The sequence below is a fragment of the Pseudomonas sp. NCHU5216 genome (assembly GCF_052156495.1).
GTDB lineage: Bacteria > Pseudomonadota > Gammaproteobacteria > Pseudomonadales > Pseudomonadaceae > Aquipseudomonas.
The window spans coordinates 1-57,149 of the sequence record NZ_JBQLIX010000019.1; the positions used below are offsets into that span (position 1 = coordinate 1).

Annotated in this window: 47 protein-coding genes, 1 tRNA gene and 1 riboswitch (1 of these 49 running past the window's edge); of the genes, 16 read left to right on the forward strand and 32 right to left on the reverse strand. The window is 63.7% G+C overall.

Going from position 1 to position 57,149, the window contains the following annotated elements; translation table 11 throughout:
• Nucleotides 1-70 precede the first annotated feature (70 nt).
• Nucleotides 71-403 (reverse strand): hypothetical protein, encoded by a 333-nt coding sequence (locus ACSVIK_RS14555; RefSeq protein ID WP_442444990.1) that lies wholly within the window; start codon nt 401-403, stop codon nt 71-73.
• Between the two features lie 260 nt (nt 404-663).
• Here ACSVIK_RS14555 and msbA point away from each other — a divergent pair, with 260 nt between their 5' ends.
• The 6 genes from msbA to ACSVIK_RS14585 all read left to right on the forward strand — a co-directional run bounded on the left by msbA (nt 664) and on the right by ACSVIK_RS14585 (nt 8,909).
• Nucleotides 664-2,493: a lipid A export permease/ATP-binding protein MsbA gene (gene msbA / locus ACSVIK_RS14560; RefSeq protein ID WP_442444991.1), complete on the forward strand. Its 1,830-nt coding sequence runs from the start codon at nt 664-666 to the stop codon at nt 2,491-2,493.
• Complete coding sequence (locus tag ACSVIK_RS14565; RefSeq protein ID WP_442444992.1) at nt 2,493-3,389, forward strand: GNAT family N-acetyltransferase; 897 nt, start codon at nt 2,493-2,495, stop codon at nt 3,387-3,389. The genes msbA and ACSVIK_RS14565 overlap by 1 nt, the downstream gene beginning before the upstream one ends.
• Before the next feature lie 4 nt (nt 3,390-3,393).
• Entirely contained in the window at nt 3,394-4,776 is a 1,383-nt protein-coding gene (locus ACSVIK_RS14570; RefSeq protein ID WP_442444993.1) for a PIG-L deacetylase family protein, read from the forward strand.
• A gap of 61 nt (nt 4,777-4,837) precedes the next feature.
• Nucleotides 4,838-6,259: a bifunctional D-glycero-beta-D-manno-heptose-7-phosphate kinase/D-glycero-beta-D-manno-heptose 1-phosphate adenylyltransferase HldE gene (gene hldE / locus ACSVIK_RS14575; protein ID WP_442444994.1), complete on the forward strand. Its 1,422-nt coding sequence runs from the start codon at nt 4,838-4,840 to the stop codon at nt 6,257-6,259.
• A gap of 144 nt (nt 6,260-6,403) precedes the next feature.
• Nucleotides 6,404-7,684 carry an acyl-CoA dehydrogenase family protein gene (locus ACSVIK_RS14580; protein ID WP_442444995.1) on the forward strand — a complete coding sequence of 427 codons (1,281 nt, stop codon included), beginning with the start codon at nt 6,404-6,406 and terminating at the stop codon, nt 7,682-7,684.
• Between the two features lie 13 nt (nt 7,685-7,697).
• Nucleotides 7,698-8,909, forward strand: coding sequence for an acyl-CoA dehydrogenase family protein (locus ACSVIK_RS14585; RefSeq protein ID WP_442444996.1), 1,212 nt, complete (start codon nt 7,698-7,700; stop codon nt 8,907-8,909).
• A gap of 211 nt (nt 8,910-9,120) precedes the next feature.
• Here ACSVIK_RS14585 and ACSVIK_RS14590 read toward each other — a convergent pair whose 3' ends face one another.
• The 10 genes from ACSVIK_RS14590 to thiC all read right to left on the reverse strand — a co-directional run bounded on the left by ACSVIK_RS14590 (nt 9,121) and on the right by thiC (nt 20,623).
• The gene (locus tag ACSVIK_RS14590) at nt 9,121-9,840 is read right to left on the reverse strand and encodes a PqiC family protein (RefSeq protein WP_442444997.1); all 720 of its coding nucleotides are present in this window, start codon (nt 9,838-9,840) and stop codon (nt 9,121-9,123) included.
• A gap of 164 nt (nt 9,841-10,004) precedes the next feature.
• Complete coding sequence (gene parC / locus ACSVIK_RS14595; RefSeq protein ID WP_442444998.1) at nt 10,005-12,254, reverse strand: DNA topoisomerase IV subunit A; 2,250 nt, start codon at nt 12,252-12,254, stop codon at nt 10,005-10,007.
• A gap of 7 nt (nt 12,255-12,261) precedes the next feature.
• Nucleotides 12,262-12,747, reverse strand: a complete 486-nt coding sequence (locus ACSVIK_RS14600; RefSeq protein ID WP_442445066.1) for a retropepsin-like aspartic protease family protein — start codon at nt 12,745-12,747, stop codon at nt 12,262-12,264.
• Between the two features lie 35 nt (nt 12,748-12,782).
• Nucleotides 12,783-13,766, reverse strand: a complete 984-nt coding sequence (locus ACSVIK_RS14605) for an esterase-like activity of phytase family protein (RefSeq protein ID WP_442444999.1) — start codon at nt 13,764-13,766, stop codon at nt 12,783-12,785.
• Nucleotides 13,766-15,664: a DNA topoisomerase IV subunit B gene (gene parE, locus ACSVIK_RS14610; RefSeq protein ID WP_442445000.1), complete on the reverse strand. Its 1,899-nt coding sequence runs from the start codon at nt 15,662-15,664 to the stop codon at nt 13,766-13,768. The genes ACSVIK_RS14605 and parE overlap by 1 nt, the downstream gene beginning before the upstream one ends.
• A gap of 15 nt (nt 15,665-15,679) precedes the next feature.
• Nucleotides 15,680-16,291, reverse strand: a complete 612-nt coding sequence (locus ACSVIK_RS14615) for a YqiA/YcfP family alpha/beta fold hydrolase (RefSeq protein WP_442445001.1) — start codon at nt 16,289-16,291, stop codon at nt 15,680-15,682.
• A gap of 126 nt (nt 16,292-16,417) precedes the next feature.
• Nucleotides 16,418-17,233, reverse strand: a complete 816-nt coding sequence (gene cpdA, locus ACSVIK_RS14620; RefSeq protein WP_442445002.1) for a 3',5'-cyclic-AMP phosphodiesterase — start codon at nt 17,231-17,233, stop codon at nt 16,418-16,420.
• A 209-nt stretch (nt 17,234-17,442) separates the two neighbouring features.
• Nucleotides 17,443-17,895, reverse strand: coding sequence for a DUF1249 domain-containing protein (locus ACSVIK_RS14625; protein WP_442445003.1), 453 nt, complete (start codon nt 17,893-17,895; stop codon nt 17,443-17,445).
• The gene (locus tag ACSVIK_RS14630) at nt 17,886-18,485 is read right to left on the reverse strand and encodes an NUDIX domain-containing protein (RefSeq protein ID WP_442445004.1); all 600 of its coding nucleotides are present in this window, start codon (nt 18,483-18,485) and stop codon (nt 17,886-17,888) included. Before ACSVIK_RS14630 ends, ACSVIK_RS14625 begins: the two co-directional genes overlap by 10 nt.
• 239 nt (nt 18,486-18,724) lie before the next feature.
• Nucleotides 18,725-20,623 (reverse strand): phosphomethylpyrimidine synthase ThiC, encoded by a 1,899-nt coding sequence (thiC, locus tag ACSVIK_RS14635; protein WP_442445005.1) that lies wholly within the window; start codon nt 20,621-20,623, stop codon nt 18,725-18,727.
• A 99-nt stretch (nt 20,624-20,722) separates the two neighbouring features.
• Nucleotides 20,723-20,829, reverse strand: a riboswitch (TPP riboswitch).
• 219 nt (nt 20,830-21,048) lie between these two features.
• Between thiC and ACSVIK_RS14640 the strand changes: the two genes are divergently transcribed.
• Nucleotides 21,049-22,491, forward strand: coding sequence for a TolC family outer membrane protein (locus ACSVIK_RS14640; protein ID WP_442445006.1), 1,443 nt, complete (start codon nt 21,049-21,051; stop codon nt 22,489-22,491).
• Between the two features lie 247 nt (nt 22,492-22,738).
• Here ACSVIK_RS14640 and ACSVIK_RS14645 read toward each other — a convergent pair whose 3' ends face one another.
• From ACSVIK_RS14645 to ACSVIK_RS14655, 3 genes are all read right to left on the reverse strand, one after another.
• Nucleotides 22,739-23,698, reverse strand: a complete 960-nt coding sequence (locus ACSVIK_RS14645) for an endonuclease/exonuclease/phosphatase family protein (protein ID WP_442445007.1) — start codon at nt 23,696-23,698, stop codon at nt 22,739-22,741.
• 96 nt (nt 23,699-23,794) lie between these two features.
• The gene (waaA, locus tag ACSVIK_RS14650; protein ID WP_442445008.1) at nt 23,795-25,072 is read right to left on the reverse strand and encodes a lipid IV(A) 3-deoxy-D-manno-octulosonic acid transferase; all 1,278 of its coding nucleotides are present in this window, start codon (nt 25,070-25,072) and stop codon (nt 23,795-23,797) included.
• A gap of 43 nt (nt 25,073-25,115) precedes the next feature.
• Nucleotides 25,116-26,003: a LysR family transcriptional regulator gene (locus tag ACSVIK_RS14655; protein ID WP_442445009.1), complete on the reverse strand. Its 888-nt coding sequence runs from the start codon at nt 26,001-26,003 to the stop codon at nt 25,116-25,118.
• An 85-nt stretch (nt 26,004-26,088) separates the two neighbouring features.
• Between ACSVIK_RS14655 and ACSVIK_RS14660 the strand changes: the two genes are divergently transcribed.
• The 4 genes from ACSVIK_RS14660 (at nt 26,089) to ACSVIK_RS14675 (ending at nt 29,567) form a co-directional block, all read left to right on the forward strand.
• Nucleotides 26,089-26,421, forward strand: coding sequence for a DMT family transporter (locus ACSVIK_RS14660; RefSeq protein ID WP_268181032.1), 333 nt, complete (start codon nt 26,089-26,091; stop codon nt 26,419-26,421).
• A gap of 86 nt (nt 26,422-26,507) precedes the next feature.
• Nucleotides 26,508-27,683: an NAD(P)/FAD-dependent oxidoreductase gene (locus ACSVIK_RS14665; RefSeq protein WP_442445010.1), complete on the forward strand. Its 1,176-nt coding sequence runs from the start codon at nt 26,508-26,510 to the stop codon at nt 27,681-27,683.
• The gene (locus ACSVIK_RS14670) at nt 27,680-28,486 is read left to right on the forward strand and encodes an aldo/keto reductase (protein WP_442445011.1); all 807 of its coding nucleotides are present in this window, start codon (nt 27,680-27,682) and stop codon (nt 28,484-28,486) included. Before ACSVIK_RS14665 ends, ACSVIK_RS14670 begins: the two co-directional genes overlap by 4 nt.
• Nucleotides 28,487-28,661: 175 nt before the next feature.
• Complete coding sequence (locus ACSVIK_RS14675; protein ID WP_442445012.1) at nt 28,662-29,567, forward strand: metal ABC transporter ATPase; 906 nt, start codon at nt 28,662-28,664, stop codon at nt 29,565-29,567.
• A gap of 6 nt (nt 29,568-29,573) precedes the next feature.
• Here the strand turns inward: ACSVIK_RS14675 and ACSVIK_RS14680 are convergent, their stop codons facing one another.
• Complete coding sequence (locus tag ACSVIK_RS14680; RefSeq protein WP_442445013.1) at nt 29,574-31,088, reverse strand: AhpA/YtjB family protein; 1,515 nt, start codon at nt 31,086-31,088, stop codon at nt 29,574-29,576.
• 174 nt (nt 31,089-31,262) lie between these two features.
• Here ACSVIK_RS14680 and serB point away from each other — a divergent pair, with 174 nt between their 5' ends.
• Nucleotides 31,263-32,477, forward strand: coding sequence for a phosphoserine phosphatase SerB (serB, locus tag ACSVIK_RS14685; RefSeq protein ID WP_442445014.1), 1,215 nt, complete (start codon nt 31,263-31,265; stop codon nt 32,475-32,477).
• 81 nt (nt 32,478-32,558) lie between these two features.
• Here the strand turns inward: serB and ACSVIK_RS14690 are convergent.
• Nucleotides 32,559-32,635: transfer RNA gene (locus ACSVIK_RS14690), tRNA-Ile, on the reverse strand.
• A 964-nt stretch (nt 32,636-33,599) separates the two neighbouring features.
• Here ACSVIK_RS14690 and ACSVIK_RS14695 point away from each other — a divergent pair.
• Nucleotides 33,600-34,625 carry an IS110 family transposase gene (locus tag ACSVIK_RS14695; protein WP_442445015.1) on the forward strand — a complete coding sequence of 342 codons (1,026 nt, stop codon included), beginning with the start codon at nt 33,600-33,602 and terminating at the stop codon, nt 34,623-34,625.
• A gap of 486 nt (nt 34,626-35,111) precedes the next feature.
• Here the strand turns inward: ACSVIK_RS14695 and rpoD are convergent, their stop codons facing one another.
• The 3 genes from rpoD to rpsU form a co-directional block, all read right to left on the reverse strand.
• Nucleotides 35,112-36,965, reverse strand: a complete 1,854-nt coding sequence (gene rpoD / locus ACSVIK_RS14700; RefSeq protein WP_442445016.1) for an RNA polymerase sigma factor RpoD — start codon at nt 36,963-36,965, stop codon at nt 35,112-35,114.
• Between the two features lie 67 nt (nt 36,966-37,032).
• Complete coding sequence (gene dnaG / locus ACSVIK_RS14705; protein WP_442445017.1) at nt 37,033-39,021, reverse strand: DNA primase; 1,989 nt, start codon at nt 39,019-39,021, stop codon at nt 37,033-37,035.
• Nucleotides 39,022-39,152: 131 nt separating this feature from the next.
• Nucleotides 39,153-39,368, reverse strand: coding sequence for a 30S ribosomal protein S21 (rpsU, locus tag ACSVIK_RS14710; protein ID WP_003290642.1), 216 nt, complete (start codon nt 39,366-39,368; stop codon nt 39,153-39,155).
• Between the two features lie 205 nt (nt 39,369-39,573).
• Here rpsU and tsaD point away from each other — a divergent pair, with 205 nt between their 5' ends.
• Nucleotides 39,574-40,599, forward strand: coding sequence for a tRNA (adenosine(37)-N6)-threonylcarbamoyltransferase complex transferase subunit TsaD (gene tsaD / locus ACSVIK_RS14715; RefSeq protein ID WP_442445018.1), 1,026 nt, complete (start codon nt 39,574-39,576; stop codon nt 40,597-40,599).
• Between the two features lie 88 nt (nt 40,600-40,687).
• On the opposite strand, the gene plsY is transcribed toward tsaD, so the two are convergent.
• The gene (plsY, locus tag ACSVIK_RS14720) at nt 40,688-41,257 is read right to left on the reverse strand and encodes a glycerol-3-phosphate 1-O-acyltransferase PlsY (protein WP_442445019.1); all 570 of its coding nucleotides are present in this window, start codon (nt 41,255-41,257) and stop codon (nt 40,688-40,690) included.
• 74 nt (nt 41,258-41,331) lie between these two features.
• Between plsY and folB the strand changes: the two genes are divergently transcribed.
• On the forward strand, nt 41,332-41,688 hold the full coding sequence (folB, locus tag ACSVIK_RS14725; protein ID WP_442445020.1) for a dihydroneopterin aldolase: 357 nt from the start codon (nt 41,332-41,334) through the stop codon (nt 41,686-41,688).
• Nucleotides 41,679-42,212: a 2-amino-4-hydroxy-6-hydroxymethyldihydropteridine diphosphokinase gene (gene folK, locus ACSVIK_RS14730; protein WP_442445021.1), complete on the forward strand. Its 534-nt coding sequence runs from the start codon at nt 41,679-41,681 to the stop codon at nt 42,210-42,212. The genes folB and folK overlap by 10 nt, the downstream gene beginning before the upstream one ends.
• 197 nt (nt 42,213-42,409) lie before the next feature.
• Here the strand turns inward: folK and ACSVIK_RS14735 are convergent, their stop codons facing one another.
• The 12 genes from ACSVIK_RS14735 to ACSVIK_RS14790 all read right to left on the reverse strand — a co-directional run.
• Nucleotides 42,410-43,648: a multifunctional CCA addition/repair protein gene (locus tag ACSVIK_RS14735; RefSeq protein WP_442445022.1), complete on the reverse strand. Its 1,239-nt coding sequence runs from the start codon at nt 43,646-43,648 to the stop codon at nt 42,410-42,412.
• Between the two features lie 49 nt (nt 43,649-43,697).
• Complete coding sequence (locus tag ACSVIK_RS14740) at nt 43,698-44,204, reverse strand: DUF4136 domain-containing protein (protein ID WP_442445023.1); 507 nt, start codon at nt 44,202-44,204, stop codon at nt 43,698-43,700.
• Between the two features lie 62 nt (nt 44,205-44,266).
• Complete coding sequence (locus tag ACSVIK_RS14745) at nt 44,267-45,832, reverse strand: SpoVR family protein (RefSeq protein ID WP_442445024.1); 1,566 nt, start codon at nt 45,830-45,832, stop codon at nt 44,267-44,269.
• A 9-nt stretch (nt 45,833-45,841) separates the two neighbouring features.
• Nucleotides 45,842-47,113 (reverse strand): YeaH/YhbH family protein, encoded by a 1,272-nt coding sequence (locus ACSVIK_RS14750; RefSeq protein ID WP_442445025.1) that lies wholly within the window; start codon nt 47,111-47,113, stop codon nt 45,842-45,844.
• Between the two features lie 97 nt (nt 47,114-47,210).
• A complete protein-coding gene (locus tag ACSVIK_RS14755) occupies nt 47,211-49,133 on the reverse strand; it encodes a PrkA family serine protein kinase (protein WP_442445026.1) in 1,923 nt (640 codons plus the stop codon).
• Between the two features lie 281 nt (nt 49,134-49,414).
• Nucleotides 49,415-49,744 carry a thiosulfate sulfurtransferase GlpE gene (gene glpE / locus ACSVIK_RS14760; protein WP_442445027.1) on the reverse strand — a complete coding sequence of 110 codons (330 nt, stop codon included), beginning with the start codon at nt 49,742-49,744 and terminating at the stop codon, nt 49,415-49,417.
• A gap of 23 nt (nt 49,745-49,767) precedes the next feature.
• On the reverse strand, nt 49,768-50,586 hold the full coding sequence (locus tag ACSVIK_RS14765; RefSeq protein ID WP_442445028.1) for a symmetrical bis(5'-nucleosyl)-tetraphosphatase: 819 nt from the start codon (nt 50,584-50,586) through the stop codon (nt 49,768-49,770).
• 267 nt (nt 50,587-50,853) lie between these two features.
• On the reverse strand, nt 50,854-51,234 hold the full coding sequence (gene apaG / locus ACSVIK_RS14770) for a Co2+/Mg2+ efflux protein ApaG (RefSeq protein WP_268181069.1): 381 nt from the start codon (nt 51,232-51,234) through the stop codon (nt 50,854-50,856).
• Nucleotides 51,235-51,263: 29 nt separating this feature from the next.
• Nucleotides 51,264-52,067, reverse strand: a complete 804-nt coding sequence (gene rsmA, locus ACSVIK_RS14775; protein ID WP_442445029.1) for a 16S rRNA (adenine(1518)-N(6)/adenine(1519)-N(6))-dimethyltransferase RsmA — start codon at nt 52,065-52,067, stop codon at nt 51,264-51,266.
• A gap of 121 nt (nt 52,068-52,188) precedes the next feature.
• Nucleotides 52,189-53,199: a 4-hydroxythreonine-4-phosphate dehydrogenase PdxA gene (gene pdxA, locus ACSVIK_RS14780; protein ID WP_442445030.1), complete on the reverse strand. Its 1,011-nt coding sequence runs from the start codon at nt 53,197-53,199 to the stop codon at nt 52,189-52,191.
• Nucleotides 53,200-53,298: 99 nt separating this feature from the next.
• Complete coding sequence (gene surA, locus ACSVIK_RS14785; protein ID WP_442445031.1) at nt 53,299-54,591, reverse strand: peptidylprolyl isomerase SurA; 1,293 nt, start codon at nt 54,589-54,591, stop codon at nt 53,299-53,301.
• Nucleotides 54,572-57,149: the 3' portion of an LPS-assembly protein LptD gene (locus tag ACSVIK_RS14790; protein ID WP_442445032.1), read on the reverse strand. It continues 188 nt past the right edge of the window; only the last 2,578 of its 2,766 coding nucleotides appear in the window; its start codon lies off the right edge, out of view — the gene reads right to left on this strand; the stop codon is at nt 54,572-54,574. The genes surA and ACSVIK_RS14790 overlap by 20 nt, the downstream gene beginning before the upstream one ends.

Below are 57,149 nucleotides of genomic sequence, written 5' to 3' on the forward strand. Positions count from 1 at the left end.
AAACTGCCCGACTCATGCAGGCGTCTTCAAGCTATCCCATTGATCAAAATGGGATTTTTGTGGGGATTCCTCAGGGTCTGATTCGTGTAAAGAGATCGTCGACGCAGTGGTGAAAGAAAGTATCAGTGTCTACCAGGGCTGCAATCTCGTGATGACGTAACACCTCGCGCAGCGCTGCATGCTTGATGCGGAAGTGGTAACGATGGGGGCCAGCCCATTGCTCATCGATGATCTGCGTTTTCACGGGAAGGCCGACATATCGTTCTGGAGCATCCGTGAAAACTTGTATTTCCCATCCGCGGGTTGAGCTTCGAGATAGTGCAGAGACAAGGCTGAATATGGCCTCGAGCTGATAAATCTCGGCACCAAAGGCGAGATAGACGAGTTGGGGGCGGTTGTTCATATCGCTCCAGAATTAGGCCGTGTATCCAGGCCGTTACAGGATTTCACTGCGCAATACATTGCTTATAGAGCGGGAGTTTTTCCGCCGCTCACGGTGGCAAGATCGCGCATTGTAGTGGCTAATTGATTTCATTTCTGTGTTGCGATGATCCTGGCTGCCCGGCGGCTACCAAAACTTCCAGGGGCGTCGTGAGTGTTTAGCTCGACAGTGCTGGTACAATCCGCCTCTTGCTAACCCTGCCAGCGCATGAGGCAAGCCGAATGGCCAATTCCAACCAGCAATCCAGCTTCAAGGTGTATCTGCGATTGCTGCGCTACGTGGTTCCTTATTGGGGCCTGTTCACCATCAGTATCCTTGGCTTCCTGATCTTCGCCTCGACTCAGCCGATGCTGGGCTACATCCTCAAGTACTTCGTCGATGGCCTGTCCAACCCCGAGGCCAGCCTGTTCGCGGGCGTGCCATGGCTGCTGGAGCACGCCCCCTGGCTGGCGCACCTCAAGCTGCTGCAGGCCGTGCCGCTGTTGATCGTGCTGATCGCCCTATGGCAGGGCATCGGGTCGTTCCTTGGCAACTACTATCTGGCCAAGGTCTCGATGGGGTTGGTGCAGGATCTGCGTATCGCGCTGTTCAACAACCTGCTGACCCTACCCAATCGCTACTTCGACAACCACAACTCCGGCCACCTGATCTCGCGTATCACCTACAACGTCACCATGGTCACCGGCGCTGCGACCGATGCGATCAAGGTGGTGGTGCGTGAGGGCATGACGGTGGTGTTCCTCTTTGCCACGCTGCTGTGGATGAACTGGAAGTTGACCCTGGTGATGCTGGCGATTCTGCCGATCATTGGCTTGATGGTCACCAGTACCAGCAAGAAATTCCGCAAGCAGAGCAAGAAGATTCAGACCAGCATGGGTGATGTCACCCATGTCACCTCTGAAAGCATCCAGGGTTACCGGGTGGTGCGCAGCTTTGGTGGTGAGGACTACGAGAAGCAGCGTTTCTTCGACGCCAGCGAGGAGAACAAGAACAAGCAGTTGAAGATGGTGCGCACCGGTGCGGTATACACGCCTTCGCTGCAATTGGTGATTTACAGCGCCATGGCCGTGCTGATGTTCCTCGTGCTGTGGCTGCGGGGTGATGCCTCGGCGGGGGATCTGGTGGCCTATATCACCCTGGCCGGTCTGCTACCCAAGCCGATTCGCCAGTTATCCGAAGTCAGTTCCACCATCCAGAAGGGCCTTGCTGGTGCCGAGAGCATCTTCGAGCAGCTCGATGAAGCGCCCGAAGTGGATAACGGCACTCAGGAGCGCGAACGCATCAATGGCCGGCTGGAGGTGCGGGACCTGAGCTTCAGCTATCCCGGTTCGGAAAAACCGGTGCTGAACGATATCTCCTTCGTCGCCGAGCCCGGGCAGATGGTAGCGCTGGTCGGGCGTTCCGGCAGTGGCAAGTCGACCCTGGCCAACCTGATCCCGCGTTTCTATCACCATGAGCAGGGGCAGATCCTGCTCGATGGCGTGGACGTCGAGGATTACACCCTGCGCAATCTGCGCCGCCATATCGCGCTGGTGACTCAGCACGTAACCCTGTTCAACGACACCGTACGCAACAATATCGCCTACGGCGACCTAGCTGGCGCTCCGCTCGAGGCCGTGCAGCAGGCCGCCGCCGATGCCTATGCCGCCGAGTTCATCGAGAAGATGCCGCAAGGCTACGACACCCTGGTAGGGGAGAACGGGGTGTTGCTCTCCGGCGGTCAACGCCAGCGTCTGGCCATTGCCCGCGCTCTGCTCAAGGATGCGCCCGTGCTGATTCTCGACGAGGCCACTTCGGCGCTGGATACCGAGTCCGAGCGGCATATCCAGGCGGCGCTGGATCAGGTGATGCAGGGGCGTACCACGCTGGTGATCGCGCACCGCCTGACCACCATCGAGAAGGCCGATCTGATCCTGGTGATGGATCAGGGGCAGATCGTCGAGCGGGGTAACCATGCCGAGCTTCTGGCGCAGAACGGCTACTATGCGCGCCTGCATGCCAAGCAATTCGAGGAAGGCGACGAGTCCGTCGTGGCCGAGCAGGACGCCTGATGCTGAGTCGTCTGCAATTCTGGCGTGAGCGTGGTTGGACGCAGATTTCCGCCGCGGACTATGCCGAAGCCTGGGAGTGCTTTGGCGGCAGCGTTGCCACCCATCCCGAGGTGGTCGCGCGGTTGGCCGATCTGGCCGGTATCCCGGTTCGTTACCTGGGATGGAGGGTCGATGGCGAGCTCCAGGCCGCGATTCCGACCTGGGGCCGGTACCTGGCCCTGTCCAAGGACGTGCTCAAGCAGCAGGGCAAACGTGGCCTGTTCGATCTGGGCAATGCCGAGATCATCCTGCCGCTTTCCGCCGAGGTACGTGTGCCGCTGCGCCATCGTGCCCGTTATCTCTCCGAGCTCAATGCTGCCCAGCTCATGGGCGCCTGCGAGCAGCCCGAGGGGCTGGCATTGGCCCGCGAGCCAGAGCAGTACAGCAAGAAGTTTCGCTACAACCAGCGCCGCGAACAGCGCTTGCTGGAAGAGGCGGGCGGGGTGATCCGGCCGATGCTGGAGCTGGCACCCGAAGAGCAGGCGCGCATCTACGCCGACCTGTTCCAGCGCCGCTGGGGCTTCGAGGCCACTGGCAAGGCGCACCTGGTCGAGGTGTTCGGCCGTCTGCGCGAGTTCATGACCGGCTCGCTGATCTATCTCAACGATGAGCCGGTGGCGATCCAGGTGCTCTATCGGGTCGAGGCGCCGCAATGGGTCAGCCTGGAGTACATCAATGGCGGGGTCGACCCGCAGCAGCGCGAATTCAGCCCCGGCAGCGTGCTCAGCTTCGTCAACACGCAAAACGAGTGGGCGCATGCGCGTTCGCTGGGCAAGCCCCTGCGCTATTCGTTCGGCCGGGCCGATCGCGAGTACAAGGATCGCTGGTGCAACCGGGTGCCGGTCTATCAGGTGTGAAACCATGAACGGACGCAAGCAACAATTGCTCAAGCGCCACCGGCGCAACAAACGTATCGCCCTGCTGTTGGCCTTGCTGGTATTGGTCGCGCTGGGTGTGCTCGTTGCCTGGTGGCTGCCGCTACTGCTGCTGGTACTGGGCTGGGTGGCGCATGAGGCCTGGTTCGCCGATCACCTCTTCTATTCGCCGCGCGACGATTACCGCTACGACTTTCCCGATGATTGCCTCAGCCTGCCGGTGCGTATCGAGCAAGGTGTGCTGCAGGTCGAAGCCGAGCTGGCTGGCTACGACACCCTGATCCTCGAACTGCGGCTCAAGGCCACCTGGCTGGGGCGCTGGCTCGACCCTTATGTGCGGGTGGGGGAAGATCGCCAGGATTTCGAGCGCGGTGTCGTCGGGCGGCGCTACCTCAACCTCTCTGGGCAGCAGGCCGATGGCCTGAGCATCGTGCCGCGTTTCTGCCGCATCCATGGCGAATTGCGCCTGCATGCCATGCGCAACCCCGATTTCGCCGGCCAACGCATGCTGATCATCGCGCCGCATGCCGACGATGCCGAGCTGGCCGCCTTTGGTCAGTACAGCCGTTCGTCGGAGACGGCCATCGTCACTCTCACTCAGGGGGAGATCGAGGCCGAACACTACCAGCGTCTGGGCCTGGACAAGGCCGCTGCCGCTCTCCTGAAAGGCCGGCTGCGAGCCTGGGACAGCCTGGCCGCGCCGCTCTGGGGCGGCGTGCCGCAGCGGCGTTGCGTGCAGCTCGGCTACTACTGCTTGCAACTGCCGGCCATGGCCGAGCAACCGCAAGTGCCCTTTGGCTCACGCGAGTCGGGTGAGAGCGATGTTCGCAGTGTGCGCCAACACAATCCGCTGCCTTTGCCGGCCGATGGCGACGGCCAACCGACCTGGGACAACCTGATCGCCGATCTGGCCGCCGTGATCGAGCATTACCGCCCCGAGGTGCTGGTGACGCCGCACCCGCAGCTCGACCCGCATCACGACCATGTCGCCAGCACCCGTGCCCTGCTCGAGGCCTGCGAGCGTAGCAGCTGGAAGCCGCAAACCCTGCTGCTCTACGCCAATCACCTGCATGACAATGACCGCTGGCCCATGGGCCCAGCCGGCAACGGCATCGCCCTGCCGCCGGCGCTCACGCCTTTGCCGGCTGATCGCCTGTGGAGCCCGACGCTGAATGCCGAGCGGCAACTGGACAAGGCCATGGCGCTGGGGCTGCAGCATGATCTGCAAGGCCCCTTGCCATTGAAGAAGCGCTTGCGCCGGCTGATCCAGTTTGCCCTGGCCGGGCGCCGCTGGCCCGCCACAGGCGATGACGAGTTCTTCCGCAAGGCGGTGCGGCGCCATGAGCTGTTCTGGGTGCGGCCACTCTGAGCCGTGCGCCACATGCCCCATGCTATGATTTTTCCCGTTTTTCTCCCTTTCTGGAGCTGCCATGAAACTGACCATGCCCCGCTATGACCAAGCCGCCGTTCTGGTGGTGGGCGACGTGATGCTCGATCGCTACTGGCATGGCGGCACTTCGCGGATTTCCCCGGAGGCGCCAGTGCCCGTGGTGCGTGTCGACCAGATCGAGGATCGCCCCGGTGGTGCCGCCAACGTCGCCCTGAATATCGCCGCGCTCGGTGCCCGTGCGCTGCTGGTGGGGGTCACCGGTGAAGACGAGGCCGCCGCAAGCCTCAGCGACAGCCTGCGTGGCGCCGGCGTGGAAAGCCACTTCCAGCGCCTCGACGACCAGCCCACCATCGTCAAGCTGCGGGTGATGAGCCGCCACCAGCAATTGCTGCGCATGGACTTCGAGGAACCCTTCGCCACCGATATCGCCGCTCTGGCGCGTGAGGTCGAGGCCTTGCTCGACGGGGTCAAGGTGCTGGTGCTGTCGGACTATGGCAAGGGCGCGTTGCAGAACCATCAGGTGCTGATTCAGGCAGCGCGCAGCAAGGGCATCGCGGTGCTGGCCGACCCCAAGGGCAAGGATTTCTCCATCTACCGTGGCGCCAGCCTGATCACCCCCAACCTGCACGAGTTCGAGCTGATCGTCGGTGGCTGTGCCGACGAAGCCGAGCTGGTCAGCAAGGGCGCCAAACTGATGCGCGAGCTGGAGCTGGGTGCGCTGCTGGTGACCCGTGGCGAGCACGGCATGACCCTGCTGCGCCCGCACCAACCGCCGCTGCACCTGCCGGCGCGTGCCCGTGAGGTATTCGATGTCACCGGTGCCGGGGATACGGTGATCTCCACCCTGGCGGCTTCCATTGCTGCCGGCGAGGAGTTGCCGCAGGCCGTGGCCCTGGCCAATCTGGCGGCGGGCATCGTGGTGGGCAAGCTGGGCACGGCGGCCATCAGCGCGCCGGAACTGCGCCGTGCGGTGCAGCGTGAAGAAGGCTCGGAGCGCGGCGTGCTGAGCCTGGATCAGTTGCTCATCGCCATCGAGGATGCACGCGCCCATGGCGAGAAGATCGTCTTCACCAATGGCTGCTTCGATATTCTCCACGCCGGCCATGTTACCTACCTGGAGCAGGCCAGGGCCCAGGGTGATCGCCTGATCGTGGCGGTCAACGACGATGCGTCGGTCAGCCGCCTGAAAGGCCCTGGCCGGCCGATCAACGCCGTCGACCGGCGCATGGCGGTGCTCGCCGGCCTTGGCGCGGTGGACTGGGTGGTGAGCTTTGCCGAGGACACGCCCGAGCGCCTGCTGGGGCAGGTACAGCCGGACGTGCTGGTCAAGGGCGGCGACTATGGCGTCGATCAGGTGGTCGGTGCCGATATCGTCCAGGCCTATGGCGGCGAGGTGCGTGTGCTCGGCCTGGTGGAGAACAGCTCCACCACCGCCATCGTCGAGAAAATTCGCAGCAAATGAGTCGCGCGGCGGGCATGGTGCCAGCCATGCCCGCCGAGTGCAGGCCTTGACCTGACTGACGCGAGCGCGCGTCTTGAGAGTCATAGGCGCCCGCCCATCGGCAGCGCATCATCGATGGCATCACCCCGCGAGGAGCGAGATGCCATGAGTGTCGATGTACAGGGTTCTGCCCTGAGCGTACTGAGCAAGGTGGCCCAGGCCGACTGGCCGGATCGCCTTAACCTGCGCAAACCCTTCGAGAAGTTCATCTATACCGGCAGCCGTGCCAGTTTCCGCATGATGGCCGAGCGTTCGGCCAGCAAACCGCGCACGGATCGGCCGCGTACCGACGACCTGTTCGACCTGTCGCTTTCCGAAGAGCAGCAGATGCTGGTGGACATGCTCCAAGGCTTTGCCTTGGAAGTGCTGCGCCCGGCGGCTCATGAGGCCGATGCCCAGGCCCTGGTGCCGGCGGCACTGCTCAACCAGGCCAGCGAACTGGGCCTGGCCTTCTATGGCGTCGGCGAGGCGCATGGGGGTATGGCCGGTGAGCGTACCGTGCTGAGCAATGCACTGATCACCGAGAGCCTGGCGCAAGGTGATTTCTCCCTGGCAGCAGCGCTGCTGCTGCCGCTCTCGGCGGCCAACTGCATCCGTCGCTGGGCTTCGCCGGCGCAACAGGCCGAGTGGTTGCCGGCGTTCGTGGGTGAAACCGGAGCCCCGGCCTATGCCTTGGCGGTGACCGAGCCGGCCATGCTGGCCGATCCCAAGGTACCGGCCACCCGTGCCCGCAAACGCGGCAAGCATTACATCCTCGATGGCGAGAAGGCCCTGGTGCTCGGTGGCTTGCAGGCCAGTCGTCTGATCGTTGCGGCCAAGGCGAGCGACGGGCCGGCACTGTTCGTGGTCGAGGCCTCGAGCAAGGGTGTGAGCCGCCGTGCCGAACCTGCCATGGGGCTCAAGGCCTGTGGCCTGGCACGCATCCAGTTGAAGGGGGTGAAGGTGCCGGCCAGCCAGCGCCTGGCTGGTGCGGATTTCGATTTTCAGGCTTTCCTCGACTACTCGGCGTTGGCCTTCTGCGCGCTGGCCGTGGGCACCGGACAGGCGGCGCTGGATTACGTGGTGCCTTACTGCAACGAGCGTCAGGCCTTCGGTGAGCCGATCAGTCATCGCCAGGGCGTGGCCTTCATGATTGCCGACATCGCCATCGAGCTGGAGTCCATGCGCATGCTGCTCTGGCGCGCCTGTGCACTGGCCGAGAGTGGCAAGCCGTTTCATCGCGAGGCCTACCTGGCACGCCTGTTGTGCGCGGAAAAGGCGATGAAGATCGGCTGCGATGCGGTGCAACTGCTCGGTGGCCATGGTTTCACCCAGGAGCATCCGGTCGAGCGCTGGTACCGAGATTTGCGCAGTGTCGCCGTGCTCGCCGGCGGTCTGCACCTTTGAGAGGAATACCTTCATGAATCTGGAAACCCCGAAGAAATTCCGTGGCCTGCAGAACCAGGCTCATCAGGTTGCCGAGCGTTACCTGCGGCCGATCTCGCGCAAGTACGACAAGGCCGAACACGCCTACCCCAAGGAGCTGGACATGCTCGCCGCGCTGCTCGACGGCATGAACGAGGGCTCGCCCGATGCCGTCGGCGCCGGCTCGGCCAGCAAGCGCGGGGCCTCCCGTGAACAGCAGGAAGGCGTGCGTAACGGCGGCAACATGGCGGCGCTGCTCGGCGTGATGGAGCTATGCTGGGGCGACGTCGGTCTGCTCCTGGCCATGCCGCGCCAGGGCCTGGGCAATGCGGCCATTGCCGCCGTGGCCAACGATGAACAACTGGCACGCTTCGGCAAGACCTGGGCGGCCATGGCCATCACCGAGCCGAGCTGCGGTTCCGACTCGGCGGCGATTCGCACCACGGCGGTCAAGGACGGCGACCATTACGTGCTCAATGGCGAGAAGATCTACGTCACCTCCGGCGAGCGTGCCGATGCCGTGGTGGTCTGGGCCAGCCTCGACCGCAGCCTGGGCCGTGCGGCGATCAAGTCCTTCGTGGTGGAGAAGGGCACGCCGGGCATGACCGTCACCCGTCTGGAGAAGAAGCTCGGGATCAAGGCCTCCGATACCGCCTCGATCAGTTTCAGCGATTGCCGGGTGCCGGCTGCCAACCTGCTCGGCAATGCCGAAGTGGATGTGCAGAAAGGCTTTGCCGGGGTCATGGAAACCTTCGACAACACCCGGCCACTGGTGGCCGGCATGGCCGTGGGCGTGGCCAAGGCGGCGCTGGATCGCACCCGTACGCTGCTGCGCAAGGCGGGTATGCGCCTGGATTACAACAAGCCGCTATTGAGCGTCAGCCACGCCGAAGCCACGCTCTATCGCCTCGAGGCCGAGTGGGAGGCTGCGCGCCTGCTGACCCTCAAGGCCGCCTGGATGGCCGACAACAAGTTGCCCAACTCCAAGGAGGCGTCCATGGCCAAGGCCAAGGCCGGACGCGTAGCCAGCGAAGTGACGCTCAAGTGCGTGGAGTTGGCGGGGGCCATGGGTTATGGCGAGGACGAACTGCTGGAGAAATGGTCGCGTGACTCGAAGATTCTCGACATCTTCGAGGGCACCCAGCAGATCCAGTTGCTCATTGTCGCCCGTCGCCTGTTGGGCAAGGGATCCAGCGAGCTGAAGTAAAAGGCTGTCACGGAAAACAAAACGCCGCGCCCCCTTTCGGAGCGCGGCGTTTTCGTTAGCAGGCTGTTGAAAAACTACCTGCGTTGGCAATACTGCGTTAAAAAACAGCCTCAAAATGCTCATTTACAGCACATAAACTGCGCTTTTTCGGCTGTTTTTGCCTTGTCTTGCCTGCCTCGCCTACGTTTTTCAACGGCCTGTTAGAAGCCGTTTAGAAGCGGAAGACTTCCGTATCGATCCTGATCGGCTCCGCCACCGGGATGCGTGGCACTGCCGGCGGCGCTTGCACATCGCTCTTGGTCGACGGCGCCTTCTTGCGCGCTGGCTGTGCGGGCGGCTCGGCCAGGGCCACCACCGGCTGGATGGCGGTTGCCAGCTCCGCGGCCAGGCGCTGCAGCACCACGCTCTGCGCCTTGACCTGCTCGCCCAGGCTGCCGTTGTGCTTCTCTTCCAGGTGGATCAGGCGGCTGTCGCGCAGTTGCCCGCGACGATCGAGCAGACGCCACTGGGCCTCAAGCACCGCCGGCTGGTTGGGGCCTGAGTCGAGACGGGTGATGTTCAGCATCACCTGAGCGTCGGCGCTGAAACCCGGCGCCGGGGCCAGCACCAGGCGCTGGCTGTTCAGACGCCAGGCGAGCTGGCGCAGCAGTTGCTGGTCGATGTCATTGGCCAGGCCGCTGGCCCAGCGCGCATTCGGCGCGGCTACCAGGCTGCCGTCGGCCTGGCGTTGCAGCAGATTGCCGTTGCGCAGATAGTCGGCGACGCTGACCGGGCCCAGCAGAACCGCGACACCGTTCTGTTGGGTCGGTGCCACGGCTTCGCCGGCATCGAGTTGATAGAGCGGAACCGGCTTGGGCTGCAGCAGGCTGCAACCACCCAAGCTCAGCAATGTGGTCAGAAGTAGAGCCAGTGGGCGTACTACGGTCATCATAAGATCCCCGCAGCCAGGATCAGGCTGCGTATCAAGAGCATGTCGTGCCGATGGGCGGCCAGAGAAAGGGCCTGAGCGGCGTATCATCCGTCAAACTGCGTCACGACTCCAGCCCCTGTCTGCCAGCCGGTCAGCGCCAAAGCGCTGACGGCTGGCTCGCCAGGTCATTCCACCAGCAACTGGTCGACGCGCTGGAAGCCGCGTGGCAGCTTGTTGCCACGGCGGCCACGTTCACCTTTGTAATGCTCCAGGTCATCGGCCTTGAGGGTCAGGGTGCGCTTGCCAGCTTGCAGCACCAGGTTGGCCCCGCCCGGCACGATGGCCAGGTCGGTCAGGTACTCCTCACGGCTGGCCACGCGTTCACCGGGGATGCCGATGATCTTGTTGCCCTTGCCTTTGCCCAGTTGCGGCAGGTCGCGCACCGGGAACAGCAGCAGGCGACCCTCGGTGGTCACCGCAGCCAGCCAATCATTCTCGAGATTGCTCAATGGCTTGGGCGCGACCACGCGCGCGCCGTTGGGCAGGGTGAGCAGCGCCTTGCCGGCCTTGTTCTTGGCCTGCAGATCCTCACCCTTGACCACGAAGCCGTAACCGGCGTCCGAGGCGATCACGTACAGGGCACTGTCCTCGGGCAGCAGCACGCACTCGAAGCTGACCCCAGGCGGTGGCGTCAGGCGGCCGGTGAGCGGCTCGCCTTGGCCGCGTGCCGAGGGCAGCGAGTGCGCCGCCAGCGAGTAGCTGCGCCCGCTGGAGTCGATGAACACGGCGTACTGGTTCGAGCGCCCAGGCGCGGCGGCCTTGAAGCCATCGCCGGCCTTGTAGGAGAGGCCCGTGGCGTCGATGTCGTGCCCCTTGGCGCAACGCACCCAGCCTTTCTCCGAGAGCACCACGGTGACCGGCTCGGTGGGCATCAGCTCGGTTTCCGAGAGTGCCTTGGCTTCGGCGCGTTCGACCAGCGGCGAGCGGCGCGCATCGCCGTACTTCTCGGCGTCCTCGAGGATCTCCTTGCGCACCAGCTTCTTCAGCTTGGCTTCGCTGCCGAGCAGGGCCAGGAGCTTCTCGCGTTCCTTGGCCAGTTCGTCCTGCTCGCCACGGATCTTCATTTCTTCCAGGCGGGCCAGTTGGCGCAGGCGCGTGTCGAGGATGTAGTCGGCCTGCACATCGGTGAGGCCGAAGCGTTCCATCAGCACCGGCTTGGGATGATCCTCGCTGCGGATGATGCGGATGACTTCGTCGAGATTGAGGAAGGCGATCAGCAAGCCTTCCAACAGGTGCAGGCGCTTCTCCACCTTGTCCAGGCGGAACTGCAGGCGACGGCGCACGGTGCCGACGCGGTACTGCAGCCACTCGGTCAGCAGCGTGCGCAGATCCTTGACCTGCGGCTTGCCGTCGAGGCCGATGACGTTGGTGTTGACCCGGTAGCTGGACTCCAGGTCGGTGGTGGCGAACAGGTGGGTCATCAGCTCTTCGGCATCGACCCGGTTGGAGCGCGGGATGATGACGATGCGGCAGGGGTTCTCGTGGTCGGACTCGTCACGCAGGTCGGCCACCATCGGCAGCTTCTTGGCTTGCATCTGCGCCGCGATCTGCTCCAGCACCTTGGCCCCGGAAACCTGATGGGGCAGGGCGGTGACCACGATGTCGCCATCCTCGATGCGATACACGGCGCGCATGCGCACCGAGCCACGGCCGGTCTGATAGATCTTCAGCAGGTCGGCCCTGGGCGTGATGATCTCGGCCTCGGTGGGGAAATCCGGGCCAGGAATATGCTCGGTGAGCTGCTCGACCGTGGCACTCGGCTCGTCCAGCAGGCGCACGCAGGCGCTGGCCACTTCGCGCAGGTTGTGCGGCGGCACATCGGTGGCCATGCCCACGGCAATGCCGGTAGTGCCGTTGAGCAGCAGGTTGGGCAGGCGCGCCGGCAGGGTGGCCGGCTCGTTCATGGTGCCGTCGAAGTTCGGCACCCAGTCCACGGTGCCCTGGCCCAGTTCGTCGAGCAGTACCTCGGAGTAGCGCGACAGGCGCGCCTCGGTGTAACGCATGGCGGCGAAGGACTTGGGATCGTCCGGCGCACCCCAGTTGCCCTGGCCGTCCACCAGGGTGTAGCGATAGGAGAACGGCTGCGCCATCAGCACCATGGCTTCGTAGCAGGCGCTGTCGCCGTGCGGGTGGTACTTACCGAGCACGTCACCGACGGTACGCGCCGATTTCTTGTGTTTGGCGTCGGCGTCCAGGCCCAGTTCGCTCATGGCATAGACGATGCGCCGCTGCACCGGCTTGAGGCCGTCGCCGATATGCGGCAGGGCACGATCCATGATCACGTACATGGAGTAGTTGAGGTAGGCCTGTTCGGTGAACTCGGCCAGCGACCGACGCTCCACGCCTTCCAGGCTCAAATCGAGGGATTCGCTCATGCGGGCCTCATTGCAGGGTTGATTGGCGCAGCACCAGGGTGCCGCCCTTCTGAGTGAATTCGAGTTGTTTCAGGGCGCTCATGCCCAGCAGCACTTCGTCGCCATCCATGCCGGGGGCGATCAGCGCGGCCACGTCGCGCAATACGATGTCGCCCAGGCGCAGGCTGGCCAGGCGCGTGCGGTGCCCGGTGGTGCGGCCATTGGCAGTGCTTAGGGTGATCGGTGCGCCGCGCTTGAGGCCGAGCTTGCGTGCCAGCGCCTCGGGAATGGCCACGGCTGTAGCGCCGGTATCGAGCAGGAAGGTCACCGGCTGGTCGTTGATCTGCCCGTCCAGCAGGTAATGGCCCTGACGATTGCTGGCCAGGCTGACTTCCACATAGCCCTGGCCATGTACCGAGTGCGGCACCTGGTTGGGGTTGCGCTGGCGCTCTTCCCAGTCGCCGAAGAAATGCGTGGCCAGCAGCAGGCCAGCGCCCCAGGCGAGCACCCACATCACTCGCCCGGCGCGCTTGCCGGGAGTCTGCTCGCTCACGGACGTTGGCTCCAGCCGCCCTTGGGCGCCTTGAACTGCCAGACGACGGGGCGCGTTTCGCCATCGGCACGGGTCATGCCGCCGTTGTCGACACCGATCCAGGCGCCGTCCTTGCCGATCCACAAGGCTTCGGCCACACCGTACTCCACGGGGTAACGGCGTGGCTCGGTCAAGGCTTCGGCGGCGAACGACCAACACCGTTCGACCACGCCATCGCTCAGGGCGCGGCGGCAGATGCGATGGGCCTGACGTTCGAGGGTGAAGAGCTTGTCGTTGAAGTAGGCCAGGCCGGCGAAATCACGCGCGGCGGGGTGCCCGCCTAGGGCTGCGGGCGAGGGCTCCTTGCCGCCTTCGCTGAACAGTACGCAGCCGCCGGTGCAGCGCCAGGCATTGTTCTGCCGATGCAGCACGGTAAGGCCACGGCGGCGCTGTTCGGCGGCCATCCACAGGCGGTTGCCGTCCGGGTCTATGGTGATGCCCTCGAAGCCCTGGTTGAAGTGCAGCAGCATGCCGCTGGCGCGTGCCTGGCGCACCAGCCCGTTGGGCAGGCGCAGCCACTGAGCGTCACCATTGCTGGCGACTTGCAGCACGGCGGACTGGGTTTCGCTGACCAGGTAACGGTTGCCCCGGGCATCGCAGCTCAGCCCCTCGAAATCGAAGTGCCCACCGCGCACCAGGCTGGCCGCCCAGTTACGCATGCGCAGACCCCAGGGGTGCTGGCTTGGTGGCGGTTCAGGGGCGACGAAGGTTTCCGCCTCTGCTTGCAGGCGCCCTTCGGTGAGGTTGAGCTGGAAGAGGCGGTCATCATCGCGATCGGACAGGCTCCACAGGGTTTCGCCGCACTTGGCCAGCCCCGAGAGATTGCCGTAGGGCATGCCGTCGACCGGGTACTCGGCCTCCAGGCGCAGCTCTTCGAGTGGCGCCTGTTCGGCCTGCGCCAGGCCCGCCAGCAGGCTGGCGGCGAGCAACAGCCGGCGCATCAGGCCAGTACCTCGGCCAGGTTGCCCTTGGACTCCAGCCAGTTCTTGCGGTCGCTGGCGCGCTTCTTCGCCAGCAGCATGTCCATCACCTCGCGGGTGCCGTCGAAATCATCCAGCGTGAGCTGCACCAGGCGCCGGGTGTTGGGATCCATGGTGGTTTCGCGCAGTTGCGGCGGGTTCATCTCGCCGAGGCCCTTGAAGCGGGTGACCTGCGGTTTGCCACGGCGCTTCTCGGCGACCAGGCGGTCGAGGATGCCATCGCGCTCGGCTTCGTCCAGGGCGTAGAAGATCTCCTTGCCCAGGTCGATGCGGTACAGCGGCGGCATGGCCACGTAGACGTGCCCGGCATCCACCAGCGGGCGGAAGTGGCGGACGAACAGGGCGCAGAGCAGAGTGGCGATGTGCAGACCGTCGGAGTCGGCGTCGGCGAGGATGCAGATCTTGCCGTAGCGCAGCCCGGAGAGGTCACTGGAACCGGGGTCGATGCCGATGGCCACGGCGATGTCATGCACTTCCTGCGAGGCCAGCACCTCGCTGCCATCCACTTCCCAGGTATTCAGGATCTTGCCGCGCAGCGGCATGATGGCCTGGTATTCCTTGTCACGCGCCTGCTTGGCGCTGCCGCCGGCCGAGTCGCCCTCGACCAGGAAAAGTTCGGCACGCATCGGCTCCTGGCCGGCGCAGTCGGCCAGCTTGCCGGGCAGCGCCGGGCCCTGGGTGATCTTCTTGCGCTCCACCTTCTTGCCCGCCTTGAGACGGCGCCCGGCGTTGCTGATGGCCAGCTCGGCCAGCGCCAGGCCGGTTTCCGGATGGGCATTGAGCCACAGGCTGAAGGCGTCCTTGACCACGCCGGAGACGAACGCCGCCGCCTCACGCGAGGACAGGCGCTCCTTGGTCTGGCCGGAGAACTGGGCATCCTGCATCTTCATCGAGAGGACGAAGGCGATGCGTTCCCAGACGTCTTCCGGGGCCAGCTTGACCCCGCGCGGCAGCAGGTTGCGGAATTCGCAGAACTCGCGCATGGCATCGAGCAGGCCTTGGCGCAGGCCATTGACGTGGGTGCCACCCTGCGCGGTGGGGATCAGGTTGACGTAGCTTTCCTGTACCGCATCGCCGCCTTCGGGCAGCCACAGCAGGGCCCAGTCCACCGCTTCCTTGTTGCCGGCCAGGCTGCCGCAGAAGGGCTCGGCAGGCAGGCGCTCGAATTCGCTGACGGCATCGACCAGATAGGAGCGCAGGCCATCTTCATACAGCCACTCGACTTTTTCGCCGGCGGCCTTGTCCTCGAAGGTCACTGACAGGCCTGGGCACAGCACGGCCTTGGCCTTGAGCACATGCTTGAGGCGGCTGACCGAGAACTTGAAGGAGTCGAAGTACTTGGCGTCCGGCCAGAAATGCACGCTGGTACCGGTGTTGCGCTTGCCGACCGTGCCGATGACCTCCAGGTCGCTGGCCTTGAAACCATCGGCGAAGCTCATCTGGTACTCGTTGCCGTCACGCTTGACGGTGACCACTACACGGGTCGACAGGGCGTTGACCACGCTGATGCCGACGCCGTGCAAGCCGCCGGAGAACTGGTAGTTCTTGTTGCTGAACTTGCCGCCGGCATGCAGCTTGGTGAGGATCAGCTCGACACCGGGCACGCCTTCTTCCGGGTGGATGTCCACCGGCATGCCGCGACCGTCGTCGAGCACTTCCAGCGAGTTGTCCTCGTGGAGGATTACCTGGATCGACTTGGCGTGCCCGGCCAGGGCTTCGTCGACGCTGTTGTCGATGACTTCCTGGGCCAGGTGGTTGGGGCGCGTGGTGTCGGTGTACATGCCCGGGCGCTTGCGCACCGGGTCGAGGCCGGAGAGGACTTCGATAGCGTCGGCGTTATAGGCGTTCTGCTGGGCCATGGGCTCTCTTGATCGTCAATTGAAGGCGGAAAAGTCGGTATCGCGCCAGATTGTGGCGCCAATGCCGGCGAATGCGAAGAGTGCCGGCAAACGTTCGCTGAAGCCTTGGAAACCGTGGTCGCCACCGGCCTGGATGCGCAGAGCGCAGGCCCGGTAGTAGCGCTCGGCGTCACGGTAGTCGAGGGTTTCGTCAGCGGTCTGCAACCACACCTGATAGCGGCGGGTGTCCTGTGGTGGCGCCACTTCCAGCTCGGCCAGGGCGTGGATGTGATCCTCGCTGAGTTCCCAGCTCTCGTCGCTGTAGAAATTACGCTGCGGGCCGAGGTAGCCGTCGAAGCGCAGGTGCGGACGCACAGCGGGGTTGATCAGCAAGGCTTTCAGGCCATGGCGCTCAGCCAGATAAGTGGCGTAATAGCCGCCCAGTGAGCTGCCTACCAGCAGTGGCGCGCCCAGTTCGGCGACCAGCGCCTCGAGCTGGGCCATGGCCTGGCGCGGGTGATGATGCAAGGCCGGCACCCGCAACTGCTCGCTCAGTTGCAGATGCGCCATGGCGCGGCTCAACTGGCTGGCCTTGAGCGAGGCCGGCGAGCTGTTGAGGCCGTGGATATAGAGGATGGATGCAGTCATGGTGCGGGAGGCTACTACAAAAAGCAGCTATAAGCTGCAAGCGGCAAGCTGCAAGAAACAGCGGGGCGGTGTCTGTTGGGGCTGGGTGTTTTGCTTGCGGCTTGTAGCTTGAGGCTTGCCGCTGCTTCAGTAGCCCTTGACGCTGTAATCGATCTCGAAGCTGATGCCGGTGACGCGCGAGACGCCGGTTTCCAGCGTGCCGTCGGCATGCAGGCGCAGCCAGCGGTAGCCGGGGGCTTCGCTGCCCACCTGGAAGTCTTCGCTGCCAGGGGCGAACTGCACGCAGGTCGAGGGCGAGGCGAGCAGGCGCAGGTCGCCGCGCTGCTGGTCGAACTCCTGGTGGATATGGCCCCAGAGCACGGCACGCGCCTGCGCATGGCGTTCGAGGATGGCGAACAGGGCATCGGGGTTGCGCAGGCCGATGGGCTCCATCCACTTGCAGCCGATGGACACCGGGTGATGATGCAGGCAGATCAGGTGATGGCGCTCGGGGGCCTCGCTCAGGGCACGCTCCAGCAGCTCCAACTGGCTGTCGGCAAGAAAACCGGGCACCGCGCCGGGGATCGACGAGTCGAGCAGGATCACGCGCCAGGCACCGATGTCGAACACTGGCTCCAGCAAGTGCGTGCCAGCGCAGGTCACTTGCATGGGGGAGGCTTCGTCATGGTTGCCGGCCAGCCAGCGTACCGGCGCGCCGAGCCCGTCGGTGAGGCTGCGAAAGCGTTCGTAGGAAGCCAGGCTGCCGTCCTGCGACAGGTCGCCGGTGGCCAGGATCAGGTCGATGCCAGATTGTTCCTGCCGCATCTTTTCGATCACACGGCACAGGCTGTCGCAGGTGTCCATGCCCAGCAGCTTGCCATCCGCTTCGGCGAACAGATGGCTGTCGGACAACTGCACCAGCAGAACCGAGGAATCGGCGGCGAGGGGGGCGTGGCTCGACAAGGCGGTCTCCAGGGGCGCGAACGAATGGATTATGGTAGCTGCTGCGGCAAAAGGGGAAACCCCGGGAAGCGGAAACAGATCACAGAAAAAACCAGGAGTGTTTTTTTGCCGTCGCCTGCTACAGCGCACAGGGTGGTCGCCAGGGGGCGGGCCACAAAAACCGCGCGCCGAGCCTATCGGCAGGCTGGGCAAAAGCTTGATCCAGGGTTTCAGAGTACCGGCTGCGCTTCGTGTCCGCAGGCCAGACAATGGTTCAGCCATTCACCGAGAAACAGGTTGAGCTGGCTCTTCTCGTCCGGCTGGTGCATGGCGGCGTTCGGATAAGGGTAGCGAATGTGCAGGCGTCTGGCATTCTCGGCGCTGACCACTTCCGCCATGCGCGCATCGTGATAGACCCGCACTTCCAGTTGTGGCACCGGTAGCCACGGCAGGCTGTGCTCCTGGCGCACGCGCAGGCTGGTGGTGTAGGGGCAGGTTTCCAGCACTTCCAGGTGCAGGATGCCCAGCAGATGATCTCCCTGGCTCAGGGCCACACGCCGCGACTGATGTTCGCTGCGCATGCTCGGCAACAGACGCATCAGGCGTGCGTAGTTGGCCTCGCAAGCGGTCTGCAGCTCGACCAGATCGACCCGGTAGCGCTCGCGCAGCAGGTTCACGACCACATGCCCCGCACTTCGTCGCGGTTCAGCGCCAGCCATTGCAGGGCGATGATGCTCGCAGCGTTGTTGATGCGCCCATCGCGCACCGCGGCCAGGGCATCGGCCAGGGCCATTACGTGCACGCGGATGTCCTCGCCTTCCTCCGGCAGGCCATGTACGCCGCCGGCCCCGGCGCTGTCGCAGCGACCGAGGAACAGGTGGACGAACTCGTCGGAGCCGCCAGGGGAGGGGAAGTACTGGGTGATCGGCCACAGCGAGCCGAGAATCAGGTCAGCTTCTTCGACTGCTTCGCGGCGAGCGACTTCTTCGGGCTCTTCGTTCTTGTCGATCAGCCCGGCGACCAGTTCCAGCAGCCAGGGGTTGGCCGCCTTGTCCATGGCGCCGACGCGGAACTGCTCGATCAGCACCACCTCGTCGCGCTGCGGGTCGTAGGGCAACACGCAGACGGCATCGTGGCGCACGAACAGCTCACGGGTGATGGACGGGCCCATGTCACCGGAGAATTGCCGGTGACGCAGCTTGAGCCGGTCGAGCCGGTAGAAGCCGCGAAAGCACTCCTCGCGGGCGAGGATGTCGATGTCGTTCTTGTCCATGGGCATGCTCCAGATGGTCGTAACGGGCCAAGCTCAGACTGTGTGAAAACTACTGCGCTTGCTCATGCTGCGTTAAAAAACGGCTCAAAATGCTCATTTACAGCGCGTAAACTGCGCTTTTTCGCCGTTTTTTGCCTTGCCTGACCTGCGCTCGCTACGTTTTCACACGGTCTGATGCGGCCCGTTACCCGCACACTAGCGAGCATAGTGCCGCCAGATCAAGCCTGCATGACGGCCTTTCACACAGGCTGATAGAGCTGGCTGCCCTGCGCCTTGAACTCCTCGGCCTTGGCCTGCATACCCTGCTCGGCCTCCAGGTCGACGGCGTCGATGCGTTGTTCCTTGGCGTAGTCGCGCACTTCCTGGGTGATCTTCATCGAGCAGAACTTCGGCCCGCACATGGAGCAGAAGTGCGCCACCTTGGCCGAGTCCTTGGGCAGGGTCTCGTCGTGGTAGGCGCGGGCGGTGTCCGGATCCAGGCCGAGGTTGAACTGATCCTCCCAGCGGAACTCGAAACGCGCCTTGGAGAGGGCGTTGTCGCGGATCTGCGCGCCGGGGTGGCCTTTGGCGAGGTCGGCGGCATGGGCGGCGATCTTGTAGGTGATGATGCCGGTCTTCACGTCATCCTTGTTCGGCAGGCCCAGGTGTTCCTTGGGCGTGACGTAACAGAGCATGGCACAGCCGAACCAGCCGATCATCGCCGCACCGATGCCACTGGTGATGTGGTCGTAGCCGGGGGCAATGTCGGTGGTCAGCGGGCCGAGGGTGTAAAACGGCGCCTCGTCACAGCATTCGAGCTGCTTGTCCATGTTCTCCTTGATCAGGTGCATGGGCACGTGGCCGGGGCCTTCGATCATGCACTGTACATCGTGCTTCCAGGCGATCTTGGTCAGCTCGCCGAGGGTCTCCAGCTCGCCGAACTGTGCGGCGTCGTTGGCGTCGGCGATGGAGCCGGGGCGCAGGCCGTCACCCAGGGAGAAGGACACGTCGTAGGCCTTCATGATTTCGCAGATGTCGTCGAAATGGGTGTAGAGGAAGTTTTCCTTGTGATGCGCCAGGCACCACTTGGCCATGATCGAGCCGCCACGGGAGACGATGCCGGTGACGCGCTTGGCGGTCAGCGGCACGTAGCGCAGCAGCACGCCGGCGTGGATGGTGAAGTAGTCCACGCCTTGCTCGGCCTGCTCGATCAGGGTGTCGCGGAACAGCTCCCAGGTCAGGTCTTCGGCGATACCGCCGACCTTTTCCAGGGCCTGGTAGATCGGCACGGTGCCGATGGGTACCGGCGAGTTGCGGATGATCCACTCGCGGGTTTCATGAATGTGCTTGCCGGTGGACAGATCCATCACGGTGTCCGAGCCCCAGCGGATGCCCCAGGTCAGCTTGGCCACTTCTTCCTCGATGGAAGAGCCGAGGGCGCTGTTGCCGATATTGCCGTTGATCTTCACCAGGAAGTTGCGGCCGATGATCATCGGCTCCAGTTCCACGTGGTTGATGTTGGCCGGGATGATGGCGCGGCCGCGGGCAACTTCGCTGCGCACGAATTCGGGGGTGATTTCCTTGGGGATGGCAGCACCGAAGCTGTGCCCCGGGTGCTGCTCGTCGAGCAGACCGGCTTCGCGGGCCTCGGCCAGCTTCATGTTTTCGCGGATGGCGACGTATTCCATCTCCGGGGTGATGATGCCCTTCTTGGCGTAGTGCATCTGGCTGACGTTGTGCCCGGCCTTGGCTCGGCGCGGGTTGCGCACGTGGGCGAAACGCATCTTGGTCAGCTCTTCGTCGGCCAGGCGGCGCTGACCGAACTCGGAAGACAGGCCCGGCAGTTTCTCGGTATCGCCACGATCTTCGATCCAGGCGCTGCGCACGTCGGCCAGGCCCTTGCGCACGTCGATGGTCACGTTCGGGTCGGTGTAGGGGCCAGAGGTGTCGTAGACGGTGACCGGGGCGTTGATCTCGCCGCCATTCTTCGTTTCAGAGAAGGCGGTCGGCGTCACGTCCAGGCTGATCTCGCGCATCGGCACGCGGATATCCGGGCGCGAACCCTGCACGTAAATCTTCTGCGAACGGGGGAAGGGCTGTACCGACTGCTGGTCGACCTGGGCGCTTTCGCTCAGGTGTCGTTGTTGTTCTGTGCTCATCAAGGCTCTCTCCGGGATAGATGTCGGAGTTGGAACCTGAGCGGACGAAGGGCGCGAGATACACCACAGGCGGTGCAGAGGACTCGCCACGCATGATGGCGGCGAGGACATCTTGTTCCCTACGCAGGCCTTAACCTGATCAGGTTCAACGGGATCCGGCAGTTGCCAATCTCAGCCCCTCACATGGGGCACCCCGACAAGAACCCTGGCAGTCTAATCAAGCCCCGGCGCTAAACCAACCTGCACGCGGAAATAAGTCGACCCATGCGTCGGAAAGCGACGCTCGGGGCAGGGGCTTCGGCATTGTTGCAGCGGGGCAACAATGCTTCTTGCAAACTAGACTGAAGCTTGGGCTCGGGTGCTTGACCCTGGCCTGTGGCCAGCCGTAGCCTTGCCGATTACCGCCTATTCAAGGATCGACCTCCATGTTGCGCAGACTCTCCCTGGCTGTTGCCGTGGCCGCCGCATCGGTGGGCCTGGTACAGGCCGCCGAGGCACCGCTTTCCAGCAAGACCGACCTGATGACCGTGTATCAGGAAGCCGCCCAGAACAATGCCGATATCGCCGCTGCCCGCGCTGACTACCAGGCGCGTCGCGAAGTGGTGCCACAGGCGCGTGCCGGATTGCTGCCCAACCTCTCGGCTGGGGCCAATTATGGTGACACGCGCACCGAGATCGATTCGCCCAGCGCCACCCTGTCGCGCAGTGGCCTGGTCTATCAGGCCAATCTGAGCCAGCCGCTGTTCCGTGCCGACCGCTGGTTCCAGCTACAGGCCGCCGAGGCCACCAGCGAGCAGGCCGCGCTGGAACTGTCCGCCACCGAGCAGAACCTCATCCTGCAGAGTGCCGAGACCTACTTCGCCGTGCTGCGTGCCCAGGACAACCTGGCCTCGACCCGCGCCGAGGAAGCCGCCTTCAAGCGTCAGCTCGACCAGGCCAACGAGCGTTTCGATGTCGGCCTTTCCGACAAGACCGACGTGCTCGAGGCCCAGGCCGGTTTCGATACCGCCCGGGCCAACCGCCTGCTCGCCGAGCGCGCCGTGGATGATGCCTTCGAGGCCCTGGTGACATTGACCAATCGCGACTACGTGGCCGTGGAGGGCATCGTGCACTCCCTGCCGGTGCTGGTGCCGACCCCCAACGATGCCAAGGCCTGGGTCGATACTGCCGCCGCGCAGAACCTCAATCTGCAAGCCAGCCTCTATGCGGTCACCGCCGCCGAGGAGAACCTGCGCCAGCGCAAGGCCGGCCATGCACCGACTCTCGACGCCGTGGCCAGCTACCAGAAGGGTGACAACGACAGCCTCGGCTTCACCAACTCGGGCTCGCCGTTGTCGCCGCGTTACAGTGGTGACGTGTCGCAGCGCAGCATCGGCCTGCAACTGAACATCCCTCTGTACAGCGGCGGCCTGACCAGCTCGCAGGTGCGTGAGGCCTATCAACGTCTGGGGCAGACCGAGCAACTGCGCGAGAGCCTGCGCCGCCAGGTGGTGCAGAACACCCGCAACCTGTTCCGCGCGGTCAATACCGATGTGGAAACCGTGCAGGCGCGGCGCCAGTCGATCATCTCCAACCAGAGCGCGCTGGAAGCGACCGAGATCGGCTATCAGGTCGGCACCCGCAACATCGTCGACGTGCTCGATGCCCAGCGCCAGCTCTACAGCGCCGTGCGCAACTACAACGACGCGCGTTACGACTACATCCTCAACAACCTGCGCCTGAAGCAGGCCGCCGGCACCCTCAGCCCCGCCGACCTGGAGGCCCTGGGCCGTTTCCTCAAACCGGACTACAACCCGGACAAGGACTTCCTGCCGCCGGATCTGGCCTCGGCTGCCGAGGAGCGCTTGAAGAACGAGCAGGGATATTGAGCGACTCTGGCTTCAGAACCTCAATCGCGTAGGCGCGAATTTATTCGCGACAGGGTTGGGTTCCGTGCCCGATCATGCTCGCGAATAAATGCTCTGCCAGAGCATTTGTCTGCGCCCAGGGTGGCTGGGCGCAGAGTCGGTAGCAACGGATTTATCCGTGAAAAGGGTTGGCCCGCGTCTGCCAGAGTCGCGAACGAATTCGCTACCGAGGGAAGACATTCGCCGTTCCTTGCCCTCGTTCATCGTTTCAATACGAAATTCTGTAAACCACTGGAAAGTGGTCACTGCGCAGCACTTTGCCCATGTATATGCGTTGAATCGTGGCATAGACCTTCTCCGGATCGATCAGGCTGGAGGCGTTGAGGGTCGTGGAATCATTGGACAGGGTCGTCACCGAGATCGAGGCATGGCAGATCGATTGCCAGTCGCAGCTCTCATGGATATAGGCATAGTCCAGCAGCGAGGGAACGGCGATATCGCCGTAGGCCACATCGCATCCCATGACGCAATTGATGTACTCGCTTTCGCTGAGCAGCATCCGCCCCTGAGAGTTCTTCTTCTCCTGCGCATACAGCGCTCTGGCCAGCGCCAACGAGCTGCGAATGGAAATATGAGTGAATCCGGCCGTGCCGGGAAGGCAGCGCAGCACCTTGTCCTTTCCAGGCAACGTGATGCTTGCCGGAGCGCTGTTCGCATCCGTATTGAGATCGCCGCCGAAGAAAACCAGCTTCTTGATGCCTTTGCCTTGATAGCTGCCCAGTAGCTGAATGTCCTCCAGCACCTGTGCTGCCGCCTTGTACGATGCATTGGCATGGCAGAAGGCGAAGAGGTTCTCTTCCTTGTCGCTCAGCAACAAGGTCGCCCTGATGGATTCCGAGCCCAGGGGGAGCTCGAAGGGTTCGGAGTAGTCGTCGGCTATATCGTTGCGCACGAATACCATCGACCCAAGCGTCGTGCCTTTGCGTATACCTCCCTCCATGGAGAGCGACGCCTTCATGGCATAGCTGCCCTTGAGGTCGTCCACCAGCTTCAGATTGGGATTGCCGGTGGTGCCCACCTCGAACAGGGCAATGATCTCGGGCTTGAGTTTTTCCAGCGTGCTCAGCAAGGCATCCAGTTTTTCTTCGTACGCTTCGCTCATGGGCTTGCGCTGGTTCTGGTGGTTCAGGTGCTGAGTGTTCCACATGAGAATCTTGACGGTAGCCACCGCGGCTCCTCCCTGCCTGCTCGTAACGCTCGGGCCACCCAGGTTGTCCCGAGCCATGCATCAACGGTAGCAGTCGCCGGGGAAAGCGCGAGCCTCTCAGCCGCGCCTGGCGAGTAGCTGATCCAGCCCTTGCAGCAGTCGCTCCAGCGCGCCCTGATTGGCCTTGAGCACGGCCAGGCCGGCCTGGCTCATACGCTGTGTCGCGTCAGGCTGGCGCAACAGCGTGGCAACCTGGCCAGCCAGTTGATCGGCGTTTTCCACTTCGCTCAGCGCGCCGGCCTCACGCAGTTGCGCGGCGATTTCCAGGAAGTTGAACAGGTGTGGGCCGCTCAGCACCGGCTTGCCCAGTGCGGCTGGCTCCAGCAGGTTGTGTCCGCCGTTGGCCACCAGGCTGCCGCCGACGAAGGCGATATCGGCCAGGGCATAGAGAAACAGCAGCTCGCCCATGGTGTCGCCCAGCAGCACCTGATCGCCAGCCTGTACCGCTTCGCCAGTGGAACGGCGGCGCGTATTCAGGCCCTGGCTCAGACACAGCTCGTGCACCGCGCCGAAGCGTTCCGGGTGCCGGGGCACGAGGATCAGCAGGGCATCCGGTCGGTATTTCAGTAGCCGGCGATGGGCGTCGAGGACGATCTCGTCTTCGCCGGCATGGGTGCTGGCAGCAATCCACACCGGGCGCTGCTCGGCTTGCCACTGCTGGCGTAAGTCGGCAGCGCGTCGTGGCAGCTCGGCGTCGATCTTGAGGTCGAACTTGATCGAGCCGGTCACTTCGACGCATTGGCGGCGCGCGCCCAGTTCGAGAAAGCGCTGCGCCTCGGCCTGGGTCTGCACGGCGAGCAACGACAGCTCGGCGAGCATCGGTGCGGTGAGCCTGGCAAAGCGCGCATAGCCGCGCGCCGAGCGCTCGGACAGGCGGGCATTGGCCAGGGCCACGGGAATGCCGCGCTTGGCGCACTGGTGGATATGGTTCGGCCACAGCTCGGTTTCCATCACCACGGCCAGGCTTGGCTTTGCGCGGTCGAGAAAGCGCGCGGCCGCCCAAGGCAGGTCGTAGGGCAGGTAGCAATGCTGCACGCTGTCGCCGAACAGGGCCTGGATGCGTTCCGAGCCGGTCGGCGTCATGCAGGTGACGGTGATCGGCAGTTCCGGGTGACGCGCCTGCAGGGTACGGATCATCGGCGCGGCGGCGATGCTTTCGCCCACCGACACGGCATGCACCCAGATGCCACCGGTTTGCATCGCCGGCAGGCCGAAGGAGAAGCGCTCCTGGATGCGCCGTGCGTAGGCCGGCGCCTTGCGTGCGCGCAGGGCCAGGCGCAGGGCGATCAGGGGCAGGGCCAGGTGCAGCAGCAGGGTGTAAAGGTGTCTGTTCATGGGCGCGCAGCTTATCGCCGCAGGGCAGGCGCTGGAAGAGCGATCAGGCCTGCGGGCGCAGCAGCTCCTGGGCCAGGCAGTCGGCCAGCCAGCTCGCGGCCGGGCCGAGCGCGCCATCACGACGCCAGACCAGCTCCACCACCAGCGGCAATGGCGCCCAGTCGCTGCGCAGTTCCTGCAGGTGGCCCAGGTAGGTGGGGTACTGGGCGACGTGGCGGGGCAACCAGGCCCAGCCCAGGCCACGGATCACCAGCTCGGCCATCACGTAGAAGCTGTCGACGCGCCACATCAGCGGGCTGATCTGCTCGCCGCCGGGGTAGTGGCTGTCCTGCGGCGTCATCAGCAACTGGCGATGTTCGGCCAGGTCGCGTCTCTCTACGCTGGCGAGCCCGGCCAGTGGATGCTGCGGGCTGCATACCGTGACCATCTCGATGGTGCCCAGGCGCTGGCTTTCCAGTTCGCTGGGCATCTGCTCGTGATGGAAGAGCAGGCCCAGATCGGCCTGACACTGCACCAGCTTGCGTGCCATGTCGCCCTGCGCGCCGCTGGAGAGCTGCACCTCCAGCAAGGGAAAGGCTCCGGCCAGGGCCTCCAGGCTGGCCAATACCGGTTGGTAGGGCATGGCCTCATCCTGCGCCAGACGCAAGCGGGCTTCCTCGCCACGGGCCAGCCCCAGGGCGCGGCCGTCCAGGCGCTGGCACTGCTGCAGCACGCTACGCGCCTCCTCCAGCAAGGCGCGACCGGCTTCGGTCAATTGCGGCTGGCGGCCGCTGCTGCGCTCGAACAGGGCGACCCCTAGATCCGCCTCGAGCAGGGCGATGGCGGTGCTTACCGCCGATTGTGCACGCCCGGTGTCGCGGGCCACGGCAGAGAAGGAGCGGCTTTCGGCGGTGCGCACGAACAGTTGCAGTTGATCGAGATTCCAGTTCATGATCTATCTCCAATTCAGATAGGTAATCACTTTATCCCATCGCTATGCTCACTAGAATCGAGGGCATCGTTCAGGAGTCGCCGCCATGCCCGGATACCTCTACCTCGCTATCGCCATCGCCGCCGAAGTCATCGCCACCACCTCGATGAAGGCCATCGACGGCTTCAACAAGCCCTTGCCGCTGCTGCTGGTGATCGGTGGCTACGCCATCGCCTTCTGGATGCTGATCCTGGTGGTGCGCACCATTCCGGTGGGCATCGCCTACGCCATCTGGGCGGGGCTCGGCATCGTCCTGGTGAGCATCGCCGCGCTGGTGCTGTATCAGCAAAAACTCGACCTGCCGGCCATGCTCGGCATGGGCCTGATCGTCAGCGGTGTGGTGGTCATCCAACTGTTCTCGCACTCCACGGGGCATTAAGACGGGCAGACTTGCGGCTTGAAGCTTGCGGCTTGTCGCTGCCTCGAGGGTTATACTGCGCCCCTGTTTTTCTGCGAGGCCTGTTCATGTCCCAAGCTCTCAGCACCGATGTCCTGATTGTCGGCGGTGGTATTGCCGGCCTCTGGCTCAACGCACGTCTGCGCCAGCAGGGGTTCGCCACGTTGCTGGTGGAATCGGCGAGCCTCGGCGGCGGGCAGAGCCTGAAGTCCCAGGGCATCATCCATGGCGGCGCCAAGTACGCGCTGCACGGCGCGCTGACCGGCTCGGCCGAGGCCATCGGCGATATGCCGCGGCGCTGGCGCGAGGCGCTGGCCGGTGATGGCGAGCTGGATCTGCGTGGCGTGCGCCTGCTCTCCGACGCGCATTACCTGTGGTCGCCGGGCACCCTGGCGGGCAATCTGACCAGCTTCTTCGCCAGCAAGGCCATGCGCACGCGGGTCGATGCGGTCAAGGGCGAGCAACTGCCGCCAGCGCTGCGCGATCCGAAGTTCAAAGGCAAGGTCTATCGCCTCAATGAGCTGGTGCTGGACGTGCCCAGCCTGATCGCGCGTCTGGCCGAGCTGGCCGGCGATGGCCTGCTGGCCGGCAAGCGCATCGAGCCGCTGCGTGAAGCGGGTGAGCTGGTCGGCCTGGTCGTCGATGGCCGCGAGATCCGTGCGCAGCGCCTGGTGCTTAGTGCCGGCGCCGGCAATGCCGAGCTGTTGGCGGCGTTGGGTATCGAACAGCCGCGCCAGCAACTGCGCCCGCTGCACATGGTGCTGGCCAAGGGGCCGGCCTTGAAACCGCTGTATGCGCATTGCCTGGGCGGCGGGCCGAAGCCACGGGTGACCGTGACCACCCACCCGGCGGCCGATGGCCAATGGGTCTGGTATCTCGGCGGTGACCTGGCCGAGGCCGATGGCGTGGCGCGTGACGAAGCCGCGCAGATCAAGGCGGCGCAGAAGGAAGTCGCTGCACTGCTGCCCTGGGTCGATCAGAGCCAGACCCGCTGGGCCACGCTGCGCGTGGATCGTGCCGAGCCGGCGCAATCGGGCCTGGCGCGCCCGGACAACGCCTTCCTCGCCGATCAAGGTCGACTGCTGGTGGGCTGGCCGACCAAGCTGGCGCTGTCGCCGGATTTCGCCGACCGCGTGCTGCAGGCGCTGGCGCGTGACGGCGTGCAACCAGGTGAGCATGCGCCGTTACCCGAGCTGCCGCGTCCGCCGTTGGCGCAGCCGGTATGGGAGACGCTGCTGCCATGAGCCTGCACGATCTGCACCGCCCGCTGGGCAGCACCGGTCTGCTGGTGTCGCCGCTGGGCCTGGGCACGGTCAAGCTGGGCCGCGACCAAGGCGTCAAATACCCCAGCGGTTTCACCATCCCCGACGACGCTCAGGCTGCGGCCTTGCTGTGCCAGGCGCGTGAGCTGGGCATCAACCTGATCGACACCGCGCCGGCCTATGGTGTCAGCGAGCAGCGCCTCGGCCCCTTGCTGCGTGGCCAGCGCGACCAGTGGGTGATCGTCAGCAAGACAGGCGAAGAGTTCGACCAGGGCCTGTCACACTTCGATTTCTCGCCAGCGCACACCCGCCTGTCGGTGGAACGCAGCCTGAAACGCCTGGAAACCGACCGTATCGACCTGCTGCTGGTGCATTCCGATGGCAATGATCTGGCCGTGCTGCGCGACACTGGCGTTTACGAGACGCTAGAGGCGCTCAAGCGCGAGGGCAAGATTCTCGCCTACGGGCTGTCCGGCAAGACCGTCGACGGTGGCCTGTTGGCACTGCAGGAAGGGGATTGCGCGATGGTCACCTACAACCTCGCCGAGCAGGGCGAGAAGCCGGTTATCGACTACGCTGCCAGTCACGGCAAGGGCATCCTGATCAAGAAGGCCCTGGCCAGCGGGCATGCCTGCCTGGCCGATGGTGTCGACCCGCTGCGCGCCAGCTTCGAGCTGATCTTCGCTCACCCCGGTGTCGCCAGCGCCATCGTCGGCACCATCAATCCAGCGCATCTGGCGGCCAACGTGGCCACGGCGGCGGCGGTGATCGCCGAGCTGGGCTGATCAGGGCGGCGTTTCGCACGTGGCCGTGCGTGAAGCGGAAGCAGACCCACGGTCATGTTCCTTTACAGCTTCGGGTTGTGCAGGAGCATCGGCTTGAGGCAGCCTTGTTTGACTGTTTCGTCCTTATCCCTCGTCGGTGCGCTGGGCGCCCGGCACGAGACTGTGAGGTACCGAGATGTCGCGTACGTTGATTCGCAAGGATCCGAGCCGTTTCAAGACGCTGCCGCTGTATGTCGAGGCCGACCCGGAGGGCTTGCGCTACAAGAGCCTGGGCCAACCGCTGAATTTTCGTCAGATGCTCGAGCGGCGTTGCCCAGTAACGGTAGCGGACGACCAGCGTTTCGCGGTGGAGCTGGCCAACCTGGGCGTTTCGGTACGCCTGACCCTGCGCCTGCAGGGGCGCGATTACTGGGTACTGGTGCGCCAACGGCGGCCGGATCGCGGTGACACCGTACTCAAGCTGATTTCCGGCTACGTGCCGGCGCACGAGCTCAACCTGCCACTGCTCACGGCCATCCAGGAAGTGGCCGAGGAGTGCCTGATCGAGAGCGAGGACGGCTGGCTCAGCGGCCGTTTCGGCGATACCTGGCTGCCAACCCCCTATCAGGGCGCCTTGCGCTATCGCGAGACCAGCCATTTTCGTCTCAGCCCGCTGTCCGGCGCGGCGCGGCCGGTGCAGTGCGGCAACCTGACCCTGCTCGAGCGCCCACGTGCCTATGTGCACCTGCCCACTGCTTCGCTGCAGCTGGTCTACGACCTCAATCTGGAGCTGCCGCGCGAGGTGCGCGAGCCGAGCCTGTTCCACGTCGACGAGTGCCTCGAGGACGGTGTGCTGGTGGCGCGCCTGGAGCGTCGGCGTCCCGATCTGTACCTGGTGGCCCTGCACAATGGCCAGCCCAATGGCGACTTGTTCACCTTGCGCGCTGGCGAACTCACGGCGGTCAGCACACGCGGCCTGTGGCTGTCGGAGAGCTTCGCCGAGCAGCAGGGCTGGCTGGTGCAAGATGAGCGAGTGCGCTGGAAGGACTGGCTGCAGCGCTACGGGGTGCAGTCGGCGCAACGCGCCACGGTGGGCGCGTAGCCGAGGTCAGGCGTGGCTGTCGTGCATGCGCGCCAGTTGCCGTTCCAGCAGTGCCGGGTAGGGGTCGAGCAGACGCTCCACGCAGCTCGCGCCCTCGGGGCTGGCGATGGGGCGGATGCGCGCACGCTGTTTGGCCAGTTCGTCCTGAGCGATGCGCTTTTCCACCAGTAGCAGGTTGCGGCTGTGCTGCGACAGGGCCAGGGCGTCCAGCGCGCTGTCGCTGAGCAGCAGCTCGGCCTGGCCGAGGCCTTCCAGGCCGTTGCCCAGGGTCAGGCCCAGTTGCAGTTGCAAGGTGATGCCGCTGTCGGCCACCTCGATCTGCAGGGCATGGCCGAGGGCGCGCATCAGCTCGCCGCAGCAGATGGCGTGGGTCAGGTAGTCCTCGGCGCAGTCGCGCTCGTGGAACAGCATCAGGCTGCTGCCATCCTTGAGCGTGTGCAGCTCGCCCTGGTAGAGCGAAGCGGCTTGTTCCAGGCAGTCGCGATAATGCTGCAGCAGGTCGAGCAGGCGCGTGCGCGGCAGGCGGCGCAGTTGCTCCTGGCCGCCGAGCTGGATGGCCAGTACCGCGGTGGCCTGCGCTGGGTTGGCCGTTGCAGGCGCTGCCGTCGGCTGTGGCTCGTTGGCCAGGTCGGCGAATGGATCGGCGTCGTCTTCGTCCCAGGGCAGGTTGACCTTGGCTGCCTGGCGCGGCTGCGCGGTGGCTAGCGGAGGTGCTGCGCTGTACTGACGTGGCGCCTCGTCTTCAGTGCTGAGGTCATCTTCCGGAACGCTGTCGGAGAAGGCTTCTTCCTCGGTGAAGTCGTCTTCTTCTGGCTCCAGCTCTGGCTTCGGTGGCACCAGGCGGGCCTGTAGCTGCCGTGCCAGGTCGCCGAGCTCGTCATTGCGCCCGGCACCCGGTGCGGGGTCGTCCGGGTCACGCAACCACAGACGCAACTGCAGCAGGGGGGTGGAGATGTGTCGGCCCAGGCGCATGCTCAGCGACAGGGTCAGGGCCAGCAGGATCAGGCTGAGGATGCCCATGCTCTGCAGGCTGATGGTCATGGGTTGCTGAAACTGGCGCATATCCAGGCTGATGCTCAGTTGCCCGGCCATCACTTCCTGGAAGTTGATGGGCGTGGAGTACAGCCCCGAGCTTTCGCCGAGCATGCTGCGCGTCGGCCGCGAGCCCGCCTCGGCGAGGATGCGGTTGTCCACGCTGTAGATGGCGGCGTGCGCCACCAGCGGATTCTTCGCCAGATTGCCCAGCAGCACGTTGAGGCTGAGGATGTCGTTGGACACCAGCAGCTCGGTGGCCGAGGCCGCCGTCTGGGTGATCAGCGCCTGGCCGAGGGCGTCGGCCTGTTGCTGCATGGCCTGCTTGAACTGCATGCCCATCACCCAGGCATAGATGACCATGGCCAGAGCCACCAGCAGCAGGCTGTGGCTGGCGATGCGCAGCACCAGGGGCACCCGCCGCTGGCGCAGCGCGTGGAAGATCATGATGAAGAAATTATCGGGTTTGACGGGCGCGGGCCGGTTCACAGAGCACGGCTCTTGTCGACTGAAGTTGCCGCGCAGTATAGCGAGCGACCCCGCATGGGCAAAGCGCACGGCTGCCCGCATTGGCAGGAAACTGGGTAGAATGTCGGCCTTTTCGCTGGGCGGTGGCTCATCTGCCGCATTCGGTCATCAATCATCTGCCTCGGAGGGTGCGCCTTGCGCGAAATCGTCCTGATCAATATCACCGGCGAAGATCGCCCCGGGCTCACCGCAGCCATCACCGGCGTCCTGGCCCAGGGCGGGGTGAATATCCTCGACATCGGCCAGGCGGTGATCCACGACACCCTGTCGTTCGGCATCCTCATCGAGATTCCCGACAACGGCCGTTCCCAGTCCGTGCTCAAGGATCTGCTGTTCACCGCTTACGAGCTGGATCAGCAGGTGCGCTTCACTCCGGTATCCGAGGCTGACTATCGGCAGTGGGTTGCTGGCCAGGGCAAGGCCCGGCATATCGTCACCCTGCTGACGCGCAAGGTTACCGCCGAGCAGTTGCAGCGCGTCAGCACCATCACCGCCCGCTACGGCCTGAACATCGATCATATCGACCGCCTCTCCGGGCGCATGCCGCTGGACATGCCGAGCGAGTGTAGCAAGGGTTGCATCGAATTCTCGGTGCGTGGCGAACCGGACGACCCGGCGGCATTGCGCGCCGAATTCCTCAGTGTGGCGCAGGAGCTGAACGTCGATATCGCCTTCCAGCGTGATTCGGTGTTCCGCCGCAATCGCCGCCTGGCGGTATTCGACATGGACTCGACGCTGATCGAGGCCGAGGTCATCGACGAATTGGCCAAGGCCGCTGGTGTCGGCGAGCAGGTTGCCGAGATCACCGAGCGTGCCATGCGCGGCGAGCTGGACTTCCGCGCCAGCTTCAAGGAGCGCCTGGGGCTGCTGCAGGGGCTGTCGGAAGACGTGCTGGCGGAGATCGGTGCTTCGCTGCGCCTGACCGAAGGTGCCGAGACCCTCTTCGCTGAGCTCAAGCGTCTGGGTTACAAGACCGCGATTCTCTCCGGTGGCTTCACCTACTTCGCCCGACAGTTGCAGGCCAAGCTGGGCATCGATTACGTGTTCGCCAACGAACTGCAGATCGTCGATGGCAAGGTCACTGGCGTGGCGGTCGAGCCCATCGTAGATGCGCAGCGCAAGGCCGACCTGTTGCGCGAGCTGGCCGAGAGGGAAGGGTTGCAACTGGAGCAGACCATCGCCGTCGGCGATGGCGCCAACGACCTGCCCATGCTCGGCCTGGCCGGCCTCGGCGTGGCCTTCCGTGCCAAACCACTGGTCAAGCAGTCGGCCAAGCAGGCGATTTCCACCCTGGGCCTGGATGGCATCCTCTATCTGCTGGGCTACCGTGACCGCGAAGGTCAGGTGTGAGGTTTGCAGATTTGGCTGTCGCCGGGGCGCTGGAGTTGCACTCTGGAAAGCACGAAGCCGCGCAGTGCGCGGCTTCGGAGATGGTGGGCCCAGCAGGACTTGAACCTGCGACCAATCGATTATGAGTCGACTGCTCTAACCAACTGAGCTATAGGCCCGAAAGGACGGCGGATTATAACGAGGCCGTGTGATTAGCGCCAACTGCCTGAGTTATCTGGGAAAAAATCGGCTCTTTGCATTTCAGAGGGGAATGCTTGGTTGAGATCGGGCTGGCAATAAAGTACGCGTTTTCCGGGTGCATGTTCCGAGTTGCCGCGTTTTTGCTGATGTTTCTGGTTTCGCCCTCCCGGGCGAGTCACTTTTGGCAAAAGTAACCAAAACCCTCCGCCCGGTCATCCGGCCCTCGCTACGCGAGGGTTCGCTCACTCCATCGCCGCTCCAGAGGCCCGCCACGGTGGGCCATCCATGGCCCATCGCGGCTTTCGCGACATCCATGTCGCTCAACCTCTTCCACGACGATTCCGTTCGCCCTCCTGGGCGGGCTCTGCACGCGCCTGAACCTGCGGTAACCCAGAAGTAGCGCGGAGTGCTGGTCGACCGTAGGGCGGACTCAGGAGCGCCAGCGAACAGTCCGCCGGATCATGCCCCGTTCGGCACCACAGCCTACGTCCCGTACTCCTAACGGCGTACTGCTCCGCGAGTACGCCCTACGCGAATGAAACTATTGGTTTAACTCGGTAGCCACATCGCTACTTCATAGCTACCAGAACACACTGTGCATATTCTGAAATGCAGGTTCGTTCAGGCGCGCGAATGGCCCCTTCAGGAGGGTGAGCGCAATCGTTGCGCAGAGGGGCGAGCGGCATGGATGCCGCGAGATACCGATGGCGGCCCCGCGTAATGGGCCAGGGATGGCCCATGTACGCCGACCCTCGGAGCGGCGATGGAGCGAAACGTAGCGAAGCGAAGTAACAGCCGAAGGCTGGCCCGAAGGGCGAGCGAAGCGAGTAACGAACCCCGGCGCAGCCGGGGCCGGATGATGGGGTGCGCTAATGAGATGGTCACCCCCACACCCAGCGAGGATTACGCTTCCACTGGGTGTTTTATTTGGAGACCATCACCATGAATACAGTCGCGTTAGTTGGTATCGATCTCGGCAAGCACAGTTTCCACCTGCATGGGCAGGACAATGCCGGACAAGCTGTCTTTCGCAAGAAGACGACCCGCACGCAAATGATGCGGCTGCTAGGTAACCTGCCAACGTGCACAGTGGTGATGGAGGCCTGTGCCGGATCGCACTTTCTGGCCCGGCAACTCATGACCTTCGGACATGAAGTGAAGCTGATCTCGCCGCAGTTCGTGCGCCCCTTCGTCAAGGCCAACAAGAACGACTTCATCGATGCCGAGGCGATCTGCGAAGCAGCTTCCCGGCCCAGCATGCGCTTCGTGACACCCAAGACCGAAGCCCAACAAACCCTGTCGGTATTGCACCGAATGCGCGAGTCCCTGGTTCGAGACCGGACGAAAACGGCTAATCAGGTTCATGGCTTCCTGCTGGAGTTCAGTATCAGCCTACCCAAGGGTTTGTCGCAGGTCAGGCGCCTACTGTGCATATTGGACGAGCACGAATTGCCGCCTCGTCTGGTCGGGCTGCTGAGGCGTCTGCATGAGCACTTCTGCTATCTGGATGAGCAGATCAAGGCGTTGGACAAGGAAATGGCCAGCCAGCTTGTCGAGGATGATCTGGGCAGCCGCCTGCTGACGATCCCCTGTGTAGGCACAATTACAGCCAGTCTGCTGTGTGCCGAAATGGGCGATGGCAAACAGTATGGCCGTAGTCGTGATTTTGCCGCTTCAGTGGGGCTGGTGCCACGCCAATACAGCACGGGAGGCAGGGCCAATCTGTTGGGCATCAGTAAGCGTGGCGACAAGAACCTGCGCCGGCTACTAGTGCAGTGCGCCAAGGTTTATTTGCAGCGCCTGGACTATCAGCAGGGTGCCTTAGCCGATTGGGTACGCTCGCTTCTTCAACGGCGTCACGCGAACACCGTGGCATGCGCCCTGGCCAACAAATTCGCCCGGATCGCCTGGGCAATTGCAACCAATCATTCGCAGTTTGAAGCGAGATCAGGCACTGCCGTCGCTTGATACCCGGTCTTACTGCTGTGATACGAAACACCCTTTCAGGTTTTGCGATGCTGAACAACCGATGACATGAACGGCACACCGGCCTGGTGAAGATCCTGGCAAAAGAATCGGCTTTTGAAGCCGCTGCGCTTATAAGGATCACCCGGCGCGACTCTCATCGTGGCGCGGGGCATGCCCTATACAGACGCCGGATAGATTTAGGCAAGCCAATCATCCATCGCTGATCAGCGTTGCAAAAACGGGGGTGACCATAGATTCTTTTGCTTACTTTTCTTTGCGCACTTCAAAGAAAAGTGAGTCGCCCGAGGGGGCGAAACCCGGAATATCTGAAGGCACCCAAAGCGGCGTCCAGAACACCAACGCAAGACGACAAGATCACACACAAACTTGCCAGTCCGGTATCAAGGCTGAATTTCCCGAAGAACCAAGAAAACACGCGCTTTAGGCCAGAAACGACGACCCCGGCCTGGGCCGGGGTCGTTTGCATCACTCGTCGAGGAAGGAGCGCAGGTGCTCGCTTCGTGTCGGGTGACGCAGCTTGCGCAGCGCCTTGGCTTCTATCTGGCGGATACGCTCACGGGTGACGTCGAACTGCTTGCCCACTTCCTCGAGGGTGTGGTCGGTGTTCATGTCGATGCCGAAACGCATGCGCAGCACCTTGGCTTCACGGGCAGTGAGGCCGGCCAGCACTTCGCGAGTGGCTTCCTTGAGGCTTTCGACCGTGGCCACGTCGATCGGGGACTGCATGGTGCTGTCCTCGATGAAGTCGCCCAGGTGCGAATCTTCGTCGTCGCCAATCGGAGTTTCCATGGAGATCGGCTCTTTGGCGATCTTCAATACCTTGCGGATCTTGTCCTCGGGCATCTCCATGCGCTCACCCAGCTCTTCCGGAGTGGGCTCGCGACCCATTTCCTGCAGCATCTGACGGGAGATGCGGTTGAGCTTGTTGATGGTCTCGATCATGTGCACCGGAATACGGATGGTGCGCGCCTGGTCGGCGATCGAGCGGGTGATCGCCTGGCGAATCCACCAGGTGGCGTAGGTCGAGAATTTGTAGCCGCGACGGTACTCGAACTTGTCCACCGCCTTCATCAGGCCGATGTTGCCTTCCTGGATCAGGTCGAGGAATTGCAGACCGCGGTTGGTGTACTTCTTGGCGATGGAGATGACCAGGCGCAGGTTGGCCTCGACCATTTCCTTCTTGGCGCGGCGGGCTTTCGCCTCACCGATGGACATGCGCCGGTTGATGTCCTTGATCTCGGCCAGGCTCAGGTTGCACTCGGCTTCCAGATCCACCAGCTTCTGCTGGCAGTTCTTGATGTCGTTCTGCAGATTGCCCAGGGCCTCGGCGTACTTGGCCTTGCCCTTGGCCAGGTCGGCAGCCCAGTCCATGTCCACTTCGTTGCCCGGGAACAGGCGCAGGAAGTCGGCACGCGGCATGCGCGCGTCACGCACGCACAGTTGCATGATGGCGCGTTCCTGGGCGCGCAGGCGGTCGAGGGCGCCGCGCACCTGGCTGACCAGGGCGTCGTACTGCTTGGGCACCAGCTTGATCGGCATGAACAGCTCGGCCAGTGCGGCCAGCTCTTCGGTGGCCTGCTTGCTGCCACGGCCATGCTTCTTCAGGGCTTTCTGCACCTTGTCCTGCTGCTCGGAGACAGCGGTGAAGCGGCGCGCGGCCTCTTCCGGATCCGGGCCGCCATCGCCATCGGATTCTTCGTCGTCGCCGCTCTCGCTTTCTTCGTCCTCGTCTTCTTCGTCATCCTTGGCGTTGGCGCCGTCCTGTACCGGAACGGGGGCGGCAGCTTCGTCCGGGACGCTGCCGTCATCCGGGTCGATATAGCCGCTCAGCACCTCGGCCAGGCGGCCGCCTTCGGTGGTGACGCGGTTGTACTCGGAGAGGATGTTGTCGACGGTGCCGGGGAAGTGGGCGATGGCGCTCATCACCTCGCGGATGCCTTCCTCGATGCGCTTGGCGATTTCGATTTCGCCTTCGCGGGTCAGCAGTTCCACGGTACCCATTTCGCGCATGTACATGCGCACCGGGTCGGTGGTGCGGCCGATATCGGTCTCAACGGCGGCGAGGGCGGCGGCAGCTTCTTCGGCTGCAGCTTCGTCGGTGTCGGCTTCGGCCAACAACAGGGCGTCCGCATCCGGAGCGCTCTCGAATACGTTGATCCCCATGTCGTTGATCATGCGGATGATGTCTTCCACCTGTTCCGGATCGGAAATATCTTCCGGCAGGTGGTCGTTGACCTCCGCATACGTCAGGTAACCCTGCTCGCGACCACGGCTGATCAATTCTTTCAAACGAGATTGCTGTTGCGCTTTTACGGACATAACACCCTATCCACTGAAGGTCTTGGCGGGCTGAAAACAAGCCGAGGATTATACCAGACAAACAGCCTTACGCGCCAGTTGAAGAGGGGCTGGCTGGTGAGGTATTGCGGCTTAGCAGTGTGCGCAGTTGATCTTTTTCCTCTGCGCTTAGTTCACTCTGGCGCGCCTTGCGCAGCAATTGTTCGAGGCTGCGCTCCCGCTGGCGCGCTGCAAGAGTAGTTATAGTGTCGAAAAACTGTTGTTCAAGGTTGTCGGCCGAAATCAGCCATTCCTTTTCCGCCAGGGCGCGCAACAGGCGGCCCTGCTCGGTGCCGTGCCAGCGTGCGATCAGTTGCAGTGAGCGCAGTTTGGGGCTTTTCTGCAGGGCGCCGACCAGTGCCACCAGTAGCTGGGCGTAGGTGTCCTCTTCGTCGGCGAAGTGGCTGACATCTTCCACTTTCTGCGCCAGTTGCGGGTGGTGCAGCAGGGTGCGCAGGGCACTCAGGTGAGGGGACTCCACCTTGACCGCGGTGCGTGGCGGGTAGTCCTTGCCCTGGCCTTTCTTCTGCCACTTGCCGCCGTCCTTCTTCCAGTTGCCCTTGCTCTTGCTGGGTGCGCTCTCGTAGCTGGGCTGGCTGGGGGCAGGATGTTCGTAGCCGCCCAGGTCAGGCAGGGCATCGTAATAATCACCGCTGGGGATGTCGGCATAGTCCGGGTAGGCCTGATCCTGGCTCGCTGGGGCGTGGTTCTGGCGTGGTGTCGGGTTGCGCGGCGTGTTGCCAATCTGGCTCAGGGCTTCGCCGGACAGCCCGGTGATCTCGCTCAGGCGCTGGCGCATCAGGGCGCGCAGGTTGTTGCCGGGGATCTTGTCGATCAACGGTGCGGCCAGGGTGACCAAGTGCGCCTTGCCTTCCAGCGAGCGTGGGTCGGCTTCTTCGCACAGTTGCTGGAAGAAGTAGTCGGCCAGCGGTTGCGCATGCTGGTTGATGCGGGCGCGGAAGGCGTCGGTGCCTTCGGCGCGCACCAGGGTGTCCGGGTCTTCCCCGTCGGGCAGGAACAGAAAGCGCGCGCGGCGGCCGTCCTGCAGGCTCGGCAGGGTGGACTCCAGGGCGCGCCAGGCGGCGTTGCGCCCGGCGGCGTCGCCGTCGAAGCAGAACAGCACGCTGGGTACGATGCGGAACAGGCGCTTGAGGTGTTCCTCGCTGGTGGCCGTGCCCAGGGTGGCCACGGCATTGCGCAGGCCTTGCTGGGCCAGGGCGATGACGTCCATGTAGCCCTCGACCACCATGATCTCGTCGAGGTCGCGGTTGTGCTTGCGTGCCTCGTACAGGCCGTAGAGTTCCTGGCCCTTGTGGAATACCGGGGTTTCCGGCGAGTTGAGATACTTGGGCTTGTCGTCGCCCAGCACCCGGCCGCCGAAGGCGATCACGCGGCCGCGGCTGTCGCGGATGGGGAACATGATGCGATCACGGAAGCGGTCATAGCGCTTGCCGGTGTCGGCATTCTCGATCAGCAGGCCGGCATCGATCATGGCCTTCTGCTGCAGGGCGTCGCCACCCAGTTGCTTGAGCAGGTTGTCCCAGCCGGGCGGGGCGAAGCCGAGGCCGAAGTCGCGGGCGATTTCCCCGGTCAGGCCGCGGCCCTTGAGGTAGTCCACGGCGTACTTGCGCTGTGGGTGGCTTTTCAGCGCCTGGCGATAATGCTCGGCGGCGGCTTCCAGCAGCGGGTAGAGGGGCGAGTCCACCGGCTGCCTGGGTTTGTGACCGCGTCCGCTTTCTTCGCGCGGCACGTCCATGCCGGCGCGTTTGGCCAGTTCCTCGACCGCCTGGGGGAACTCCAGTTGGTCGTGATCCATGACGAAGCCGAGGGCGTTGCCGCCGGCGCCGCAGCCGAAGCAGTAGTAGAACTGCTTGTCCGGGCTTACGGTGAAGGAGGGGGTCTTTTCCTTGTGGAAAGGGCAGCAGGCGCTGTAGTTCTTGCCGGTCTTCTTCAGCTGGATGCGTGAACTCACCACGTCGACGATGTCGGTGCGGTTGAGCAGGTCATCGATGAAGGATTGCGGGATCAGGCCAGCCATAGGTGCTCAGCATAGTCGCCCGTGCGGGCACTCAGAAAGCAGAAAACTCCGCCCTGCACGCGAGGTGAGGCGGAGTTCCTGAAAAAGCAATGCCCGACCAAGGCCGGGCATTCGGGCGTCACGCGTACCGATTAGTACAGGCGGACGCTACGACGCTGCTCGCGCTGCACTTTCTTGGCGTGACGCTTGACGGCGGCAGCGGCCTTGCGCTTACGCTCAGCGGTCGGCTTTTCGTAGAATTCGCGGCTACGGACTTCAGCCAGTACACCGGCTTTTTCGCAGGAGCGCTTGAAACGACGCAGGGCTACGTCGAAGGGTTCGTTCTCTTTAACTTTGACGGCTGGCATCCAGGTCGTACCTATCTTTAATTACCGGGTTTAACGCGTACCCGGCAAATATGGCTCGGGGGTGCGTCGGTTTTTAAGGGTTGCGGATGTTACCGCCTCCCCGCGCGGAATGCAAAGCCCTTAGGTCGAAAAGCGCTGGTCGGGTGGCCGGGCGGCGCTTATCATGCGCGCCTTCGTTCCACGCCGCAAACCAAGGCCTCGCTCCATGCTCGTACTGGGATTGGAAACCTCCTGCGATGAAACCGGCGTCGCGCTCTATGACGGTGAGCGTGGCCTGCTGGCTGACGCGCTGTTCAGCCAGATCGACCTGCACCGCGTCTATGGCGGTGTGGTGCCCGAATTGGCCTCGCGCGATCACGTCAAACGCATGTTGCCGTTGATCCGTCAGGTGCTGGATGAAGCCGGCAAGCAGGCCGGCGATATCGATGCCCTGGCCTACACGGCTGGCCCCGGCCTGGTTGGCGCCTTGCTGGTCGGGGCTTCCTGCGCCCAGGCCCTGGCGTTTGCCTGGGGCGTGCCGGCGGTCGGCGTGCATCATATGGAAGGGCACCTGCTGGCGCCGATGCTGGAGGAGCAACCGCCGCAGTTTCCGTTCGTCGCCTTGTTGGTTTCCGGCGGCCACACCCAGTTGGTGCGGGTCGATGGCATCGGTCAGTACCAGTTACTCGGCGAGTCGCTGGACGATGCGGCCGGCGAGGCCTTCGACAAGACCGCCAAGCTGATGGGGCTGAATTACCCCGGTGGCCCGGAAATCGCCAAGCTGGCCGAACACGGTACGCCGGGGCGCTTCGTCTTCCCAAGGCCGATGACCGATCGCCCAGGCCTGGATTTCAGCTTCAGCGGCTTGAAGACCTTCGCTCTGAATACCTGGCAGCAGTGCAAGGACAGTGGGGACGACCTCGAGCAAGCCCGTCGCGACATTGCGCTGGCCTTCCAGCAGGCGGTGGTTGAGACTTTGACCATCAAGTGCAAGCGGGCGCTCAAGCAGACCGGGCTGAACAGCCTGGTGATCGCCGGCGGGGTAAGCGCCAACAGGTCGCTGCGCGAGCATCTGCAGCGTATGTTGGGCGAACTGAAAGGCCAGGTGTTCTATGCGCGGCCCAAATTCTGCACCGACAATGGCGCGATGATCGCCTACGCCGGTTGCCAGCGCTTGCTGGCCGGGCAGCACGAAGACCTGGCGATCAAGGTGCAGGCGCGTTGGCCGATGGAAAGCTTGCCGGCGCTGTGAGCGCCCTCCGGGATTTACGCGTAGGAGCGAGCTCTGCTCGCGAATGTTGGTGTTCGCTTGAGGCTTGTAGCTTGAAGCTTGTCGCTGCTTAGAAGCGGCGCTCGTGGCCAGCGAACAGGTCGCGCAGATTGCCCCGGTGGCGCCAGACGATCAAGCCGGTCAGCACGCACATGGGCAGCAAGGCGGCCGGTTGTTGCCAGGCCAGCAGTGGCAGGGTCAACGGAGTGGCGATCAGCGAGGCCAGGGAGCTGGTGCGGGTCAGGCGGAAGACCACGGCCCAGGTGGTCAGCGCCAGCAGGGCGGCGGGCGGGTAGAGGCCGAGGAGCATGCCGGCAGCGGTCGCCACGCCCTTGCCACCACGGAAGCGGAAGTACAATGGAAAGAGATGGCCGACGACGGCCGCCAGGCCGATCCAGGCCTGCTGTTGCAGGCTCAGGCCGAGCAGCTTGGCGATGAGGATGGGCAGCAGGCCTTTGCACAGGTCGCCCACCAGCGTCATCACGGCGAGTTTCTTGCCGGCCAGGCGCAGCATGTTGGTGGCGCCGGGGTTGCCCGAGCCGCTGCCACGCGGATCCGGTCTGCCGCTCAGGCGGCTGAGCAGTATGGCGAAGGACAGTGAGCCGAGCAGGTAGGCAAGGATTGCCAGGAGCCAGAACATGGTGGCCATTCCAGAGCTTGGGGTGGCCCGATTCTAACGAGGTGCGGCGCCCTTGTCGTGGCGCGGAGAGGGTGGTGGACAGAGTATTTATCGAAGGGCTGGAGGTCGACACGGTGATCGGCGCCTACGACTGGGAGCGAGACATTCGCCAGTGCCTGCGCCTGGATCTGCAGATGGCCTGGGACAACCGCCCGGCTGCCGCTGGCGATGAGCTGGACAAGGCGCTCGACTATGCCAGCGTATCGGCGCGTATCCAGGCCTTTGCCGCCGAGGCGCAGTTCATCCTGGTGGAAACCTTCGCCGAGCGCCTGGTGCAGACGTTGATGGCTGAATTCGACATTCCCTGGATACGCCTGAAACTGACCAAGCCCGGTGCAGTGCCGGCGGCCCGTGGTGGTGTCGGTGTGGAGATCGAGCGCGGATGTCTCTGACGCGGATCTACCTGGGGCTCGGCAGCAATGTCCAGCGCGAGACCCACTTGAGTGCCGGGCTCGATGCGCTGGCGGGCTTTCTCCATGACCTGCAATGCTCGCCGGTGTTCGAGAGCCACGCCGTGGGTATTAAGAGTGGCAACTTCTTCAATCTGGTGGTCACCGCCACGACCGACCTGCCGCTGGCGGAACTGGATCGCCGGCTGAAGTTCATCGAGGCCGACAACGGCCGTTACGCGCCGGGTCGCAAGGGCCTGCCGCTGGATATCGACGTGCTGCTGTACGGCGAGCAGGTGGGTAACTTCAACGGCCTGGTGCTGCCGCGTGCGGAAATCCTCAAGAACGCCTTTGTGCTCTGGCCGCTGGCGCTGCTGGCGCCGCAGTTGCAGCATCCGCTCGATGGGCGCTCGTTCGCCGAACTCTGGGCTGCGGCGCAGATCGACCAGCAACTATGGCCGGCGGCCTTTCAGTGGCATGGCACCGAGCTGACGCCCGCAGAGTTGTTGCAGGCTCGCTCCTCGTAGCCCGGATGCAATCCGGGGATTGGGCGTTGGCAATGCCCCGGATTGCATCCGGGCTACGGGCTGGTTGGCTGCGGCCAGGCCTTTGTAGGGTGCGCCGCGCGCACCACGGTTACCGGTAGCGCGCACGCCCCTCCCGACCCCACTGTGGTGGTAGCCCGGATGAAATCCAGGACTTGCGTCGGGTACTACCCCGGATTTCATCCGGGCTGCGTTGTCTGCTGTTCCTTATAGGCCTTGAGTGCCTTCAGGCGCTCGCGGTTGAGCGCTTCGCCCAGCTCGGCGCCCTTGAATCCCTTCTCCAGCAGTGGTTTGACCGGCACCTGTCGTGCGGCCTCGGCGGCGCCCAGCAGGTAGGTTGCCTGCGGATAGTCGCGCTGCTCCAGCCCCTGGCGACCGCGCGCATCCATCTCGCAGGCGGCGACGAATTCAGCGAAGCGCTGTGGACGGCGGAATACGTCGAAACGTTGCAGCAGTTCCAGTAGCGTCGAGGGGCGTAGCTCCAGTGCGCGATGGCCATGGGTATGGAATTCACCCACCAGCACGGCCAGCTCGGCGCACTCGCGTGGCACCTTGCAACGTGCGTTGATCGCCTCGATCAGTTTCAGTCCCTTGTGTTCGTGGGCGATATGCCGTGGCCACTCGGCCTCCGGTGTCAGGCCCTTGCCCACGTCGTGCAGCAGGCAGGCCCAGCGCACGCTCAGCGGCTGCTGGTGCTCGGCACTCTGGCGCAGCACGCTCAGCACATGCACGCCGGTGTCGATCTCGGGATGGTGCGTCTCGGGCTGCGGTACGCCGAACAGGACGTCCACTTCCGGCAGCAGGGCGGCCAGGGCGCCGCAGTCGCGTAGCACCTGCACGAACACATCCGGGCGTGGCTCCATGAGCGCGCGGGAGATTTCCTTCCAGCTGCGCTCCGGCGTGAGATCGGCCAGTTCACCGGACTCGGCCAACTGGCGCATCAGGGCCAGGGTTTCGGGCGCAACGGCAAACCCCAGTGGCGCATAGCGGGCAGCGAAGCGGGCGACACGCAACACGCGCAGCGGATCCTCGGCAAAGGCAGGCGATACATGGCGCAGCAGACGCGCGGCAAGATCTTGCTGGCCGCCGTAGGGGTCGACGAGGTTGCCCTGCTCGTCCTCGGCCATGGCGTTGACGGTGAGGTCGCGGCGGATCAGGTCTTCTTCCAGGGTGACTTCAGGGCTGGCATGGAAGGTGAAGCCGCCATAACCGCGGCCACTCTTGCGCTCGGTGCGGGCCAGGGCATATTCCTCGCCCGTTTGCGGATGCAGGAATACCGGGAAGTCGGCGCCCACCGGGCGGTAACCGAGCTCCAGCATCTGTTCGGCACTGGCGCCCACCACCACCCAGTCCACTTCGCTGATGGGGCGGCCGAGCAGGCGGTCGCGCACTGCGCCGCCGACTTTGTAGATCTGCATGAGTATCCTCCGTCGAGTGTGGAGGATAACGGCTGGTCGTGCAGACGCGCTACGGCGTGGCCTTGGGGATCTGTTCGGTCAGCACGTGCACGGCGCGCTCCAGCAACTCGGCGCTGTCGCGCGCCGGGCTCAGGCCGGTGCTGACCAGGCCTTCCCAGAGGGTAGTGTCACTCAGGTCGGTAATGCGCAGGCGCAGCGTGCCGGTTTCGTCGCGCAGTCGGTGGATGGCCTGGTAGGGGCCGAGGTTGCCGGCGGCATCGACCTTGAAGGTCAGCGGTCGGTCCTGCACGGCGAGCCAGTAATAGACGCGCGTTTGTGGCGGCCGGCTCTCGTGGTAACCACGAGCGGACAATCCCTGGCGCAGCAACTGGGGCAGTTGCGCGTAGCGTTCGGGAAAGGGCGGGGTGTCTGCCAGGCTGCTCTGTGGGTCGACCAGTTGAAAGCTGTGTCGGCCCTGCAAGGCATCGTCGGCAGGCGTCAGGATGCGCGCATGGGGTATGGGGCTGGCGCAGGTGGCGAGCCCCAGACACAGCAGGATAACCAGGAACAGACGCATGCAGACAGCCTCGCGAAATATGCCTGTCATGCTGCTGGGCACCTGCATCGAGCGACAACCCATCAAATGGGTGGAATGACCAGATCCAGGCGCGGGTATTCGCCTTCTCCCTCCGGGGTGTTACGTGGCGGTACATGTTGTGTGGTGATCAGTTGGTCACCCTGCAAAGTTTCCAGATGGATGTCGAAGCCCCAGAGGCGGTGCAGGTGCTTGAGCACTTCGCCGGTGGATTCGCCCAGGGGTTTACGGTCGTGCTGCTGGTGGCGCAGGGTCAGCGAGCGGTCGCCACGGCGGTCGACGTTCCAGATCTGGATATTGGGCTCGCGGTTGCCCAGGTTGTACTGGGCAGCGAGCAGTTCGCGGATGGTGCGGTAGCCGGACTCGTCATGAATGGCCGGCACCAGCAGTTCGTCCTTCTGGTCGTCGTCGAGGATGCCGAACAGCTTGAAGTCGCGGATCACCTTGGGCGAGAGGAACTGCAGGATGAAGCTCTCGTCCTTGAAGCTGGTCATGGCGAACTTGAGGGTGGTCAGCCAGTCGCTGCCGGCGATGTCCGGGAACCAGCGCTTGTCCTCCTCGGTGGGCTCTTCGCAGATACGGCGAATGTCGCGGTACATGGCGAAGCCCAGGGCATAAGGGTTGATGCCGCTGTAGTAGGGGCTGTCGAAGGATGGCTGGTAGACCACGCTGGTGTGCGACTGGAGAAATTCCATCATGAAGCCGTCGGTGACCAGGCCTTCGTCGTACAGATCGTTCATCAGGGTGTAGTGCCAGAAGGTGGCCCAGCCTTCATTCATCACCTGGGTCTGGCGCTGCGGGTAGAAGTATTGGGCGATCTTGCGCACGATGCGGATCACCTCGCGCTGCCAGGGCTCCAGCAGCGGCGCGTGCTTTTCCAGGAAATAGAGGATGTTTTCCTGCGGCTCGGCGGGGAAGCGCTTGCTGTCCTTGTCGCCGCCCTTGTCCGCATGTTTGGGAATGGTGCGCCAGAGGTCGTTGATCTGCTTCTGCAGGTGCTCTTCGCGGTCTTTCTGGCGGCGCCGCTCTTCCTCGGCGGAGATGGGATAGGGGCGCTTGTAGCGGTCGACGCCATAGTTCATCAGGGCATGGCAGGAATCGAGCAGCTCTTCTACGGCATCGATGCCGTAACGCTCCTCGCATTGCATGATGTACTGCTTGGCGAACACCAGGTAGTCGATGATCGAGCTGGCATCGGTCCAGGTGCGGAACAGGTAGTTACCCTTGAAGAAGCTGTTGTGGCCGTAGCAGGCGTGGGCGATCACCAGTGCCTGCATGCAGATGGTGTTCTCCTCCATCAGGTAGGCGATGCACGGATCGGAGTTGATCACGATTTCATAGGCCAGGCCCATCTGCCCGCGCTTGTAACCCTTTTCGGTGGCCAGGAAGTGCTTGCCGTATGACCAGTGGTGGTAGCCCAGCGGCATGCCCACCGAGGCGTAGGCATCCATCATCTGCTCGGCGGTGATCACTTCGATCTGGTTGGGGTAGGTGTCCAGCGCATAGCGCTCGGCGATGCGGGCGATCTCGCGGTCGTAGGCGCGGATCAGCTCGAAGGTCCATTCCGAGCCGGTGGAGATCGGCTGGCGTTTCTTCTCGGCAGGGCTCATGGCAACTCCTCAACTTACCAGGCGACGCTGGAACAGCTCGCGGAACACCGGGTAGATGTCCGCCGCCGACACCAGTTGCTGCTGGGCGAAGCTTTCGGCGAAGGCTTCGGCCACCTGCTCGTACTCGAACCACAGCGCCTGGTGCTCGCGCGGGGTGATTTCCACGTAGGTGAAGTACTGCACGAACGGCATGATCTGGTTGACCAGGATGTCGCGGCAGACCGGCGAATCATCGTTCCAGTTGTCACCGTCCGAGGCCTGGGCGGCGTAGATGTTCCATTCGTTGATCGGGTAGCGCTCGGCCATGATCTCCTGCATCAGCTTGAGTGCGCTGGAGACGATGGTGCCGCCGGTTTCGCGGGAGTAGAAGAATTCTTCTTCGTCCACTTCCTTGGCACTGGTGTGGTGGCGGATGAAGACCACGTCGATCTTGTCGTAATTACGCTTGAGGAACAGGTACAGCAGGATGAAGAAGCGCTTGGCCACGTCCTTGGTCGCCTGGGTCATGGAGCCGGAGACGTCCATCAGGCAGAACATCACCGCTTTGGAGCTGGGGTTGGGCTGCTTGGTCAGCAGGTTGTACTTGAGGTCGAAGGTATCGAGGAAGGGAATGCGGTGGATGCGTGCACTGAGCCGCTCGATTTCCTCCTGAATGGCCTGGATGTCGCCGAAGTTGTCCGGCTCCTCACGACGTAGGCGTTCCAGCTCGGCCTTGGCCTCGCGCAGCTTGGCGCGGCTGGAGCCGGACAGAGCGATGCGCCGGGCATGGGCCGAGCGCAGGGTACGGATGATGTTGATGCGCGAGGGGTTGCCCTCGCTGCTGATGCCGGCGCGCACCGTCTTGAAGGTATCAGCGCCGGTCAGGTGGCGCTTGACCAGGTTGGGCAGCTCCAGATCCTCGAACATGAAGTCGAGGAATTCCTCCTGGGTGATCTGGAAGACGAACTCGTCCATGCCTTCGCCGGAATTGCTCGCCTTGCCGCTGCCTCGCCCAGCGCCGCCGCCCTGTGGGCGTGGGATGCGTTCACCAGTGGTGAACTCCTTGTTGCCGGGGTGGACGATGGTCTGCTTGCCACCACGGCCATGGTGCAGCACTGGCTCGTCGATATCGCGGCCGGGAATGCTGATCTGTTCGCCGTGCTCCATGTCGGTGATGGAGCGCCGGCTGACGGCTTCCTCCACCGCTTTCTTGATGTGTTCACGGTAACGCCGCAAGAAGCGCTGGCGGTTCACCGTGCTCTTGTTCTTGCCATTCAGGCGCCGGTCGATCACATAGCTCATAGCCCCTCCGGGGTAGCTTCAAGCCATAAGCCACAAGCTGCAAGTGAACAGCAGGCTGCTCTTTCTTGCCGCTTGAGGCTTGCAGCTTGCGGCTGCTTTATTGCGATTTACGTACCCGCAGGTACCACTCGGACAGCAGGCGTACCTGCTTCTCGGTGTAGCCGCGCTCGACCATGCGTTTGACGAAGTCGTTGTGCTTCTGTTGTTCCTCTTTGCTGCCCTTGGCGTTGAAGCTGATGACCGGGAGTAGATCCTCGGTGTTGGAGAACATTTTCTTCTCGATGACCACGCGCAGCTTCTCGTAGCTGAGCCAGGTGGGGTTCTTGCCGTTGTTGTTGGCGCGGGCGCGCAGCACGAAGTTGACGATCTCGTTGCGGAAGTCCTTCGGGTTGCTGATGCCGGCCGGCTTCTCGATCTTCTCCAGTTCCTCGTTGAGGGCGACACGGTTGAGGATTTCGCCGGTTTCCGGGTCGCGGTACTCCTGATCCTGAATCCAGAAGTCGGCGTAGAGCACGTAGCGGTCGAAGATGTTCTGCCCGTACTCGCTGTAGGACTCCAGGTAGGCGGTCTGGATTTCCTTGCCAATGAATTCGATGTAGCGCGGCGCCAGATATTCCTTGATGTAGCGCAGGTAGCGCTCGCGCACTTCGGCTGGGAACTGTTCCTGCTCGATCTGCTGCTCCAGCACGTAGAGCAGGTGCACCGGGTTGGCGGCCACCTCGTGCGGGTCGAAGTTGAACACCTTGGAGAGGATCTTGAAGGCGAAGCGGGTCGACAGGCCGTTCATGCCTTCATCGACACCCGCGCTGTCGCGGTATTCCTGGATCGACTTGGCTTTCGGGTCGGTGTCCTTGAGGTTCTCGCCGTCGTAGACGCGCATCTTCGAGTAGATGTTGGAGTTCTCCGGCTCCTTGAGGCGGCTCAGCACGCTGAACTGGGCGAGCATCTTCAGGGTGTCCGGGGCGCAATGGGCCTTGGCCAGCGAGCTGTTGATCAGCAGCTTGTCGTAGATGCGGATCTCATCGGTGACGCGCAGGCAGTAGGGCACCTTGACGATGTAGATGCGGTCGATGAAGGCTTCGTTGTTCTTGTTGTTGCGGAAGCTGTGCCACTCCGATTCGTTGGAGTGGGCCAGCAGGATGCCGCTGTAGGGAATCGCGCCGAGGCCTTCGGTGCTGTTGTAGTTGCCTTCCTGGGTGGCGGTCAGCAGCGGGTGCAGTACCTTGATCGGCGCCTTGAACATCTCGACGAATTCCATCAGGCCCTGGTTGGCCCGGCACAGCGCGCCCGAGTAGCTGTAGGCGTCGGCGTCGTTCTGCGGGAATTCCTCCAGCTTGCGAATATCCACCTTGCCCACCAGGGCGGAGATGTCCTGGTTGTTCTCGTCGCCCGGCTCGGTCTTGGCCACGGCGATCTGGTTGAGGATCGAGGGGTAGAGCTTGACCACGCGGAACTGGCTGATGTCACCGCCGTATTCCTGCAGACGCTTGGTGGCCCAGGGCGACATGATCGAATTGAGGTAGCGGCGCGGGATGCCGTAGTCCTCTTCGAGGATGGCGCCATCCTCGGCGGCATTGAACAGCCCCAGCGGCGACTCGAATACCGGCGAACCCTTGATGGCGTAGAAGGGCACCTTCTCCATCAGTTGCTTGAGCTTTTCCGCCAGCGAGGATTTACCGCCGCCAACCGGGCCCAGCAGGTAGAGGATCTGTTTCTTCTCTTCCAGGCCCTGCGCGGCGTGGCGGAAGTAGGAGACGATCTGGTCGATGCACTCTTCCATGCCATGGAAGTCGGCGAACGCCGGGTAACGACGGATCACCTTGTTGGAGAAGATGCGCGACAGGCGTGGGTCGCTGGAGGTATCCAGCAGTTCCGGTTCGCCAATGGCCATCAGCAGACGTTCGGCTGCAGAGGCATAGGCGCTACGGTCCTGCTTGCACAGTTCGAGGTACTCCTGCAGCGAGTACTCCTCCTGGCGGGTCGCCTCGAAACGTTGTTGGAAGTGACTGAAAATGCTCATGACTTCACCTCGCTCGATGCTGGATGCTGGGCGTGGGTCGTCGGGCGAGTAGGTGCTGGGAGGCTCCGGCCGGAGAGCGCCGGGATCAATCCCCCAAATCCTAAAGATCGTTACCGATGGCCCTGTGCCGGTTGGCCGGCTCTATCTTGCTATGGATGGCCTGAGTAAGAGAATAGTTCTTTCTGGCGGGGGTCAAGCAGTGCGCAACGATAAGTGGATGTTGCCATCCGTCGGAAGAGGGCTGCAGACCAAGGCCAGCGCGGCCTGCAGCTCGCGAAAAATTATTCTTCGCTGCTCTGCGCGATAGCGTCCGGGTAGGTGGCGCGCCACAGCTCGAAACCACCGTCGAGGCTGTAGACGTCGGCAAAGCCCTGGCCCACCAGATAGGCGGCAGCGCTCTGGCTGGAATTGCCGTGGTAACAGGCTACGATCAGCGGGGCATCGAGATCGGCCTTGGTGATGAAGTCATGCAGGGAGTGGTTGTCCAGATGACGGGAGCCGACGATGTGACCGTTAGCGAAACTCTGTGGGTCGCGGATGTCGACCACGACGGCACCCTGTTCACGTAGTGCCTGGGCCTGTTGCGGGGAAATACGCTTGAATTCGCTCATGGTTGGGCCTTGGGGTTGAGGTGCTAAGCCTGTGGGCAGGTGCAGCGATGCAGCTCGCCGCTGTCGACATCGAGCAGGGTCATGGCGCCGCCCCAGACGCAGCCGGTGTCCAGTGCGTACAGGCCGGGTTCCTGGCAGTTGCCCTCCAGTGCCGCCCAATGACCGAAGATGATCTTCTCGCCGCGCATCTTGCGCTGGGGGTGGCTGAACCAGGGAGCGAAGCCGGCCGGGGCGCTGCCGATGCCTTCCTTGCTTTTGAGGTCGAGGGTGCCGTCCGCGCTGCAGAAACGCATGCGGGTGAAGTAGTTGGTGATCACGCGTAGGCGCGTCACACCGTGCAACTCCTTGCTCCACTTGGCCGGCTCGTTGCCATACATGCCATCGAGAAACAGTGGCAGGCGAGCATCGTCACGCAGAACCTCCTCGACTTCGGCGGCGCGACGCAAGGCCTTGCTCAGCGTCCATTGCGGCGGGATGCCGGCATGCACCAGGGTGACCTTGCGGTCGGCATCATGATGCACCAGCTTCTGCAGGCGCAGCCAGTCGAGCAGGTCGGCGCGATCCGGGGCGTCGAGAATTTCCTGCAGGGTATCGCCCTTCTTCATGCGCTCGATATTGTGCGCCACGGCCAGCAGGTGCAGGTCGTGATTGCCCAGCACGCAGGTCACCGCATGGCGGATGGAGTAGAGGAAACGCAGGGTTTCCAGTGATTGCGGGCCACGGTTGACCAGATCGCCGACCAGCCACAGCCGGTCGTGCGCCGGGTCGAAAGACACCTGCTCGAGCAGGCACTGGAGTGGCTTCAGGCAGCCCTGCAGGTCGCCGACGGCATACACCGCCATTAGGGTCTACCCCCGTTTCGTCGTGAGCTGCGTTGCTGTGAAAAATGGCACCAAGTAAGGCGTGAGGCGCAGGTAATGGTCGCTCCCTTGCCAAGCCTCGCAACGCGACATGGTGCAATTTTTCGCGCAACCCGAAGGGCCGGGCCATTTTTGGCGCGATGCTGCGTTATTCGTCGTTCATTTGGAATAACCAAACTTCTCTCCTCATGCCTTGCCTCGCGCAAAAAATGGCTCCGGCGCGGCCACGAACGAAACGGGGGTAGACCCTTAGTGCAACGCCCCGGGTACTGCCAGGCGGAAGGGGGCAATGGGCGCATCGAAGCGTTCGCCGTCTTCGGCGAGCATCTGGTAGCTACCTTGCATGGTGCCGACCTGGGTGGTCATCACCGTGCCGCTGCTGTAGGTGTGACTGGCGCCTGGCTCGATATGCGGCTGTTGGCCGACCACGCCGGCGCCACGTACCTCCTGCACGCGGCCATCGCCGTCGGTGATGATCCAGTGGCGCGACAGCAGTTGGGCGGCCAGCTCACCCTGGTTGACGATGGTGATGGTGTAGGAAAAGGCGTAGCGGTTCTGCTCCGGCTGCGACTGCGCAGCCAGGTATTCGGTGGTGACGCTGACGTCGATCTGGTAACGAGGGTCGGACATGCAGGAAACTCTTCGAGCCTGTTGGCAGTTTAGACCGGGCTGGCGGCCTGGTGCGTGGCGAATTGGTCGGCCAGACGCACGAAGGCGGCCAGATCGAGTTGTTCCGGGCGCAGACTGCCATCGACGCAGGCGGCCTCGATGGCTTCGGCCGGCAGCAATTGCTTGAGGGTGTTGCGCAGGGTCTTGCGCCGTTGGTTGAAGGCTTCGCGCACCACGCGCTCGAGCAGGCGTGGATCCTGGGCGGGGTGTGGCAGCGTCTCGTGCGGCACCAGGCGGACGATGGCCGAGTCCACTTTGGGCGGCGGGTTGAAGGCGCCTGGGCCGACGTTGAACAGGTGCTCCACACGGCAGTGGTATTGCACCATGATCGACAGGCGGCCCCAGTCGCCCCCACCGGGCTCGGCAGCCAGGCGCTCGACCACTTCCTTCTGCAACATGAAATGCATGTCACGGATCACAGGCGCATTGTCCAGCAGATGGAAAATCAGCGGCGTGGAGATGTTGTACGGCAGGTTGCCGACCACGCGCAGGCTGCGAGGCGCTGCGTTGAGGCGAGCAAAGTCGAATTTCAGCGCGTCGCCCTGGTTGAGGGTGAAGCGTGGCTCGTCGCCGAACTTGGCCTGCAGGATGGGGATGAGGTCGAGATCCAGCTCGATCACGTCGAGCTGTGCGCCGCTGCCCAGCAGGCCTTCGGTCAATGCGCCCTGGCCCGGGCCGATCTCCAGCAGACGCTCGCCTTCCTTGGCGCGAATGGCGCGCAGGATACGGTCGATCACGCCGGCGTCATGGAGAAAGTTCTGGCCGAAACGCTTGCGCGCGCGGTGTTGGTGCATAAAGCGGCTCCAAGCGGCAAGCTTCAAGCTGCAAGCGATAAGCTAGAGCATGAAGCGAAAAGGTAGACCGCCAAGCTTATCAGTTGATCCCGGAGGCGGCACCCTCTCTGCTTCACAGCTTTTAACTTGAGCCTTGTTGCTGGCCGCTTGTCGCCGCCACCATCTGGTAGGCCGTTTCCAGCGCCACCTGCAGGCTGCCGGTATCGATCCGCCCCGTCCCTGCCAGGTCGAGGGCGGTGCCGTGATCCACCGAGGTGCGGATGATCGGCAGGCCCAGGGTGACGTTCAGCGCCGCGCCGAACCCCTTGAACTTGAGCACTGGCAGGCCCTGGTCGTGATACATGGCCAGCACGGCGTCGGCCTGCTCGAGATACTTCGGTGTGAACAGGGTATCGGCTGGCAGCGGACCGATCAGCTGCATGCCTTCGGCGCGCAAGCGCTGCAAGGCCGGTTCGATGACTTCTATCTCCTCGCGGCCCAGGTGCCCGCCTTCGCCGGCATGGGGGTTGAGCCCACAGACCAGGATGCGTGGCGCGGTGATGCCGAACTTGCTCTGCAGGTCGCCATGCAGAATGCGTGTGACTCGTTCCAGGCGCTCGGCGGTTATGGCCGACGCGACGTCCTTGAGGGGCAGGTGGGTAGTCACCAGCGCCACGCGCAGACCACGGGTGGCCAGCATCATCACCACCTGCTCGGTGTGCGTCAGCTCGGCGAGGAACTCGGTATGCCCGGAGAAGACAATGCCCGCCTCGTTGATCACGCCCTTGTGCACCGGCGCGGTGATCATCGCGGCGAATGTGCCATCCAGGCAGCCCTGGCCGGCGCGGGTCAGGGTTTGCAACACGTAGTAGGCATTGGCTGGGTTCAGCCTGCCGGGCGTACTCGCTTCGGCCAATGGCGTATCCCAGATGTAGAGGCTACCGGCAGGGGCCGGCGCTTGCGGCCAGTGACCGGGGCCAACCTCGTGCAACTCGATGGCGAGCCCCAGTCGCTCGGCGCGTTCGCTGAGCAGTTGACGGCTGGCGATCGCGACCAGAGCCGCAGGCTGCGCCTCACGGGCCAGCAGCAGGCACAGGTCGGGGCCGATGCCGGCGGGCTCGCCTGGGGTCAGGGCAAAGAGGGGCTGGGGCATCGCGCTTTCTCGGTGAAGGCAGGGGTATCAGTCTAAGCGCCTTTGGCTCGGGATGAAAAAGCCCGGCGCTGGGCCGGGCTCTCTCATTGCGTCATGTGCTTACAGCTTGATCTCGACGTAGGCTTCGTCGCGGATCTGGCGCAGCCAGGTCTGCAGCTCCTCGTCGTACTTGCGATTGCGCAGCACGTTGGCGGCCTGTTGCTTGCGGAACTCTTCGCTGTTGTCGGTAGCGCGGCGTCCCAGCACCTGCAATACATGCCAGCCGTAAGGGCTCTTGAACGGCTTGGAAACCTCGCCGCTAGGCGTGTTGTTCATGACTTCGCGGAACTCGGGTACCAGCGCGTTCGGGTCGATCCAATTGAGGTCGCCACCATTGAGCGCCGAGCCCGGATCTTCGGAGAAATTCTTCGCCAGCTCGGCGAAGTCTTCCCCGGCGAGGATACGTTGATAGAGACGCTCTACCAGGCGGCGGGTTTCCGCTTCGCTGCGAATCTCGCTGGGCTTGATCAGGATGTGGCGAACGTGCACCTCATCGCGCACCTGGGTGTCGCCGCCACGTTTCTCGATCAGCTTGATGATGATGAAACCGCCAGGCGTACGTACCGGCTCGGTGACTTCGCCGGGCTTCAGCGCGCTGATCATGGTGTCGAAGGGGGGCGGCAGTTGCCCGGCTTTGCGCCAACCCATCTCACCACCTTCCAGGGCGTTCTCGCTGGCCGAGCGGGCCACGGCGAGCTGGGCGAAATCGGCGCCTTGCTGCAGTTGCTGATACAGCTCCTGCGCCTGCCGCTCGGCGGCTTGAATCTCGCTGGAGGAGGCGCCTTCGGCCACCGGAATGAGGATGTTGGCCAGACGGTATTCTTCCGAGAGTTGCATCTTGCCGAGATCGGAGGCGAGGAAGTTCTGCACCTCCTGGTCGGTGACCTGGATGCGTTCGGCGACACGGCGCTGACGCACGCGGCTGATGATCATCTCGCGGCGCACCTGATCGCGGGCGTCGGCATAGGACAGGCCGTCGCGTGCCAGGGCCTCACGGAACTGCTCCAGGGTCATGCCATTGCGTTGGGCGATGGTACCCATGGCCTGGTTCAGCTCTTCGTCGCTGATGCGAATGCCGGAGCGTTCGCCGATCTGCAACTGGATGTTCTCGATGATCAGGCGTTCGAGCACCTGCTGTTTCAGGACATGCTCTGGCGGCAGGGCCGCACCGCGCTTGGTGATGGTTTGCTGCACTTCGCGCAGGCGCGCATCGAGTTGGCTCTGCATGACCACGTCGTTGTCGACGATGGCCACGATACGATCCAGCGGGCGCACTTCGGCATGCGCCGTCGCCGCCAGCAGCGCTGCGCCCAACAGCAGGGAGCGCAGGCAATCAGTAAGCTTGGTCTTCACGTTCACGGTAACCTTGAATGCCTTGGTCGAGGAAAGTTTCCACCTTGTTGCCGACAACGCCGCCGAGGCCCTTGAGGACGATCTGCAGGAAGATGCCGCGGTCGGCTTCATCGTTGCGCGACGGGTTGAGGCTGACTTCGTCGTAGTCGACCCAGTAACGGTTGATCAGGCGCAGTTTCCAGCAGCAACTGTCGTACTCGAAGCCTCCGAAGGCTTCCAGGGTGCGATTGCGGTTGTAGTCGTACTGCCAGCGCGAGATCACGCTCCACTGCGGAACGATCGGCCAGATGACGGAGAAGTCATGTTGGCTGATCTTATAGTAGTCCTTGATGTAGCCGGGGGTGCCCGGGGTGCCGTAGTCACCACCGCCGACCAGCCACTTGCCGCTCGCCTGGTCATACCGAACGGTATCGTTACGGTAGCGATAGCCCAGGTTGACCACCTTGTTCGGGTTGTCTTCGGGCTGGTAGTGGAACATGGCGCTGCCGGAACGGGTGCGGCGCTGATCCGGATCCCAGTTGAAGGTGGAGTTCAGACGCCAGTCGCGGTTGAAGCGGTACTGGTGCTCGAGTGCGTAAGGCGATACGGATGCGGTGGCATCGTCGCGGTCGCGGTAGTCGATGCCCGGCATCTGAACCTTGCGATCCTCGAAGTAGAACGCCTGGCCAACGCTGATGCGCTGACGCTCGAAACCGTTTGGCTCGATCCAGCGGCTGGTTACGCCCAGCGATAGCTTGTTCTCGTCGCCGATGCGATCCTTGCCGCTGAAACGGTTCTCGCGCCACAGCGAGGCATAGCTGAAGCTGCTCTCGCCCGTATCGAACACTGGAATATCGGTCTGATCTTCTTCCGGTACATAGAGGTAGAAGGCGCGCGGCTCCAGGGTCTGGCGGTAGTCCTTGCCGAACAGTTGGGTATCGCGATCGAAGTACAGGCCGCTGTCGACGCTGAACAGGCCCAGGCCACGGTTCTGGCTGCTGCTGTACTGCTGTTCTGGCAGCAGGCTTGCCTTGCCCTGGCTGTCCAGGGTCAGGTCGTAATGGGTCTGCAGGTACTTGATCTGCGGCTTGATGAAGCCCCAGCTCGCATTCATCGGCAGGCTGACCGAGGGTTCCAGATGCAGGCGCTCGCCATTGGCGCGAGCCAGGCCGGTAACAAAGGTGTCATACCAGCGCTGCTCGGCGACACCATCCTCGTTGATGAAGTTGCCGGAGCGCAGGTCACGGTCGAACTTCACGTACTCGGTGGAGTAGGCGAAGTTCAGACCGCCCGGCTCGAAGGGCAGCTTGCCGTCGAGAGTGAGCTGCGGCAGACGGTCGTAGGGCGTGATATCGGTGATGTTCGCCAGCTCGTAGGCATGCAGATTCAAACGCGCGGTGTAGTTGTCGCCACGGTAGGTCAGCGTGCCGCGCTGGTTGACGTAGGAACCGTAGGAAATGCCCAGGTCGCTGCGCAGATCCTGGAAGTAGTAAGGGTCGCTGATATCGGTGTAGTCGACCTCGGCAAGCAGGCGCGAGTCGAGGCCCTGCTTGTGCTGCCAGCTATACATCCAGCGCTGGTCTTCGTACTCGGACTGCAGCTTGCGCTTGTCGTCCTTGTCGTTGAGCCAGGCGCCACCGATCTGACCTTCGCTGCTCTTGGTCAGGTAGCGGAACTCGCCTTCCATGAGCAGGCCGCGCTTGGCCATGTAGGTGGGGTAGAGCGTGGCATCGTAGTTCGGCGCCAGGTTGAAGTAGTAGGGCGTCTGCAGCGAGAAGCCGGTGTCGCTCGAGGAGCTGAAGCTCGGCGGCAGGAAGCCGGACTGGCGGCGGTCGTCGATCGGGAAATAGATATACGGGGTATAGAAGACGGGGAAGTCCTTGACCCGCAGCGTCACGTTGGTGGCGGTGCCGAAGCCAGTGGCCGGATTCAGGGTGACGTTGTTGCCCTTCAGTTGCCAGGCGTTGTCGCCCGGTTCGCAGCGGGTATAGGTACCGTCCTTGAGGCGCACGATGGCGGTCTCTTCGCGCTTGGCATAGAGCGCGCTGCCGCGTACGTGGGCCTTGTGCAGCACGTACTCGGCGTTGTCGATCTTGGCCTCGCCGTTGTCCAGTTGCAGCTCGGCGCGGTCACCCACCACCAGCATGCCCTTGTCACGCAGGCGCACGTTGCCGACCAGCTCGCCACGGTTCTCGGCCTGGTGCAGGCTGGCCTCGTCGGCCTCGACCTGCATGCCGGACTGGCGCAATACCACGTCACCGGCCAGTGTCGCCACCTGTTGCTCCTGCTCGTAGCGCGAGGCCTTGGCAGACACGAACATCGGCGCTTCGTCCAGCGGCGTGGTGTCGTCCATGCCCGGGCGCAGCGGTTCGACATAGGCACCGGCGCAGTAAGGGCCGGCTTCGGCCAGTTGCGCGGCGGTCAGCTTGTCGCGTGGCACCCAGTCGAGGTGGCTGTAGTCGGCGCTGCGCGAGGCCAGGGCGCGGCCCTTGCTCTCGGTCACCAGGGTGGGAGCGGCTTCCTGCCTGGCGCTTGCGGTTGTCTGCGTAGTGCCGGTGCTCACACTGCTCTGGCTGTGC

Bases quoted from the DNA above. Each gene is read 5' to 3' on its own strand.
- ACSVIK_RS14555 (WP_442444990.1), bottom strand. From the start codon at position 403: ATGAACAACCGCCCCCAACTCGTCTATCTCGCCTTTGGTGCCGAGATT.
- msbA (WP_442444991.1), top strand. From the start codon at position 664: ATGGCCAATTCCAACCAGCAATCCAGCTTCAAGGTGTATCTGCGATTG.
- ACSVIK_RS14565 (WP_442444992.1), top strand. From the start codon at position 2,493: ATGCTGAGTCGTCTGCAATTCTGGCGTGAGCGTGGTTGGACGCAGATT.
- ACSVIK_RS14570 (WP_442444993.1), top strand. From the start codon at position 3,394: ATGAACGGACGCAAGCAACAATTGCTCAAGCGCCACCGGCGCAACAAA.
- hldE (WP_442444994.1), top strand. From the start codon at position 4,838: ATGAAACTGACCATGCCCCGCTATGACCAAGCCGCCGTTCTGGTGGTG.
- ACSVIK_RS14580 (WP_442444995.1), top strand. From the start codon at position 6,404: ATGAGTGTCGATGTACAGGGTTCTGCCCTGAGCGTACTGAGCAAGGTG.
- ACSVIK_RS14585 (WP_442444996.1), top strand. From the start codon at position 7,698: ATGAATCTGGAAACCCCGAAGAAATTCCGTGGCCTGCAGAACCAGGCT.
- ACSVIK_RS14590 (WP_442444997.1), bottom strand. From the start codon at position 9,840: ATGATGACCGTAGTACGCCCACTGGCTCTACTTCTGACCACATTGCTG.
- parC (WP_442444998.1), bottom strand. From the start codon at position 12,254: ATGAGCGAATCCCTCGATTTGAGCCTGGAAGGCGTGGAGCGTCGGTCG.
- ACSVIK_RS14600 (WP_442445066.1), bottom strand. From the start codon at position 12,747: ATGTGGGTGCTCGCCTGGGGCGCTGGCCTGCTGCTGGCCACGCATTTC.
- ACSVIK_RS14605 (WP_442444999.1), bottom strand. From the start codon at position 13,766: ATGCGCCGGCTGTTGCTCGCCGCCAGCCTGCTGGCGGGCCTGGCGCAG.
- parE (WP_442445000.1), bottom strand. From the start codon at position 15,664: ATGGCCCAGCAGAACGCCTATAACGCCGACGCTATCGAAGTCCTCTCC.
- ACSVIK_RS14615 (WP_442445001.1), bottom strand. From the start codon at position 16,291: ATGACTGCATCCATCCTCTATATCCACGGCCTCAACAGCTCGCCGGCC.
- ACSVIK_RS14630 (WP_442445004.1), bottom strand. From the start codon at position 18,485: ATGGACAAGAACGACATCGACATCCTCGCCCGCGAGGAGTGCTTTCGC.
- thiC (WP_442445005.1), bottom strand. From the start codon at position 20,623: ATGAGCACAGAACAACAACGACACCTGAGCGAAAGCGCCCAGGTCGAC.
- ACSVIK_RS14640 (WP_442445006.1), top strand. From the start codon at position 21,049: ATGTTGCGCAGACTCTCCCTGGCTGTTGCCGTGGCCGCCGCATCGGTG.
- waaA (WP_442445008.1), bottom strand. From the start codon at position 25,072: ATGAACAGACACCTTTACACCCTGCTGCTGCACCTGGCCCTGCCCCTG.
- ACSVIK_RS14655 (WP_442445009.1), bottom strand. From the start codon at position 26,003: ATGAACTGGAATCTCGATCAACTGCAACTGTTCGTGCGCACCGCCGAA.
- ACSVIK_RS14660 (WP_268181032.1), top strand. From the start codon at position 26,089: ATGCCCGGATACCTCTACCTCGCTATCGCCATCGCCGCCGAAGTCATC.
- ACSVIK_RS14665 (WP_442445010.1), top strand. From the start codon at position 26,508: ATGTCCCAAGCTCTCAGCACCGATGTCCTGATTGTCGGCGGTGGTATT.
- ACSVIK_RS14670 (WP_442445011.1), top strand. From the start codon at position 27,680: ATGAGCCTGCACGATCTGCACCGCCCGCTGGGCAGCACCGGTCTGCTG.
- ACSVIK_RS14675 (WP_442445012.1), top strand. From the start codon at position 28,662: ATGTCGCGTACGTTGATTCGCAAGGATCCGAGCCGTTTCAAGACGCTG.
- ACSVIK_RS14695 (WP_442445015.1), top strand. From the start codon at position 33,600: ATGAATACAGTCGCGTTAGTTGGTATCGATCTCGGCAAGCACAGTTTC.
- rpoD (WP_442445016.1), bottom strand. From the start codon at position 36,965: ATGTCCGTAAAAGCGCAACAGCAATCTCGTTTGAAAGAATTGATCAGC.
- dnaG (WP_442445017.1), bottom strand. From the start codon at position 39,021: ATGGCTGGCCTGATCCCGCAATCCTTCATCGATGACCTGCTCAACCGC.
- rpsU (WP_003290642.1), bottom strand. From the start codon at position 39,368: ATGCCAGCCGTCAAAGTTAAAGAGAACGAACCCTTCGACGTAGCCCTG.
- tsaD (WP_442445018.1), top strand. From the start codon at position 39,574: ATGCTCGTACTGGGATTGGAAACCTCCTGCGATGAAACCGGCGTCGCG.
- plsY (WP_442445019.1), bottom strand. From the start codon at position 41,257: ATGTTCTGGCTCCTGGCAATCCTTGCCTACCTGCTCGGCTCACTGTCC.
- folK (WP_442445021.1), top strand. From the start codon at position 41,679: ATGTCTCTGACGCGGATCTACCTGGGGCTCGGCAGCAATGTCCAGCGC.
- ACSVIK_RS14735 (WP_442445022.1), bottom strand. From the start codon at position 43,648: ATGCAGATCTACAAAGTCGGCGGCGCAGTGCGCGACCGCCTGCTCGGC.
- ACSVIK_RS14740 (WP_442445023.1), bottom strand. From the start codon at position 44,204: ATGCGTCTGTTCCTGGTTATCCTGCTGTGTCTGGGGCTCGCCACCTGC.
- ACSVIK_RS14745 (WP_442445024.1), bottom strand. From the start codon at position 45,832: ATGAGCCCTGCCGAGAAGAAACGCCAGCCGATCTCCACCGGCTCGGAA.
- ACSVIK_RS14750 (WP_442445025.1), bottom strand. From the start codon at position 47,113: ATGAGCTATGTGATCGACCGGCGCCTGAATGGCAAGAACAAGAGCACG.
- ACSVIK_RS14755 (WP_442445026.1), bottom strand. From the start codon at position 49,133: ATGAGCATTTTCAGTCACTTCCAACAACGTTTCGAGGCGACCCGCCAG.
- glpE (WP_442445027.1), bottom strand. From the start codon at position 49,744: ATGAGCGAATTCAAGCGTATTTCCCCGCAACAGGCCCAGGCACTACGT.
- ACSVIK_RS14765 (WP_442445028.1), bottom strand. From the start codon at position 50,586: ATGGCGGTGTATGCCGTCGGCGACCTGCAGGGCTGCCTGAAGCCACTC.
- apaG (WP_268181069.1), bottom strand. From the start codon at position 51,234: ATGTCCGACCCTCGTTACCAGATCGACGTCAGCGTCACCACCGAATAC.
- rsmA (WP_442445029.1), bottom strand. From the start codon at position 52,067: ATGCACCAACACCGCGCGCGCAAGCGTTTCGGCCAGAACTTTCTCCAT.
- pdxA (WP_442445030.1), bottom strand. From the start codon at position 53,199: ATGCCCCAGCCCCTCTTTGCCCTGACCCCAGGCGAGCCCGCCGGCATC.